This is a genomic window from Streptomyces sp. NPDC055955, from assembly GCF_042270245.1.
In the GTDB taxonomy this organism is placed as follows: Bacteria; Actinomycetota; Actinomycetes; order Streptomycetales; family Streptomycetaceae; genus Streptomyces.
The window spans coordinates 337,263-394,933 of sequence record NZ_JBHJYS010000006.1; the positions used below are offsets into that span (position 1 = coordinate 337,263).

Annotated in this window: 43 protein-coding genes (2 of these 43 cut by a window edge); 18 read left to right on the forward strand and 25 right to left on the reverse strand. The window is 71.3% G+C overall.

Annotation, left to right across the window (positions count from 1 at the left end; translation table 11 throughout):
* A protein-coding gene (locus ACFC96_RS15200) for an endonuclease/exonuclease/phosphatase family protein (RefSeq protein WP_376262645.1) crosses the window boundary here: on the forward strand, positions 1 to 791 show its 3' portion. It extends 238 nt beyond the left edge of the window; 791 of the gene's 1,029 nt are visible here — the last part of the coding sequence; the start codon falls outside the window, past its left edge; its stop codon occupies positions 789 to 791.
* Between the two features lie 150 nt (positions 792 to 941).
* The gene (locus ACFC96_RS15205) at positions 942 to 2,198 is read left to right on the forward strand and encodes an MFS transporter (RefSeq protein ID WP_376612604.1); all 1,257 of its coding nucleotides are present in this window, start codon (positions 942 to 944) and stop codon (positions 2,196 to 2,198) included.
* A gap of 67 nt (positions 2,199 to 2,265) precedes the next feature.
* Here ACFC96_RS15205 and ACFC96_RS15210 read toward each other — a convergent pair whose 3' ends face one another.
* From ACFC96_RS15210 to ACFC96_RS15230, 5 genes are all read right to left on the reverse strand, one after another.
* The gene (locus ACFC96_RS15210; RefSeq protein ID WP_376612606.1) at positions 2,266 to 4,023 is read right to left on the reverse strand and encodes an NAD+ synthase; all 1,758 of its coding nucleotides are present in this window, start codon (positions 4,021 to 4,023) and stop codon (positions 2,266 to 2,268) included.
* Between the two features lie 280 nt (positions 4,024 to 4,303).
* On the reverse strand, positions 4,304 to 5,350 hold the full coding sequence (locus tag ACFC96_RS15215; RefSeq protein WP_376262637.1) for a LacI family DNA-binding transcriptional regulator: 1,047 nt from the start codon (positions 5,348 to 5,350) through the stop codon (positions 4,304 to 4,306).
* Between the two features lie 73 nt (positions 5,351 to 5,423).
* Positions 5,424 to 7,061 (reverse strand): sugar ABC transporter substrate-binding protein, encoded by a 1,638-nt coding sequence (locus ACFC96_RS15220; protein WP_376612608.1) that lies wholly within the window; start codon positions 7,059 to 7,061, stop codon positions 5,424 to 5,426.
* A 50-nt stretch (positions 7,062 to 7,111) separates the two neighbouring features.
* Complete coding sequence (locus ACFC96_RS15225) at positions 7,112 to 8,020, reverse strand: carbohydrate ABC transporter permease (protein WP_376262633.1); 909 nt, start codon at positions 8,018 to 8,020, stop codon at positions 7,112 to 7,114.
* On the reverse strand, positions 8,017 to 8,871 hold the full coding sequence (locus ACFC96_RS15230; RefSeq protein ID WP_376262630.1) for an ABC transporter permease: 855 nt from the start codon (positions 8,869 to 8,871) through the stop codon (positions 8,017 to 8,019). The genes ACFC96_RS15225 and ACFC96_RS15230 overlap by 4 nt, the downstream gene beginning before the upstream one ends.
* A gap of 345 nt (positions 8,872 to 9,216) precedes the next feature.
* Between ACFC96_RS15230 and ACFC96_RS15235 the strand changes: the two genes are divergently transcribed.
* On the forward strand, positions 9,217 to 10,191 hold the full coding sequence (locus tag ACFC96_RS15235; protein WP_376612709.1) for a hydroxyacid dehydrogenase: 975 nt from the start codon (positions 9,217 to 9,219) through the stop codon (positions 10,189 to 10,191).
* 177 nt (positions 10,192 to 10,368) lie between these two features.
* Complete coding sequence (locus tag ACFC96_RS15240) at positions 10,369 to 12,366, forward strand: carbohydrate binding domain-containing protein (protein WP_376262627.1); 1,998 nt, start codon at positions 10,369 to 10,371, stop codon at positions 12,364 to 12,366.
* Positions 12,367 to 12,435: 69 nt separating this feature from the next.
* Here ACFC96_RS15240 and ACFC96_RS15245 read toward each other — a convergent pair whose 3' ends face one another.
* The 3 genes from ACFC96_RS15245 to ACFC96_RS15255 form a co-directional block, all read right to left on the reverse strand.
* The gene (locus ACFC96_RS15245; RefSeq protein WP_376262624.1) at positions 12,436 to 14,382 is read right to left on the reverse strand and encodes a protease pro-enzyme activation domain-containing protein; all 1,947 of its coding nucleotides are present in this window, start codon (positions 14,380 to 14,382) and stop codon (positions 12,436 to 12,438) included.
* A 205-nt stretch (positions 14,383 to 14,587) separates the two neighbouring features.
* On the reverse strand, positions 14,588 to 15,205 hold the full coding sequence (locus ACFC96_RS15250) for a DUF305 domain-containing protein (RefSeq protein ID WP_376612610.1): 618 nt from the start codon (positions 15,203 to 15,205) through the stop codon (positions 14,588 to 14,590).
* Complete coding sequence (locus tag ACFC96_RS15255; protein WP_376612612.1) at positions 15,202 to 15,867, reverse strand: DUF3105 domain-containing protein; 666 nt, start codon at positions 15,865 to 15,867, stop codon at positions 15,202 to 15,204. The genes ACFC96_RS15250 and ACFC96_RS15255 overlap by 4 nt, the downstream gene beginning before the upstream one ends.
* A gap of 320 nt (positions 15,868 to 16,187) precedes the next feature.
* On the opposite strand from ACFC96_RS15255, the gene ACFC96_RS15260 reads away from it, so the two are divergent.
* The 4 genes from ACFC96_RS15260 to ACFC96_RS15275 all read left to right on the forward strand — a co-directional run bounded on the left by ACFC96_RS15260 (position 16,188) and on the right by ACFC96_RS15275 (position 19,787).
* Complete coding sequence (locus ACFC96_RS15260) at positions 16,188 to 17,549, forward strand: glutamine synthetase family protein (RefSeq protein ID WP_116503685.1); 1,362 nt, start codon at positions 16,188 to 16,190, stop codon at positions 17,547 to 17,549.
* 494 nt (positions 17,550 to 18,043) lie between these two features.
* Positions 18,044 to 19,054, forward strand: a complete 1,011-nt coding sequence (locus ACFC96_RS15265; RefSeq protein WP_376612614.1) for a hypothetical protein — start codon at positions 18,044 to 18,046, stop codon at positions 19,052 to 19,054.
* A gap of 227 nt (positions 19,055 to 19,281) precedes the next feature.
* On the forward strand, positions 19,282 to 19,530 hold the full coding sequence (locus tag ACFC96_RS15270) for a hypothetical protein (RefSeq protein ID WP_376262613.1): 249 nt from the start codon (positions 19,282 to 19,284) through the stop codon (positions 19,528 to 19,530).
* A gap of 65 nt (positions 19,531 to 19,595) precedes the next feature.
* Entirely contained in the window at positions 19,596 to 19,787 is a 192-nt protein-coding gene (locus ACFC96_RS15275; protein WP_100592578.1) for a hypothetical protein, read from the forward strand.
* A 6-nt stretch (positions 19,788 to 19,793) separates the two neighbouring features.
* On the opposite strand, the gene ACFC96_RS15280 is transcribed toward ACFC96_RS15275, so the two are convergent.
* The 5 genes from ACFC96_RS15280 to ACFC96_RS15300 all read right to left on the reverse strand — a co-directional run bounded on the left by ACFC96_RS15280 (position 19,794) and on the right by ACFC96_RS15300 (position 24,109).
* Positions 19,794 to 20,228, reverse strand: a complete 435-nt coding sequence (locus ACFC96_RS15280) for a VOC family protein (RefSeq protein ID WP_376262611.1) — start codon at positions 20,226 to 20,228, stop codon at positions 19,794 to 19,796.
* A 65-nt stretch (positions 20,229 to 20,293) separates the two neighbouring features.
* Entirely contained in the window at positions 20,294 to 21,325 is a 1,032-nt protein-coding gene (locus ACFC96_RS15285; protein WP_376612615.1) for a TolB family protein, read from the reverse strand.
* The gene (locus tag ACFC96_RS15290) at positions 21,322 to 22,689 is read right to left on the reverse strand and encodes an MFS transporter (protein ID WP_376612617.1); all 1,368 of its coding nucleotides are present in this window, start codon (positions 22,687 to 22,689) and stop codon (positions 21,322 to 21,324) included. Before ACFC96_RS15290 ends, ACFC96_RS15285 begins: the two co-directional genes overlap by 4 nt.
* Position 22,690: 1 nt before the next feature.
* The gene (locus ACFC96_RS15295) at positions 22,691 to 23,578 is read right to left on the reverse strand and encodes an alkaline phosphatase family protein (protein WP_376612619.1); all 888 of its coding nucleotides are present in this window, start codon (positions 23,576 to 23,578) and stop codon (positions 22,691 to 22,693) included.
* 99 nt (positions 23,579 to 23,677) lie between these two features.
* Positions 23,678 to 24,109 (reverse strand): VOC family protein, encoded by a 432-nt coding sequence (locus ACFC96_RS15300; protein ID WP_376262600.1) that lies wholly within the window; start codon positions 24,107 to 24,109, stop codon positions 23,678 to 23,680.
* Positions 24,110 to 24,438: 329 nt separating this feature from the next.
* Between ACFC96_RS15300 and ACFC96_RS15305 the strand changes: the two genes are divergently transcribed.
* A complete protein-coding gene (locus tag ACFC96_RS15305) occupies positions 24,439 to 27,432 on the forward strand; it encodes a bifunctional [glutamine synthetase] adenylyltransferase/[glutamine synthetase]-adenylyl-L-tyrosine phosphorylase (protein ID WP_376262597.1) in 2,994 nt (997 codons plus the stop codon).
* A 27-nt stretch (positions 27,433 to 27,459) separates the two neighbouring features.
* Here ACFC96_RS15305 and ACFC96_RS15310 read toward each other — a convergent pair whose 3' ends face one another.
* Entirely contained in the window at positions 27,460 to 28,068 is a 609-nt protein-coding gene (locus ACFC96_RS15310) for a TetR/AcrR family transcriptional regulator C-terminal domain-containing protein (RefSeq protein WP_376262594.1), read from the reverse strand.
* 145 nt (positions 28,069 to 28,213) lie between these two features.
* On the opposite strand from ACFC96_RS15310, the gene ACFC96_RS15315 reads away from it, so the two are divergent.
* Together ACFC96_RS15315 and ACFC96_RS15320 are read left to right on the forward strand one after the other, a co-directional pair.
* Positions 28,214 to 29,683: an APC family permease gene (locus tag ACFC96_RS15315; protein ID WP_376262591.1), complete on the forward strand. Its 1,470-nt coding sequence runs from the start codon at positions 28,214 to 28,216 to the stop codon at positions 29,681 to 29,683.
* Between the two features lie 55 nt (positions 29,684 to 29,738).
* Positions 29,739 to 31,316, forward strand: coding sequence for an amidohydrolase (locus tag ACFC96_RS15320; RefSeq protein WP_376612621.1), 1,578 nt, complete (start codon positions 29,739 to 29,741; stop codon positions 31,314 to 31,316).
* Here ACFC96_RS15320 and ACFC96_RS15325 read toward each other — a convergent pair.
* Both ACFC96_RS15325 and ACFC96_RS15330 read right to left on the reverse strand, forming a co-directional pair.
* On the reverse strand, positions 31,297 to 32,160 hold the full coding sequence (locus ACFC96_RS15325; RefSeq protein ID WP_376612623.1) for a phosphatase PAP2 family protein: 864 nt from the start codon (positions 32,158 to 32,160) through the stop codon (positions 31,297 to 31,299). The genes ACFC96_RS15320 and ACFC96_RS15325 overlap by 20 nt on opposite strands.
* A 327-nt stretch (positions 32,161 to 32,487) precedes the next feature.
* Positions 32,488 to 33,534, reverse strand: coding sequence for a LacI family DNA-binding transcriptional regulator (locus ACFC96_RS15330; RefSeq protein ID WP_376258920.1), 1,047 nt, complete (start codon positions 33,532 to 33,534; stop codon positions 32,488 to 32,490).
* 435 nt (positions 33,535 to 33,969) lie between these two features.
* Here ACFC96_RS15330 and ACFC96_RS15335 point away from each other — a divergent pair, with 435 nt between their 5' ends.
* From ACFC96_RS15335 to pulA, 6 genes are all read left to right on the forward strand, one after another.
* Complete coding sequence (locus ACFC96_RS15335; protein WP_376258918.1) at positions 33,970 to 35,244, forward strand: extracellular solute-binding protein; 1,275 nt, start codon at positions 33,970 to 33,972, stop codon at positions 35,242 to 35,244.
* A gap of 105 nt (positions 35,245 to 35,349) precedes the next feature.
* Positions 35,350 to 36,348, forward strand: coding sequence for a carbohydrate ABC transporter permease (locus tag ACFC96_RS15340; RefSeq protein WP_376258916.1), 999 nt, complete (start codon positions 35,350 to 35,352; stop codon positions 36,346 to 36,348).
* Between the two features lie 19 nt (positions 36,349 to 36,367).
* Positions 36,368 to 37,279 (forward strand): sugar ABC transporter permease, encoded by a 912-nt coding sequence (locus ACFC96_RS15345; protein WP_376612625.1) that lies wholly within the window; start codon positions 36,368 to 36,370, stop codon positions 37,277 to 37,279.
* A gap of 56 nt (positions 37,280 to 37,335) precedes the next feature.
* Positions 37,336 to 39,039, forward strand: a complete 1,704-nt coding sequence (locus tag ACFC96_RS15350; protein WP_376612627.1) for a glycoside hydrolase family 13 protein — start codon at positions 37,336 to 37,338, stop codon at positions 39,037 to 39,039.
* Between the two features lie 110 nt (positions 39,040 to 39,149).
* On the forward strand, positions 39,150 to 40,532 hold the full coding sequence (locus ACFC96_RS15355; RefSeq protein ID WP_376612629.1) for an alpha-amylase family protein: 1,383 nt from the start codon (positions 39,150 to 39,152) through the stop codon (positions 40,530 to 40,532).
* Between the two features lie 133 nt (positions 40,533 to 40,665).
* Positions 40,666 to 45,990: a pullulanase-type alpha-1,6-glucosidase gene (gene pulA, locus ACFC96_RS15360; RefSeq protein WP_376612631.1), complete on the forward strand. Its 5,325-nt coding sequence runs from the start codon at positions 40,666 to 40,668 to the stop codon at positions 45,988 to 45,990.
* 66 nt (positions 45,991 to 46,056) lie between these two features.
* Here pulA and ACFC96_RS15365 read toward each other — a convergent pair whose 3' ends face one another.
* The 8 genes from ACFC96_RS15365 to ACFC96_RS15400 form a co-directional block, all read right to left on the reverse strand.
* Complete coding sequence (locus ACFC96_RS15365) at positions 46,057 to 46,575, reverse strand: GNAT family N-acetyltransferase (protein WP_376258907.1); 519 nt, start codon at positions 46,573 to 46,575, stop codon at positions 46,057 to 46,059.
* On the reverse strand, positions 46,572 to 47,282 hold the full coding sequence (locus tag ACFC96_RS15370; RefSeq protein WP_376612633.1) for a TetR/AcrR family transcriptional regulator: 711 nt from the start codon (positions 47,280 to 47,282) through the stop codon (positions 46,572 to 46,574). Before ACFC96_RS15370 ends, ACFC96_RS15365 begins: the two co-directional genes overlap by 4 nt.
* A gap of 56 nt (positions 47,283 to 47,338) precedes the next feature.
* Positions 47,339 to 48,415 (reverse strand): PDR/VanB family oxidoreductase, encoded by a 1,077-nt coding sequence (locus tag ACFC96_RS15375; RefSeq protein WP_376612635.1) that lies wholly within the window; start codon positions 48,413 to 48,415, stop codon positions 47,339 to 47,341.
* Positions 48,416 to 48,417: 2 nt separating this feature from the next.
* Positions 48,418 to 49,335, reverse strand: coding sequence for a metal-dependent hydrolase (locus ACFC96_RS15380; protein WP_376612637.1), 918 nt, complete (start codon positions 49,333 to 49,335; stop codon positions 48,418 to 48,420).
* A 95-nt stretch (positions 49,336 to 49,430) separates the two neighbouring features.
* Entirely contained in the window at positions 49,431 to 51,344 is a 1,914-nt protein-coding gene (locus tag ACFC96_RS15385) for a hypothetical protein (RefSeq protein WP_376612639.1), read from the reverse strand.
* A gap of 55 nt (positions 51,345 to 51,399) precedes the next feature.
* A complete protein-coding gene (locus tag ACFC96_RS15390) occupies positions 51,400 to 51,912 on the reverse strand; it encodes a tetratricopeptide repeat protein (RefSeq protein WP_376612641.1) in 513 nt (170 codons plus the stop codon).
* 58 nt (positions 51,913 to 51,970) lie between these two features.
* Positions 51,971 to 52,771, reverse strand: a complete 801-nt coding sequence (locus ACFC96_RS15395) for a tyrosine-protein phosphatase (protein ID WP_376612642.1) — start codon at positions 52,769 to 52,771, stop codon at positions 51,971 to 51,973.
* Between the two features lie 76 nt (positions 52,772 to 52,847).
* Complete coding sequence (locus tag ACFC96_RS15400) at positions 52,848 to 55,946, reverse strand: alpha-N-acetylglucosaminidase (RefSeq protein WP_376612644.1); 3,099 nt, start codon at positions 55,944 to 55,946, stop codon at positions 52,848 to 52,850.
* 114 nt (positions 55,947 to 56,060) lie between these two features.
* On the opposite strand from ACFC96_RS15400, the gene ACFC96_RS15405 reads away from it, so the two are divergent.
* The gene (locus ACFC96_RS15405; protein WP_376612646.1) at positions 56,061 to 56,522 is read left to right on the forward strand and encodes a hypothetical protein; all 462 of its coding nucleotides are present in this window, start codon (positions 56,061 to 56,063) and stop codon (positions 56,520 to 56,522) included.
* 29 nt (positions 56,523 to 56,551) lie between these two features.
* On the opposite strand, the gene ACFC96_RS15410 is transcribed toward ACFC96_RS15405, so the two are convergent.
* Positions 56,552 to 57,671: the 3' portion of a DUF1996 domain-containing protein gene (locus ACFC96_RS15410; protein ID WP_376612648.1), read on the reverse strand. Its footprint extends 398 nt past the window's final position; only the last 1,120 of its 1,518 coding nucleotides appear in the window; its start codon lies beyond the right edge, outside the window; its stop codon occupies positions 56,552 to 56,554.

Sequence of the window (57,671 nt, forward strand, 5' to 3'; positions counted from 1 at the left end):
TCGTGCCTGTCCTGCTCGTCCTGGCCGTCGTGCGGAAGTCCGCCACGGCCCTGATCGCGGCACTGATCCCGGGCATCGTCTGGCTCAACCTCTTCGGCGGGCTCCTCACCGACAAGACCGCGAGCGGCGGCGACCTCACCGTCGCCACGCACAACGTCAACGCGGAGAACCCCGACCCGACCGGCACCGCCGACACGATCGCCGCCTCCGGGGCGCAGGTCGTCGCTCTGGAGGAGCTGACGTCCGACGCCGTCCCCGTCTACGAGAAGGCGCTCGCGAAGACGTATCCGTACCACTCCGTCGCCGGCACCGTCGGGCTGTGGAGCAAGTACCCGCTGAGCGCGACGCGGCCCGTCGACATCCAGCTCGGCTGGACACGCGCCATGCGCACCACGGTCGCCACGCCCGAGGGGGACGTCGCCGTGTTCGTCGCGCACCTGCCGTCGGTCCGGGTCAAGCTGCACGCCGGGTTCACCGCCAGCCAGCGCGACACCTCCGCCGACGCGCTCGGTGAGGCCATCGCCGACGAGACGCTCGGCAAGGTCATCCTGCTCGGCGACCTCAACGGCACGATGAACGACCGCGCGCTGAACGGCGTGACGTCGCAGATGCGCTCCACGCAGGGTGCCGCCGGCAGTGGCTTCGGGTTCAGCTGGCCCGCGTCGTTCCCCATGGCCCGTATCGACCAGATCATGGTCAAGGGTGTGGAGCCGGTCACGTCGTGGACCCTGCCCGAGACCGGCAGCGACCATCTGCCGATCGCCGCGAAGGTCGACCTCACCCGGTCCTGACGTCCGCTTTCGCTTCCCACACCCGTTGTTGACCCGGTGGAAACCGGGGCCTCACCTCACGGAACACCTGGTGCGAGAGAGTTTGTTCCGCGCGTAAACTTACGGATTCCGCGTCTCCCGCCCCGTCTTCCCGTGGAAGGTCCCTTCTTCATGCCCCTGGCCCTGCTCGCCCTCGCCGTGGGCGCCTTCGGCATCGGCACCACCGAGTTCGTCATGATGGGCCTCCTGCCCAACGTCGCCGACGATCTGCACATCTCCATCCCGTCGGCCGGCCACCTCGTCTCCGCGTACGCCCTCGGCGTCGTCATCGGCGCCCCGCTCCTCGCGGCCCTCACCGCGCGCATGCCCCGCCGACGCGTCCTCGTCGCGCTCATGGTGCTCTTCGTCGCCGGCAACGCCGTGTCCGCCGCCGCGCCCGACTACCACCTCCTGATGGCCGCGCGCTTCGTCAGCGGGCTGCCGCACGGCGCCTTCTTCGGCGTCGGCGCCGTCGTCGCCACCTCGCTCGTCGCTCCCGAGCGCAAGGCCCGGTCCGTGTCCCTGATGTTCCTCGGGCTCACCGTCGCCAACGTCATCGGCGTCCCCATCGCCACGCTCATGGGCCAGCAGCTCGGCTGGCGCGCCACGTTCCTCGCCGTCAGCGCCATCGGGCTCGCCGCGATCACCGCACTCCTGCTGCTCGTTCCCGCCGACCACGGCCATGGCGAGAGCGGCGGGCTGCGCGGTGAGCTCAAGGCGCTCGCCTCCCTGCCCGTGTGGCTCTCCCTCGGCACCACCGTCGCCGGGTTCGGCGCGCTCTTCGCCGCGTACAGCTATGTGACGCCGATGCTCACCGGCTCCGCCGGCTTCGCCGAGGCCGGCGTCACGCTGCTGCTCGCCCTGTTCGGCGTCGGCGCCACCGCGGGGAACCTGCTCGGCGGGCGGCTCGCCGACCGGTCCCTGCGCGGGACGCTGTTCGGGGGGCTTGTCTCGCTCGGTGTGGTGCTGGCGCTGTTCCCGGTGCTGATGCGTGCCGAGTGGAGCGCCGCGGTCGCGGTGGCGCTGCTCGGTACGGCCGCTTTCATCACCGGGTCGCCGCTCCAGCTCATGGTCATGGAGAAGGCATCCGCCGCGCCCTCCCTCGCCTCCTCCGCCAACCAGGCCGCCTTCAACCTCGCCAACGCCGGCGGCGCCTGGATCGGCGGGCTCGCCCTGGCCGCCGGGTTCGGGCTCACGTCCCCCGCGGTCGCCGGGGCCGCGCTCGCCGTCCTCGGGATCGGAGTCGCCGGGGTTGCCTACGGCGTCGACCTGCGTCGCTCCCGGGCCGTCGCCGCTTCGGCCACGACGAGGCACGGGCTCCTCGTGGCCTCGCATCTGCCCGACGCCGTGGCGGCTGCGGACGCGGGGGAGGCCACTCGTCGTCGGTGACGCGGCGCGACGCGACGGGACGGGTGGGCTCCGGGCGGGGGCTGCGATTTTTGTGGGAGGGCGGTGACTACTGCGCCGACTCCCGCCACCTGTTCGTGATCGGCAGGCGGCGGTCCTTGCCGAAGCCCTTCGCCGAGATCTTCGTGCCCGGCGGGTACTGGCGGCGCTTGTACTCCGCCGTGTCCACCATCCGCAGCGTCTTCGTCACCAGGTCCGCGTCGAACCCCGCCGCCACGATCGTGTCCGCGCCCTTGTCCCGGTCCACGTACATCTCCAGGATCGCGTCCAGCACCGGGTAGTCCGGCAGCGAATCCGTGTCCACCTGGTCCGGGCGCAGCTCCGCGCTCGGCGGTTTCGTGATCGAGTTCTGAGGGATCGGGGGAGTCAGGCCGCGCTCCGCCGCCGCCCGGTTGCGCCACTCGGCCAGCCGGAAGACCGACGTCTTGTACACGTCCTTGATCGGTCCGTACGCGCCCACCGAGTCGCCGTACAGGGTCGAATAGCCCACCGCCAGCTCGGACTTGTTGCCCGGCGCGAGCACGATGTGGCCCTCCTGGTTGGAGACCGCCATCAGCATCGTGCCGCGCAGCCTCGACTGGAGGTTCTCCTCCGCGAGGCCCGTCAGGCCCAGGGACCCCATGTACGCGTCGAACATCGGCTCGATCGAGACCGTGCGGAAATTGAGGCCCGTACGGTCGGCCAGCTCCGCCGCGTCGCCCCTGGAGTGCTCCGACGAGTACTTCGACGGCATCGCGACGCCGTACACGTTCTGCGCGCCCAGCGCGTCGCACGCGATCGCCGCCGTCAGCGCCGAGTCGATACCGCCCGACAGGCCGATCAGCACCGAGCGGAAACCGTTCTTCGCGGCGTAGGCGCGCAGGCCCACGACCAGTGCCGAGTAGAGCTCCTCGTCGTCGTCCAGGCGGTCCGCGTAGCCGCCGGTCAGCTCCGGCTCGTACGCCGGGACGTGGTCCTCGGAGATCGTCAGGTGGTCGATGCGCAGGCCGTCGTCGACCGTTCCCGTCGGGGCGTCCGGCCCGGCCGCCGGGAGGTCCAGGTCCAGGACCACACAGCCCTCCGCGAACTGCGGTGCCCTGGCCACCACTTCGCCCGCCGCGTCCACCACGATCGAGTCGCCGTCGAAGACGAGCTCGTCCTGGCCGCCGATCGTGGCGACGTACGCCAGCGTGCAGCCCGCCTCCTGGGCGCGCTTGCGCACCAGCTCCAGGCGCGTGTCGTCCTTCTTCTGCTCGTACGGCGAGGCGTTGATCGAGATCAGGAGGCCGGCGCCGGCGGAGCGCGTGGCCGGGACGCGGCCGCCGTCCTGCCAGAGGTCCTCGCAGATGGCGAGCGCCACGTCGATTCCGCGGACGCGGATCACGGGCATCGTGTCGCCCGGCACGAAGTAGCGGAACTCGTCGAAGACGCCGTAGTTCGGGAGGTGGTGTTTGGCGAACGTCAGGGCCACGCGGCCGTCGTGGAGGACGGCGGCGGCGTTCTGGGGGGCGCCGGCGGGCTGGCCGTACTTCGGCTGTGCCTTCTCCGAGCGGTCCAGGTAGCCGACGACCACGGGGAGGTCGCCGTGGCCCTCGTCGGCCAGGCGCGCGGCCAGCGTGGCCAGTTCGCGGCGGGATGCCTCGACGAAGGACTCGCGCAGGGCGAGATCCTCCACCGGGTAGCCGGTCAGGACCATCTCGGGGAACGCGACCAGGTGCGCTCCCTGTTCGGCGGAGTGCTTGGTCCAGCGGATGATCGCCTCGGCGTTCCCGGCGAGATCTCCGACGGTCGAGTCGATCTGATTCAGGGCGAGACGTAGTTGAGGCACGTTGTCAGTTTAATCGTCTGACTGACGCGATGTCGTCCTGATCTGTGGAGTGGACGGGTGGTGGGCCCTACTGCTCCTGGCGTTACGGGCTGTCGGTGGCCGTCGCTCTTCGGGTGTGGGGACGCGGGGGCACGAGCGTGCTCGCTGTTCCACGGATGCACGTCGGCGAGCTGATTCCCTGAACGTGGTGCCGGCGGCTCCGCGCGCTCATGCACCCACGTCCCCTCCCGCTTCGTACGCGGCCGACCGTCCGGTGGGCCGCTGCGGCTGATCGGTGCGTTCAGTGGTGGTGGGGGCGGACGCTGTTTCTGATCACTATGTGGGTGCCCAGGAGGTGGCGTTGCTGGCCCGGGCGCGACGTGCCTGTCAGAGCCAGTCTCACGGCCGTGCGGCCCATTTCCGCTGCCGGGATGTGCACCGTGGTGAGGCCGGGGGTGATGTCCGCTGCCACCGGGTCGTCGTTGTAACCGACCACCGAGATGTCCTCGGGGACCCGCAGACCCGCCTCAGCCAGGGCGCGGATCGCCGCTGCCGCCACGCGGTCGTCGCCCGCGAAGACCGCCGTGAAGTCCGGCTTGCCGTTGCACTTGTCGAGCAGATCCCGCATCGCCTCGTAGCCGTGGTGCTGGCCGAAGCCGATGCCGTGCAGGATCGCCTCCGAGCGGGGGACCCCGTGGTCGTCCAGGGCTCTGAGGTACCCGGTCACGCGGTCCTCGCCCGTGGTGTTGCCCGGCTGGTAGCCGATCATCGCGATCTTCCGGTGGCCGGCGCCCAGCAGATGGCTGGTTATCGCGTGTGCGCCCGCTCCGTTGTCGTACTCCACGACGAGTGCGGGGACGTCGGGTGCCGGTGCCGGCCTGCCGCACAGGACCAGGCGCGAGCCCGCCGCCGCGAGTGCCTGCGCGTAGTGCGCCATCCGCTCGCGGTACTCGTCGTCCTCGATGACCCCGCCGACCAGGACCACGGCCTCCGCCGCCTGTTCGCGCATCATCTGGACCAGGGCCAGTTCGCGGGCGGGGTCGCCGCCCGTCGAGCAGACCAGGGTGAGTCTGTTGTGCTGGGCCGCTTCCATCTCCACGCCCTGCGCCACGGCAGCGTAGAACGAGCTGACCACGTCGAACATCAGCACCGCGATCGTCTTGCGTCCGGTGCCGGCGAGGGCCCGGGCGTGCGCGTTGACCACGTAGTCCAGGTCCTTGACCGCTCTTTGGACCTTGGCGCGCGAGGCCGCCGATGTCGGGTAGTTGCCCGCCAGGACCCGTGAAACAGTCGCGACCGAGACGCCCGCGCGCGCGGCCACATCACGGATGGTGACCCGCTCACCCACTGTTGTGTCTCCTCAACTTGCCCGTCCGGGGCGGGCGATGCCGCCCCGGACCATCATGGCCGATGCCGTACGGTCAGTGCGCCGCCTCGTACTCCTTGGCGAATTCCTCCAGTACCTGCCGGCCGCCCTGGTTCAGCCACTTCTTGTACACCGCGTCCCAGTCGGAGACCTTCCGGCGGCCCGTGACGGTGGCCGTCACGCCGTCGCTGATGATCTGGTCGAGCGTCGCGCCCTGCTTGTTGTACGTGTCCGACTGAAGGCCCCAGCGGTCGTTCGGCACCATCATCGGGATCACCTTCTGCTGCCACGCGTGGAGGCGTTCGATGATGTCTCCGTAGCCCGGCGCGTACAGGACCTGGGGTGCGTCGCTCAGGTACACGAACGGCAGGTTCACCTTCGACTCGACGAGGCCGAGCGGTGTCGCTATCGGGTTGTTGTCCTTGTCCCGCTTGAAGTGGGTTCCCTCCAGGCCGAAGTGCACCAGCTCGTACTCCTCGGTCCCGAACGGTGAGGCCAGGTAGTCGAGGATCCGCAGCATCAGCTTCACGCGGTCCTTCGACGCCTTCTTGATCACCGTGTAGCCGAAGATGCCCTGCGACTGCTGGTAGCCGGGTGTGGCGCCCTCGGGTGTGTAGGGGACCAGCGCGTCCAGGTCGAAGGCGTTCTTGATGCCCTGCGCGGAGCCCGGGTACGAGAGGAAGCCGTCGGTCATCGAGAGGACCGTGCCGTTCCAGAACTGCGTCTTGAGGTCCACCTGCGAGACCGACGTCGCCTCCGGGTAGTACGCGCCCGCCTTGCGCAGGTTCGACATGTACTCCAGCGCGGTCTTGAACTCGTCCGTGCTCGCGAAGAACGTCGCCTTGTCGCCCTTGATGCGCCACTGGTTCGGCGCCCCGTGCCACGTGGCGTGTGTCTTGAAGCCGAAGAAGGCGGTCGACGAGGCGCCCAGGGCCCACGTCTTGCGCGTCGTCGTCTCCTTCGCCATGGCCGCGAAGTCCTTGGCCGACATGCCCGGCTTGTAGCCCGCCTTCGTGAACGCCTGGCCGTTGAAGTACATCGTGTCCTGCGGCTTCGGGCGCTCCACCGGGACTCCGAAGATCCGGCCCGAGATCCGGCCCATGCCCTGCCAGGCGTACGTCGGGATGCCCGCCAGGTTCGGGTAGTCCTTCACCGCGTCGCCGGACAGGTGCTCGGTGAGGTCCTCGCAGCGGGACTTCACGAACTGCGCCTCGCGCGGCAGGACGTATCCGCCGCCGATGTTGATGATGTCCGGCAGGTCGTCGCCCGCGAACAGCGTCGCCATCTTGGTGCGGAAGTCCGCGTCCGGGACCACGGTGAACTCGACGTCCACACCGAGCGCTTCGTTGATCGCCGCCCACAGCTTGTTCTGCGCCGCCGGCTTCGGCGGGGTGCCGTACGTGATGGAGAGGACCTTGATCTTCTCCTTGCCCGTACCGGGCTTCTCGGCTACTGCCTTGACCAGCTTCGCGGGGTACGTGGTGTAGCCCGCCTGGACGCCCTCCGCGGTGGCCGCCAGGTCCGGCTTCGCGCCGGCGGCGGGGGTGTACGTCGGCCACGCGGCCGCCTTCCTGCCCGCGTTGGAGACCGAGCCGCCGCCACCCGAGTCGGTGGAACAGGCGGTGAGGAAGGACGGAGCGGCCAGGGCGGCGCCGCCGACGGCTATGGAACGCAGCAGGGTGCGACGCGACATCGAGGAACCGGACACGTGAGTGGACCCCTTCGGGAAAGGTGGGCAGCTGGCTAGCTTTTGACGGCGCCGGTGAGCACGCCCTTGGTGAAGTACTTCTGCAGGAACGGGTAGACGAGGAGGATCGGGACGGTGGCGATCACCAGGACCGCCATCTGCGTCGTCTGCGGGGCGGAGACCATGCCGGCCTCACTGAGACCCGTGTCGCTGATCTGCGCGCCGCCGATCACATAGGTGCGCAGGACCTGGGAGAGCGGCCAGTGGTCGGACTCCAGGTAGATCGAGGCGTTGAACCAGGCATTCCAGTAGCTCACCGCGTAGAACAGGCCGACGACCGCGAGGGCCGCCTTGGACAGCGGGAGCACGATCCGCCAGAACACCGTCCAGTCGCCCGCGCCGTCCAGGCGCGCCGCCTCGTACAGCTCCTCGGGGATTCCCTGGAAGAACCCTCGCAGGACGACCAGGTTGAAGACGTTGATCAGGACGGGGGCGATGAGGGCCGCGTACATGTTCTGCAGTCCCAGGCCCTTGACCAGGAGGAACGCCGGGATCATGCCCGGAGGGAAGAGGAAGGTGAAGAGGATGATCAGGAGGATCGGCTTGCCGCCCAGGACTCCTGGGCGGCTGAGCGCGTAGGCCAGGAAGGAGGTGCAGGCCAGGGAGGCCAGGGTGCCGATGAGGGTTACGCCGACGCTGACGCCCAGGGCCTTGGTGACGATGCCGCCGCTGAGGATGTTGCGGTACGCGCGCAGCGTCGGGTCCGTGGGCCACAGGACCCAGCCGCCGTTGGCCACCACCTCCTTGTTCGAGGCCAGTGACGTGGAGATGATCACCAGGAACGGGACCAGGACCAGGGCCAGGACGACCGTTATCGCTACCGCTTTGGCTGCTTGGGTGGCCGGTTTCGGGCTTTCCTTCCACGCCGGGCGCGTGGGGTTCCTGGTGTTCACGACTGTGGTCATTTGTAGATCCCCTGTTCGCCCAGCTTGTGCGCCACCCGGTTCGCGGTGAAGACGAGCACCGCGCCCACCAGCCCCTTGAACAGGCCTGCCGCCGCCGCGTAGCCGGTGTCGCCGCCGACGATTCCCTGCCAGAACACGAACGTGTCCAGGACCTCGCCCACCTCCGGGCCCACCGACTGGCGCTGGAGCAGCATCTGTTCGAAGCCGACGGACAGGATGTCGCCGAGCCGCATGATCAGGAGCAGCACGATGATCGGGCGGATGGACGGCAGCGTCACGTGCCAGAAGCGGCGCCAGGGGCCCGCGCCGTCGATCGCCGCCGCCTCGTACTGCTGCTCGTCGACCTGCATCAGCGCCGCGAGGAAGATGATCGTGCCCCAGCCGGCGTCCTTCCAGACCACTTCGGCGACCACCAGCGGGCGGTACGCGTCCGGGTTGCCGATGATGTCGACCGTGTGGATCCCCGAGTCGCCCAGGAACGAGTTCAGCAAGCCCGTGTCGGACAGGACCTGCTGGAACAGCGCCACCACGATCACCCAGGACAGGAAGTGCGGCAGATAGACCACCGACTGCACGAAGCGGCGCAGGAAGTCCGACGTCAGGCTGTGCAGGAGCAGGGCGACGGCCAGGGGGACGGGGAAGAAGAACGTCAGCTGGAGCACCGCTATGTAGAAGGTGTTCCACGTCGCGTGCCAGAAGTCCGCGTCGCCGAACATCCGGGTGAAGTTCTCGAAGCCGACCCAGGGGCTGGCCCAGAGCCCGTCGAACGGGACGTACTCCTTGAACGCCACGGCGTTGCCGACGAAGGCGCCGTAGTGGAACAGCAGGAAGTAGGCCAGGCCCGGAGCCATGAGCAGCAGGAACGTGCGGCTGCTCCGAAACCGTTTTCCGAAGCCTTCCTGCCTGGGTTTGTGCGTCTTTGACCCGCTGCCCGGGATACCGGGGGGCTTCACCGCCTCGGTCTCGGGCCTGTCCTTCGCCACCGTGGGCACGGAAACCCCTCCGTTGTTGGAACAAGGTGAGCGGGAATCTAAAACGGTTACTACGCCGGGTCAACCCCCTTGTCTCCGAGATCTCTTGACCATCTCTCAGCGTTGGGCCTAGCCTCCTGACATCTTGAGGTAACCGGTTACTAGATATCTGCAGCTGGAGGGTGGTAGCGCGTGGCAGCACACCGACCGATCGCGGCACTGGCCATGGACGCCGAGGTGCTCGACCGGGTCATCCCGCCGGACCTGCGGCAACGGCTCGGGCGGTGCGCCGGCCTCGCGCCCGTGCCGCTGACCGGACCGCTCGGCACCCCCGAGGCCCGCGCGGTCCTCTCCGGGGTCGAGCTGCTGGTCACCGGCTGGGGTTGCCCGCAGCTCACCTCGGACGTCCTGGCGCACGCGCCCCGGCTCCGTGCCGTCGTGCACGCCGCCGGATCGGTCAAGCCCGTCGTCTCGGACGCCCTGTGGGACCGGCCCGGCATCACCGTCTCCTCCGCCGCCGACGCCAACGCGGGGCCCGTCGTCGCCTTCACGCTCGCCGCGATCACCTTCGCCGCGAAGAAGGCGCTGCCCGTCGCCGCCCGCTACTCCGGCGGCTGGCCCGGCTTCACCGCGCGCGAAGGTGCCGACGGCCGCGTCGTCGGGATCATCGGCGCCTCCCGCATCGGCCGCCGCGTCATCGCCGGGCTCCGCGCCTCGGACGCCGGGTACCGGATCCTGCTCACCGATCCGTACGTCACCGAGGCCGACGCCACGGCCCTCGGCGCCGAACTCGTCGCTCTGCCCGAGCTGTGCCGGCGCAGCTCCATCGTCAGCGTGCACGCGCCGCAACTGCCCGAGACGCGCGGGTTGTTGGGGGAGGAGATGCTGAAGCTCGTGCCGGACGGGGGTGTCGTCGTGAACACGGCCCGGGGCTCGCTCGTCGACACCGAGGCGCTGGCCCGTGAGTGCGCCGCCGGCCGGCTCGACGCGTTTCTCGACGTCACCGACCCCGAACCGCTGCCCCCGGGGCACCCGTTGCTCACCCTTCCCAACGTCCTGGTCACCCCGCACATGGCGGGCGCGCAGGGCAGCGAGGTGCGCCGGCTGGGGCTGTACGCGGTGGAGGAGGCCGAGCGGTTCGCGCGCGGCGAGGAGCTGCTGGGGCGGCTTCGGCGGGAGGATCTCGCCCGGCTCGCCTGAGAGGGCGGGGTTCGGCTCGTCCGAGGAGCGGAGCCCGGCCGTCCGAGGTGCGCGGTGGGGGTGCCGGGGTGGAGGTGCGGCCAGCGAATGTAACCGTTTCCTGTCCGACCCATTGACCTCAACCACCTGGCTGGGCACGGTACTTGCCGAACTCCTCTCCTATCCCCAGGAGGAAGAATGGCACCGGTTACCTCCGGGCTCCGAAGAGCCTGCACCACACTCGCGGCCGGCCTCGCGCTCGCCGCCTCCGCCCTCGTCTCCCCGCCGGGCGCCCAGGCCGCGGGGTCCGCGCACCCCGCCCATCCGCCCCACCCCTCGCAGTCCGCGAGCACCCCCTACTACGTGGACTGTTCCGCCGCCGCGAACGGCGACGGCAGCCTCGCCGCGCCCTACAACAGCCTCGCCGCGGCCAACGCCGTCACCTACGGGCCGGGCGACCGGCTCTACTTCAAGCGCGGAGTCACCTGCCGCGGTCAGCTCAAGCCCACCGGCTCGGGCTCCGCGGCCGCCCCCGTCAGGGTCGCCCCCTACGGCTCCGGCGGCGCTCGGCCCGTGATCGAGGGCGGTGGCACCGTCTACGCCGCCGTCCATCTGCTCAATGTCGAGCAGTGGGAGATCCGCGGTCTGGAGGTCACCAACAAGGGCGCCACGGACGCCGAGCGCAACGGCATCCTCGTCGAGCTCGCCGACCACGGCACCGGCACCCACTACGTCCTCGACGACGTCTACGTCCACGACGTCAACGGCGGCGACACCAAGAGCAGCAACGGCATCCAGTTCCGCGTCTCCGGCACGGCGACGCCGACCCGCTTCGACGACGTGCTCGTCGAGAACAGCGAGATCTACAAGGTCGACCGCGAGGGCCTCACCACCCAGTCCAGCTGGGCCTGCCGCGCCATATACGGCTGCACCAGTGGGCCCGCGTGGACGGCGAGTACGCGGGTCGTGTTCCGCGGCAACAAGATCCACGACATCGGCGGCGACGGCATGGTCGTCCGCGTGACCCGGGACGCGCTGGCCGAGCACAACGAGGCGTACGACATCTGGATGCGCTCGGCCGGCAACAACGCGGGCCTGTGGACCATCAACAGTGACGGAACCGTCTTCCAGTACAACGAGGTCCACCATGTGCGCCGCAAGGCGGGCATGAACGACGGCATGGCCTTCGACGCGGACTTCGGCACGCGCGGCGCCCTCTTCCAGTACAACTACAGCCACGACAACGAGGGCGGCTTCCTGCTGCTGTGCGGGGCCTGCGGCGGCGGCGCCGACACGGCCGGTACGGTCGCCCGGTACAACCTCTCCGTCAACGACGGCTCGCGCATCCTGTACGCCGTCGGTGACGCGGCCGCCCAGATCCTCGACAACACCTTCTACATGGGGGCCGGTTCCACCACGTCGGTCGTGGAGAGCAGCGGTGGCGCGTCCACCACGCTGTGGAGCAACAACATCTTCTACAACCTCGGCACCGGCGGCTACGGCGGCAAGCCCGCCGAGCACACCTGGCGCAACAACGTCATGTACGGCAACCACCCGGCGTCCGAGCCCGCCGACCCCGGCAAGGTGACCGCCGACCCGCTCCTCGCCGACCCGGGCTCCGCCGATCCCGCGGGGTACGAGCTGAGGGCGGGCTCCCCGGCGCGCGGCGCCGGGCAGGTCACCACCGGCTCCGGCGGCAAGGACTACTTCGGCTCGCCCGCGCCCGTCGCCTGCCGTCCCGACATCGGCGCCCACCAGGCCTCCGCGTTCGACGACGCCGCCTGTTCGGGCGGGACCAACCTGGTCGCCAACCCGGGCTTCGAGACGGGCGTCTCGCCCTGGGCGCCCTCGGGGGCCGTCGCGGCCGACCCCGCGGATCCGCACGGAGGCGGCTCCAGCCTGCGCGTCTCGGGGACCCCGAGCACGGCCGAGCAGAAGATCACTGTCGCGCCGAACACCACGTACACGCTCTCCGGCTGGGGGCGCGTCGACGCGTACGACACCCAACTCGCCGTGGGAGTGAAGAACTTCGGCGGGGCCGAGACCCGGATTCCCGCCTTCAGCGCCTTCGGGTGGCGCACCGGCAGCATCACCTTCACCACGGGCGCCACCAATACCTCGGCGACCCTCTACTGCTACACCCGCACCGGCAAGGGCAGCGGCTGGTGCGACGACCTGAGGGTCGTCAAGCAGTAGGGAAAGGACCGCAATCGAGGGCGGCGCCCGTCCCGGGGATGTCCCGGGACGGGCGCCGCTCTTGTCGGGTCAGCGACGGCCGAAGGCCGTCACGTAGCCCGGCGCCGGCGAGCCGACACCCGTCACGTCGTCGTAGCCGCGGACGGCCTTGAGCGAGCTGTCCTTGCCGAGGCTGCGCAGGGAGGTCAGCAGGCCGTCGGCCGCGTCGAACCCGTTCGCGTAGTCGACACGGACGACCGCGAGGTCATGGCCGTTCGGCCGGTCCGTCACGTCGTGGTAGATCTTCGAACCGGAGCGGTCGTAGATCGCCGGGTTGGCGAAGCCGAGCGCGTGCCCGCCGCGGGCCTCCTGGACCAGCGCCTGCACACCCGCGATGACGGGCGCCGCCAGCGACGTGCCGCCGATGCGGTACTCGTCGTACTTGAGCGAGCCGTCGGGGAACGTCTGCGTCTGGCCGACGAGGAAGCCGGTGTTCGGGTCGGCCACCGCGGAGATGTCCGGCACGGTGCGCATCTTCTGCGAACCGCCGTTGGCGCGCGCCAGCGAGTTCGGGACGACACCGCTCTGGTAGAACGGCTGCTTCACCGTCTTGCTGGTGCCGCCGCCCGCACCCGAGGTGTACGCCCCGGGGAAGGCGTCCCAGCTCTTGCCGTCGGCCGACAGGTTGGCCTTGAGCGTGCCCCAGCCGGTCTCGAACTGGTACTTGTCGCCCTTGCCGACGGCCAGCGACGTACCGCCGACGGACGTCACCCACGCCGAGTTGGCGGGCACGTCGACCTGCTTCGTGCCGGTGTGCGCCACCTCGTCGCCGTTGTCGCCGGACGAGAAGTAGAAGCCGATGCCCTCGATCGCGCCGTACTGGAAGATCTGGTCGTACGCGGCGGCGAGGTCGGGGGTCTGGTTGGCCTCGATGTCGCCCCACGAGTTCGACACGATGTCGGCGAGGTGGCCGTCGACGATCTTGCCGAGCGAGTCGAGCAGCGCGTCGTCGTAGCAGGACGCGGCGCCGACGTAGGTGATGTCGGCCGCGGGAGCCACGGCGTGCACGGCCTCGACGTCGAGGGTCTCCTCGCCGTACCAGCCGGACGCCCCGCACTCCTCGGTCTTGGTGTAGTCCGCGGGCAGGACCTGCTTCAACTGGCCGCTGCGGTAGGCCGCGTCACCGTTGCGCTTGGCGTAGGTGGCCGCGTCCTTCGCGATGGTCGGCGAGGCGTACGCGTCGGTGATGGCGACGCGGACCCCCTTGCCGGTCTTCGTGCCGGCGCCGTAGGCGGCCCGCAGCTGCTTGCCGGTGTAGCCCTTCACGGCGTACGGGGCCTTCTGGCCGTACGCGGACGGCGCGGTGGTCGCCGTCTTCGAGCCGTAGTACGACGAGAAGGGGCCGGCGTTGTGGAACACGGCGTCCGGCGGCGGCAGCGTCTCGTCGTGGTCCGCCTTGTGCGGCGCGTTGTCCAGGCCGGTCACGGTGAGCACCGCGCCGTTCAGGGACGCGGGCACCGTCGCGGCGGCCGTGGGCGCGCGGTAGGTGTGCTTGCCCTTGGCGTAGTTGTGCAGCTGGGCACCGAACGCCTTCTCGGCGGCGGCGACTTCGCCCGAGACGGAGATGTAGTGCTTGCTGACGTCGGTCACGGTGAGGCCCGAGGACTCGAGCCACTTCGTGACCTCGGCTATCTGGGCCTTGGTCGCGCCGAAGCGGGCCTGGGCCTGCTTGGCGCTGAGGTACTTGCCGTACGACGCCGACTGCGGGTCGGACACGGCCTTCGCATAGGCCGCGAGGCCCGCCGCGTCACGTCCCGCGAGGTAGACGCGGGCGTGCACGGTGGAGCTGTTCGACGCGGCACCCTGGTCGGCCTTCGCCGTGGCCCACAGCGGCTTGGTGCCGGTCAGTGCGTCGCGGGCGCCCGGGTTCGGGTCGGCCTGGGCGACGGGTGCTGCGATGGCGAGCGCGCCGGCGAGCAGTGGCAGTGTCGCTGCCAGGCTGAGCCCGGCGCGGGCCGCGGCACGGGTGGATCTCATACAACCCCCTGCGATGTGGTTCGTCGCGTGTGGCGACTGTGATGCGCGTGCACCGGGTCGACCTGCGCACGCAACTGATCACTGTTGCGCCGAACCGTTCATGCAAGGGGAATGGAAGCGCCAAGAAGAGCCCAAGGAACGCCATCCGAGGGCGATTTGGGGCGGTACGTGATCGGGGTGGGGGTTCCCCGCAGGGTCCCCCTGCCTACGACCGGTCCTTCAACATCCCTGCCATCAGGTCGATTTCCGACTTCTGCGAGGCGACCATGCCCGCCGCGAGCCGCTTCTCCACCCCGACCCCGCAGCGCTCGACGCACCCCTCGGCCATGTGGACCCCGCCCTTGTGGTGCGCGGTCATCAGCTGGAGGTACAGCACCTCGGCCCGCTTGCCGTTCGCCTTGCGGAGCTCGTCGAGCTGCGTGTTCGTGGCCATGCCCGGCATCAGCGCGCCGTCCTGTCCCGGCGGCATGTCACCCATGCCCATCCAGGACATCGGCGGCTTCGCCGACACCTTCGGCAGCCCCCACAGGTCGAGCCAGCCGAGCAGCATGCCCCGCTGGTTGGCCTGCGTCTGCGCGATGTCGTAGGCGAGGCGGCGCACCTCCTCGCCCTTCGTACGGTCGCGCACGATGTACGACATCTCGACGGCCTGCTGATGGTGGACCGCCATGTCCCGCGCGAACCCGGCGTCGGCGGACTCGGCGCCGGGCACCCGAACGGCCGACGAACCGCCGTCGTCCCCGTCCGCGACCGCGTACGTGACCGCCCCGCCCGCGACGAGCACCGCCGCCACGGCCGGCGCGATCCAGGCCGCGCGCCTCACTGGGACAGACCGTTGGTGCAGGCGGCACCCGGCTCAGGGGTCTGCTTGCCCTGGACGAACGTCGAGAAGAACGAGGCCACGTCCGGGTCGGTGGCGCTCTTCACGGTCCGCTGGTGACCCCAGGCGCTCAGCATGATCGGGTCCTTCTGGTCCTGGTCCGGGCTCATCAGCGAGTACGGCGTCTGGCGGACCTTCGCCGCGAGCTTCTGCACGTCGCCCGGGTCGGCCTTGTCCGTGTACGTCACCCAGACCGCGCCGTGCTCCAGGGCGTGCACCGCGTTCTCGTTCGGGATCGGCTTCTTGTAGACGTCGCCGTTGCAGTTCATCCAGACCTGGTTGTGGTCCCCGCCCACCGGCGGCGTCATCGGGTACGTCACCTTCTTCGCGACGTGGTTGCGGGCCAGCTTCCCGGTCCAGGTCTTCACGCCGTCCGCGCCCGTCTTGAACGACCCGGCCGACGACTTCGCGTCCGCGCTGTCCTTCGACGAGTCGTCCCCCTTCGTGACGGCCCACGCCCCGACCCCGGCGAGAGCGACGACGACGCCGCCGCTCACCACGATGGTCAGGACACGGCCGCGGCGCTCGCGGGAGCGCTCGGCCCGGCGCATCTCCTCTATCCGGGCCTTGCGCGTCGCGGAGCCGGTGTTCTTGGCGGAACCCATGGTGAGTCCTTCTGGGAAAGGGACGGGACGGCTGAACGGGTCCGCTGATCGTAGTGGGGAGCGGGGGGCCGTTGCCATGCCGTGTAGCCGGTGCTCCGGGCGGCAGGGACTATGGGACGAGGGGCCCCAGCAGGCACTATGGGCACGGAGTCGTACACATCTGCCGTTCGCACGATGTTCGGGCCCGGGTCGGCCAGTCGACCAAGGTCCGCAACGCGCACGAAACGGTGATGTGGTGGGATGCTCAGGAGCCTGCCGACGGTGTCCCGCAGGGCGCGGACGCAGGCGGCCTGACCAGCAAGGATGGGTGGAAGCGGAAGATGGACAAGCAGCAGGAATTCGTGCTCCGGACGCTCGAGGAGCGGGATATCCGGTTCGTCCGCCTGTGGTTCACGGATGTCCTCGGCTTCCTGAAGTCGGTGGCCGTGGCCCCGGCGGAGCTGGAGCAGGCCTTCGACGAGGGCATCGGCTTCGACGGCTCCGCGATCGAGGGCTTCGCCCGCGTGTACGAGTCGGACATGATCGCCAAGCCTGATCCGTCGACGTTCCAGGTGCTGCCCTGGCGCGCCGAGGCACCCGGTACCGCGCGGATGTTCTGCGACATCCTGATGCCCGACGGCTCGCCGTCGTTCGCGGACCCGCGGTACGTGCTGAAGCGGGCCCTGGCCAAGACGTCGGACCTGGGCTTCACCTTCTACACGCACCCCGAGATCGAGTTCTTCCTCCTCAAGGACAAGCCGCTCGACGGCTCCCGCCCCACCCCGGCCGACAACTCCGGCTACTTCGACCACACCCCGCAGAACGTCGGCATGGACTTCCGCCGCCAGGCGATCACCATGCTCGAATCCATGGGCATCTCGGTCGAGTTCAGCCACCACGAGGGCGCCCCCGGCCAGCAGGAGATCGACCTGCGGTACGCCGACGCGCTCTCCACGGCCGACAACATCATGACGTTCCGCCTCGTCATGAAGCAGGTGGCGCTGGAGCAGGGCGTGCAGGCCACCTTCATGCCGAAGCCGTTCTCCGACCACCCCGGCTCCGGCATGCACACGCACCTCTCCCTCTTCGAGGGCGACCGCAACGCGTTCTACGAGTCCGGCTCCGAGTACCAGCTGTCCAAGGTCGGCCGCTCCTTCATCGCCGGTCTGCTCAAGCACGCCGCCGAGATCTCCGCCGTCACCAACCAGTGGGTCAACTCCTACAAGCGCATCTGGGGCGGCGGCGGCCGCACCGCAGGCGCCGGCGGCGAGGCCCCCTCGTACATCTGCTGGGGCCACAACAACCGCTCGGCCCTGATCCGCGTCCCGATGTACAAGCCCGGCAAGACCGGCTCCGCCCGCGTCGAGGTCCGCTCCATCGACTCGGGCGCGAACCCGTACCTGACGTACGCCGTGCTGCTCGCCGCAGGACTCAAGGGCATCGAGGAGGGCTACGAGCTCCCGCCGGGCGCCGACGACGACGTGTGGGCCCTGTCCGACGCGGAGCGCCGCGCCATGGGCATCGAGCCGCTGCCGCAGAACCTCGGCGAGGCCATCGCCCTCATGGAGCGCAGCGAACTCGTCGCCGAGACGCTGGGCGAGCACGTCTACGACTTCTTCCTGCGCAACAAGAAGCAGGAGTGGGAGGAGTACCGCTCCGAGGTGACCGCCTTCGAGCTGCGGAAGAACCTACCGGTTCTGTAAGCCCGACTCAGGCCGGTTTCACGCCGCGTCGAGCCTCCGGGGCCGTCGGTCCATGACCGGCGGCCCCGTCGCGTGCGCCGGTGGGCTGGGCCCTCTGTGGGCCGTGAGCCGTCGGACCGGCCCACCGGACAGGCCTCCCGGATCACTTGAGCGGCACAGGGGTGACCGGATCAGGGGCCCCGCTGCGTGCTCCGAGACTGGGCCAGGACGCCCATCGGGAGGTGTCGGAGTGGCTGAGGTTCCCGAGCTCAGGGGAGAAGTCCCGGCAAGCGGTCACGTTCGGCGCAGTCCGGCTGGCAGAACACCGTGGCGGACCAAAGGATGTGCTGTGACGGTCGTGGACGCTCTTTGCCGCTCATCCGTCGCACTCATCATGACGGCCCCCGAGAGCCGACCGGCCTGGAGGAAGAATGTCCCGAACTCTCCCTGGGCTTCTGCCAGGCGATGTCCCCGCATCCCCACGCCGTCGCGCACGGCGCCGGCGGTTCGACCTGTTGAGCGTCGTCCTGGCGGCGTCCTCCGTCGCCCTCCTGTCCGCCACGGGTCCTCACGCCTTCGCGGCGCCGCACAAGGACCGGCGCGGTGATCGCCTCTACGTCGCCAACTCCGGCTCGGGCACCGTGTCGGTGATCGACACCAGGACCAACGCGCTCGTCGGCCCCCCGATCCGCGTCGGCAAGGGCCCCGTCGGGGTGGCCGTGGACAGCCGCCGAGGCCGCGCCTATGTCGCCAACTCCGGCTCGGGCACCGTGTCGGTGATCGACACCAGGACCAAAGCGGTCGTGGGCTCCCCGATCCGCGTCGGCAAGGGGCCCGCGGGGGTGGCTGTGGACAGCCGCCGAGGCCGCGCCTATGTCGCCAACTCCGGCTCGGGCACCGTGTCGGTGATCGACACCAGGACCAAAGCGGTCGTGGGCTCCCCGATCCGCGTCGGCAAGGGGCCCGTCGGGGTGGCCGTGGACAGCCGCCGGGGCCGCGCCTACGTGACCAACGGCATCTCCAAGTCCGTGTCGGTGATCGACACCAAGGCCAAAGCCGTCGTGGGCTCCCCGATCCGCGTCGGCAAGGGCCCCGCCGGGGTGGCCATGGACAGCCGCCGGGGCCGCGCCTACGTGAGCAACGGCATCTCCAAGTCCGTGTCGGTGATCGACACCCACACCAACAAGGTCGTCGGGCCCTCGATCCCCGTCGGCGGACTCCCCGCCGGTGTGACCATCGACAGCCGCCGCGGCCGCGCCTACGTGACCAACTCCGCCTCGAACACCGTGTCGCTGATCAACACCAGGACCAACGCGGTCGTCGGCTCCCAGATCCCCGTCCGCTACGGCCCCGGCTGGGTGGCCACCGACGGCCTCCGCGGTCGCGCCTACGTGGCCAACTCCGGCTCGGACAGCGTGTCGGTGATCGACACCAGGACCAACGCGGTCGTGGGCTCCCCGATCCCCGTCGGCAACGCCCCCGCCGGGGTGGCATTGGTGAAGTCGCTCCGGCCCGCGCATCGCTGACCCTTCACGGTCGGAGTCGGATTCGGAGTAGAAGACGGAGTGCCCGGGGCTCGGCCGTTCCACCGAGCCGCGCAAGAACCCGCCGGTGCCGCACGGCACTTGAGCGGGCTTGCCGGGGCGGGCGGGGAGCGGGCGGGGCACGTGATGCCGACCGCCCCCTCCGCCGTACCGCCCCCGGCGTCGTTCCCGGTCGCTACCGTGGTCGGGGAGCCAGAAGGGAGCGCGTCATGGCCGAGCCGCTCAAGACCCTCGTCGACGGGGTCGAGGTCGAGGTGCCCAACAGCATCCCCGCCATCCGCGACGCCCTGCCGGAGGGCCGGCGCGACGAGTTCGACCGGGAGATCAACGCGGCCGGGGTGCACGAGATCCACGCCGTGATGCGGCACTGGATGCTGGAGGCCGTGCCCGACCCGGCCGCCGACGCCATCATGGACCGGCTCGCCCGCGAGGAAGCGGAGAGGGCCGGAGCCGCGTGAGCCACCGTCATCGCCGCCGCCACCGCATCTCGTACGCCCCGCCCGCCGACGACACCCTCGCGAAGATGGCCGGACCCGTGCCGTTCAGGGCGGAGCTGGAACGCACCCTCGGCGTCGACCCGTACGGACACGGGTCCCTCCCCATCGGCCGATGGGCGGACCGCAGGGAGGCGACCGTGCGCGGCGTCATCGTCCGGTACTACGTGTCCGGGTCGATCCTGGTCGTGACCGTGGTGCGGCTGATCCCGGAGCCGTGAGCCGGTTCAGCCCTGGTGCTGTTCGCGCAGCAGCTCGTGCAGCGGCTGCGTGGCGCGCTTGCGGTACTCCTGGACCGCCCAGCCGTTGCCGTCCGGGTCGGTGAAGTACATGAACGTGCCGCCGTCGTCCGGGGCGTACTGCTGGGGCTCCGACACGTCGAGGCCACGCGCCGTCAGCTCCGCGTGGGCCGCCTTGATGTCCGCGACGACGAGCTGCAGGCCGTGGTACGTGCCCGGCTGCGGGGTGCCCGTGGGGTTCGGGACGCCCTCGGCGAGCGTCACCGAACAGCCGGATCCGGGCGGGGTGAGCTGGACGATCCGGACGCCCGGCATCACCTCGCGGTCCACGTCCGCGCTGAAACCCACCTTGTTCGTGTAGAAGTCCTTCGCCCGGTCCAGGTCCGACACGGGCAGCTGAATCACTTCCAGGGTCATGTCCATCGCCCCAGCCTCGCGGGTGGCGGGCCCGCCTGCCACCTGTATGGGCGGTTCCGGATCGCGGTCCCTCACAGGTACGCCGGTGACACCGCGGCCTTCGTGAGGCGGTGCGGAGTGCCTGTGCCGTCCGCCGGGACGGTGTAGAGGTCCGCGCCGTAGTCGCCCGGCAGCGCGTACGTGAGTGTGTGCGCGTCGCTCCAGACCGCCTGGTCGTCGACGCTGCGCGTCTCCGCCAGGGGCGTCTCGTGGAGCGTGCGCAGGTCGAGTACGTACAGCCGCCAAGGGGCGTCCGCCGAAAGGCCCTTCACGCGTTTTTTGTACGCGATGCGGGTGCCGTCGGGGGAGAGGGACGGACATTCGACGTTCTGGTGGACGGTGGTCAGCGTGCGGGTGCGCAGATCGCCCCGTACGAGGTAGGTCCGGCCGTGCGTCGCGAGCGTCGCGTAGAAGTGGCGGTCGTCCGCCGCGAACGTGATGCCCCAGAAGTTGATGTCCGCCGCGCGGTAGGTCCGGCCGTCCTTGACGACGCGGAAGTCCTCGAGCGTCGGCGTGAGGCGGCCCGTGCGGGTGTCCACGATCGCCGCCCGTGTCGAGAAGTCGGTGCCCGCGTAACTGTCGCCGCCCACGAACACCGTCCACGCCGCGTACCGTCCGCTCGGCGACACGCGGGCGCGGGACGGGATGCCCGGGAGCGCGTAGTGGGCCTTCTCCCTGAGCCGCGCGTCCAGGACGCGTGCCGTGTACGTGTCCTGCATCGCGCCCCGTTCGGCCCGCAGGCAGACGGCCGTGCCCGAAGCGGCGTAGAAACGCAGGCACTTGACGCCCGACGCGGTGCGGGGCGCGTCCGGTCGGCCCGCCGGGACCGTGGTGAGCTCGTCCCGGTGGGGGCCCCACGCCATGTTGCGGAAGACGAGGTGGCGGGGGGTGTCGGTGGCCCCGGCCGGCAGGGTCACCCGGCCCGCCGTGACCACCGGGCCGCCCGCGTGCGCCTCGTTCCTGCGGTCGGCGCGCGCCGCCGCGTGCCGGACGGAGGCCGTCGCGACGGCCGCGAGAGCGACGACCGCGGCGACGAGGACGAGCAGCCTGTGACGTGTCGTCATGCGGGTACTACCTCCGCGGGTGTGGGAACTGTGGGCCGGAAGGCGTACGCCACCGCCGCGCCCGCCGCCAGCGCGACCGTGGCCGCGCCCAGCGCCGTGCGGTCGCCCCACGCCGTCCAGGCGGCGCCGAAGCCGATCGAGCAGACGAAGCGCGCCAGCGCCTGGCCGGTCTGGACGACGGCGAGCCCGGACGAGCGCAGCTCCTGGGGGATGGCGGTGGAGGCCGCCGCCATCAGGACGCCGTCCGTCGCCGCGTAGAAGCAGCCGTGCAGCGCCAGGACCGCGTACGGCAGGGCGGATCCGTGCCACGGGGAGAGCAGCAGGCCGTACGCGGCGAGGAGCGCCGTGTGGCCGGCGAGGAACACGCGCCAGCTGCCGAGGCGGTCCGCGAGCCGCCCCAGGGGCGCCGCCAGGAGCAAGAACGCGGCCGCCGTGCCCAGGGGGAGCAGCGCGAACCACTGGTCGGGGACGCCGAGGCGGCGCTGGAGCAGCAGGTAGACGAAGGAGTCGCTGACCGTGGCGAGGCCGAGGAGCAGGGCGCAGACCGTGGTGCGGCGCACTTCGCGGCGGCGCAGGAGAGCGAGCGCGGACCGGAAGGTGGGGCGCGCGGGTGCGGGGCGGCTGCCCTTGGTGGTCCCCTGCGTGGCCGCGGGGCGGCTGCCCCCGGCGGCCGGTTGCCCGGCTGCGTGCCGGCCGGGGACGAAGAGCAGCAGGACCAGTACGCCCAGTGCCGCGACGCAGAAGCTGACGGTGAAGACGGCGTCGTAGCCGTCCGTCGTCGCGCGCAGGATCAGGAAGGCCGCGAGGGGGCCGAGGAGGGCGCCCGTCGTGTCCATCGCCCGGTGCACGCCGAAGGCCCTGCCGCGGGTGGCCGGGGTGCTGCTCAGGGAGATCAGGGCGTCCCGCGGAGCGGTGCGCAGGCCCTTCCCGGTGCGGTCGGCCGCGAGGACCATGCCGATCGTGGGAAGCGTGGCGGCCAGCAGGAGCAGGGGCTTGCAGAGCGCCGACAGCCCGTAGCCGAACAGGGCGACGGTCTTGTGACGGCCGCCCCCGCGGTCCGCGAAGTGGCCGCCGACGAGGCGCACCAGCGCCGAGAAGCCGTTGTAGACGCCGTCCAGGAGGCCGAAGCCGAGGGGGGAGAGGCCGAGTCCCGCGACGAGGTACAGCGGCAGGAGGGCCGTGACCATCTCGGACGAGACGTCGGTGATCAGGCTGACCGAGCCGAGGGCCAGGACCGTGGGGGCGATCGCGGTGCCGCGCCGCCCGGCCGGTGGCCGGGCGGCGGGTTCCGCGGACGCCGCGATGGGGGTCCCCCCTGCTCGAGCGGAGTCGAGAGCTTGGGGGCGGCTGTCCGCTACGTACATGTCAGGACGCCCAGATGCCCGTGATGTCCTTGCCCGACGCCGCGTTGCCCGCGTGCGGGAGGCCGTACATGTCCTCGATCGTGCGCAGGACGTCGTAGTGGTTGTAGGTGGTCGCCGAGGTGGCGCCCGGGGTGACCTGCTGGCCGTAGAGGACCGTCGGGATCTTGTTGCCGGCCAGGCGGTTGTCCTCGTCGAAGGTGACGACGAGGAGGCTGTTGTGCGTCTTCGCCCAGGTCGCGTAGGCGGAGAGGTTGTTCTTCAGCCAGGTGTCACCGGTCGACACCGAGCAGTCGTGCATGTCGCTGCACAGGTCGGGGACCACGAAGGAGACCTGGGGGAGCGTCGAGTAGTCCGAGGGGAACTGCGCGAACGTCTTCGCCGTGGAGGTGGGGACGTTGCTGAACCCGAACCACGGGTTGTGCTTGCGGGCGTAGTCACCGGACGAGCAGGTGGTCGAACCCTGGCTCGGCAGGCCCTCGTTGTAGCTGCCCCAGGTCTTGCCGGCGGCGATCAGCTCGGAGGCCAGGTTGGGCTGCGAGGAGAAGCCGGGCGTGTAGCAGCTGTCGTCCGTGATGCCCTGGGTGGCGCCCGAGAACAGCGCGAAGTAGTTCGGCTGGCTCGGGTGCGTCAGCGCGTAGGAGGCCGAGAGACTGGCGCCGTTCGTCTTGAGGCTGTTGATGTACGGCGCGCTGGAGGAGCCGATCACCTGGTTGTAGGCGTGGTTCTCGAAGACCACGACCACGGTGTGGTCCGGGGTGGGGACGCCCGCCGCGGCCTGCGCGGACGAGCCGCCCACGCCGGACCAGAGCGCGACCGCGGCGGCGGTCAGGGCGAAGGCCGATGCGAGCGCCGCGGTGCGGCCGCGTCGGAACAGTGATCTGCCGGGCACGTGAGACCTCCGGTGGGGGAGAGACGGCGGCGGTGCGGCTAGAGCATGCACACGCCAAGATGCCCCCGGCCCACGCACATGTGAAGGGCGGGTGAACCCTCAGCGCTCCGAGAGCGGGGCGGGCGCCTGCTGCACCGTCCAGCCGTTGCCGTCCGGGTCGGCGAAGAACATGAACGAGTTCCAGATGTCGCCCGGTCCGTCCTCCCAGCCCGTGGCCCCCACGTGCTGCACCGGGCTCACGTCCACCCCCCGCTCCAGCAGCTCGGCCCGCGCCGCGTCGATGTCCGTCACACACATCTGGATGCCGGTCAGCGACCCCGGCCGCATCGCCCGCTGCCCCGGCGCGCCCGGCAGGCCCTGCTCCAGGGCGATCGAACAGCGCGACCCCGGCGGCGTCAGCTGCACGATGCGGACGCCCTCCGTGACGACCTGGTCCACGTCGACCTTGAAGCCGAGTCCGTTCGCGTAGAAGTCCTTCGCCCGGTCGACGTCCGATACGGGTACGACGACCACTTCGAGGGTCCAGTCCATGGTGTGCCCTTTCCGGCTGCGGTTCTCGACTGCCTTCTTCGACGTGCGGGTGTGCCGGCCGCGCGAAGCGCCGACGCCCGTCCGGCCGTATCGTGCACCGGCCGTCCGCCCGGGCCGCAGGATCCGCGTTCGTCATGATCCGCCTCTCGCTCCCCCGATGCTCCCGTCAAAGGGCAGACCCCGCACGCGGGCGGAACTCACCGGCGAAGCCCTGAGGCCTGTCCGGCGGATCATGCCGGGTGAGTGGGTGCGGCCGCCCAAGTCCGGCCTGATCCGCCGGACAGGCCTTAGGCTCTGGACCAGTGCGTGATCGAACAGGAGGCCGTGCGATGTCGGTGCCGCAAGGGCGCAGGAGCAGTACGTTCACGCGGCTGCTGCGGCACGGTTTCACGGATCCGTCCGCAGCCGAGCGGCTCCTCGACGTGCCGGACCTCTCCGCCGTGCGCTCCGACCCGCTGCTCCTCGACGCCCTCGGCGCCACCGCCGACCCCGATCTGGCCCTCCTCGGGCTCGTCCGGCTCGTCGAGGCGCAGGCCGGTGACCCCGAGCGCCGGGAGCTCCTCGACACGCTCATCACGGCCAAGCCCCTGCGCGACCGGCTCCTCGGTGTCCTCGGCGCGTCCGAGGCGCTCGCCGACCATCTGGCCCGGCACCCGCTGGACTGGCAGGCCCTCGTCACCTACGAGCCGTCCGACCTGCACCCCGGTGTGGAGGAGTTCGAGCGGGGCCTCGCGGACGCCGGCGACCCGAACTCCCTGCGGGTCGCCTACCGGCGCTGCCTCCTGTCGATCGCCGCCCGTGACGTGTGCGGGACGACCGACATCGCCCAGACCGCCGCCGAACTCGCCGACCTGGCCACGGCCACCCTGCGCGCGGCCCTCGCCATGGCGCAGGCGGACGCGCCGGGGGACGCCGCCCTGTGCCGGCTCGCGGTCATCGCGATGGGCAAGTGCGGCGGCCACGAACTCAACTACGTCTCCGACGTGGACGTCATCTTCGTCGGCGAGGCCGTCGAGGGCGCCGACGAGGGCAAGGCGATCCAGGCCGCGACCCGGCTCGCCTCGCACCTGATGCGGATCTGCTCCGACACGACCGTCGAAGGCACGATCTGGCCCGTCGACGCCAACCTGCGCCCGGAGGGGCGCAACGGCCCCCTCGTGCGGACGCTCTCCTCGCATCTCGCCTACTACCAGCGCTGGGCCAAGACCTGGGAGTTCCAGGCGCTGCTCAAGGCGCGGCCCGTCGCAGGCGACCTCGAACTCGGCGACGCGTACGTCAGGACGCTCTCGCCCCTCGTCTGGCAGGCCGCCGAGCGCGAGAACTTCGTGCCCGACGTGCAGAGGATGCGCAAGCGCGTCGTCGAGAACATTCCGGCCGGCGAGGTCGACCGGGAGCTGAAGCTGGGGCCCGGTGGGCTCCGGGACGTCGAATTCGCCGTACAGCTCCTGCAGTTGGTGCACGGCAGGGCCGACCTCTCGTTGCGCAGCGGTACCACCCTGGACGCGCTGGCCGCCCTCGCCGACGGCGGGTACGTGGGGCGGGTCGACGCCGTCCAGCTCGACGACGCCTACCGCTTCCTGCGCACCCTCGAACACCGCATCCAGCTCTACCGGCTGAGGCGTACGCACCTCGTCCCCGAGGGTGACGCGGACCTGCGGCGCACCGGGCGCTCCATGGGCATGCGGACCGAGCCGATCACCGAACTCCACCGGGCCTGGCGCCGCCACACCTCGGTGGTGCGCCGCCTGCACGAGAAGCTCTTCTACCGGCCGCTGCTCGACGCGGTGGCCCAACTCGCCTCCGGTGAGACCAGGTTGAGCACCGAGGCGGCGCGCGAGCGGCTCGTCGCCCTCGGCTACCACGACCCCAGCACCGCGCTGAGGCACCTGGAGGCGCTCGCGTCCGGCGTGACCCGCAAGGCGGCGATCCAGCGGACGCTGCTCCCGGTGCTCCTCGGCTGGTTCGCCGACTCCGCCGACCCGGACGCCGGGCTGCTCAACTTCCGCAAGGTGTCCGACGCGCTGGGCAAGACGCCCTGGTACCTGCGGCTGCTGCGGGACGAGGGCGCGGCCGCGGAGAACCTCGCGCGCGTGCTCTCGGCCGGCCGGCTCGCGCCCGATCTGCTGATGCGCGCGCCGGAGGCCGTCGCCCTGCTCGGCGACCCGCGGGGCCTCGAACCGCGCGGGCACGCCCAGCTGGAGCAGGAGGTGCTCGCCGCGGTCGGGCGTGCGGACGGCGCCGAGCAGGCCGTCGCCGCGGCCCGCGGAGTGCGGCGGCGTGAGCTGTTCCGTACGTCGGCCGCCGACATCATCGCCTCGTACGGCACCGAGGACACGCCCGCCGAGGCCGATCAGGGCGCCCTGGTGGACCGGGTCGGCGGAGCCGTCTCCGACATCACGGCCGCGACCCTCGCCGGGACGCTGCGGGCCGTCGTGCGCGAGGGGTGGGGGGACGAGCTGCCCACCCGGTTCGCCGTCATCGCCATGGGGCGGTTCGGCGGACACGAGCTCGGCTACGGGTCGGACGCCGACGTGCTGTTCGTGCACGAGGCGCGCGAGGGCGTCGACGACCAGGAGGCCGCGAAGGCCGCGAACCGCGTCGTGTCCGAGATGCGGCGGCTGCTCGCCCTGCCGAGCGCGGATCCGCCGCTCCTCATCGACGCGGACCTGCGGCCCGAGGGCAAGTCGGGGCCGGTCGTGCGCACCCTCAAGTCCTACGAGGCGTACTACCGGCGGTGGTCCCTGGTGTGGGAGTCGCAGGCGCTCCTGCGGGCCGAACCCGTCGCGGGCGACCTGGACCTGGGGCGGCGTTTCATCGACCTCATCGACCCGCTGCGGTTCCCGGCCGAAGGGCTCGGCGAGGACGCCGTGCGCGAGATCCGGCGGCTCAAGGCGCGCATGGAGTCCGAGCGGCTGCCGCGCGGCGCGGACCCGACGCTGCACACGAAGCTGGGCCGCGGCGGACTCTCCGACGTCGAGTGGACGGTCCAGCTCCTCCAGCTCCAGCACGGGTGGGCGGAGCCGGGGCTGCGCACGACCCGCACCCGGGAGGCGCTCGCCGCGGCGTGCGCGGCGGAGCTGATCCCGGGCGAGGAGGCGGCCATCCTCGACGAGGCGTGGGTCCTCGCGTCCCGCGTACGCGGCGCGGTCATGCTGGTGCGCGGCCGCCCCGGCGACACGTTCCCGTCCGACGGGCGTGAGCTCGCGGCGGTGGGACGGTACTTGGGTTACGACCCCGGCCACGTCGGCGACATGCTGGAGGACTACCGCCGCATGACCCGCCGGGCGCGCGCGGTGATGGAGGAGCGCTTCTACGGGGCGTAGCCCGTGCGGGTCCGCAGCCCGCGCGGGTCACCTCCGCAGCGTGGACACGTGGGCGAGGAACCCGGTCAGCGCCAGTTCGAACGCGGCGTCGGCCCGGCCCGTGCCCATCGCGGCCAGGGCCGCCGCCAGGCGCGGCGTCGCCGTCTCGTCGGCCAGCTCCCACATCGCCTCCGGCGCCGCCATGTCCAGGGCGGAGCCGAGGACGACGTTCTCCAGGCCGATGATCACCGGCATCACGTCCGGCAGGGCGAACCCGGCGTCCAGCAGGCGCCCGGCCGCGAGTTCGTACTGGTCGAGGACGCGCTGGGCCCGCACGGGTGACGTCGTGAGCAGCGGGATCGCCTTGGGGTGGGCGGCGAAGGCGGCCCGGTAGGAGCGGGCCCAGTCCGCGAGCGCCTCGGCCCACGGCCGCTCGTCGCGGGCGAGCGTCGCGGGGTCGATCGCGGCGGCGACCCGCTCGCGCAGCAGCTCCACGATCCCGTCCCGGCCGTCCACATGGTGATACACGGATCCCGTCCGGACGCCGAGCTTCGCGGCGATCCGCGGAACGCTGAAGTCGCCTTTCTCGTCGACGAGTTCGAGTGCGGTGGTGGTGATCCGCTCCCTGTCCAGCAGTGGCTTGCTCGGCCGTCCCATCGTGCCCGCTCCGAATCTGAGGTCTTCCCGAATGCCCAGAGGGAGGCTACATTGCCGAAACCGAAAGCCTTTAGGTTTCGTTCCCGATCACCGGGGCGACGCCTCCGGGACCCCGTCCCCCGCTGCCAGAAGGGCTTCCCGCTCCATGCCCGTAACCTCACCGCAGACACAGGACAGCGCGACCGCGACCGCCGCGGAGCCCACCCTGCGTGCCGGCACCCTCGGCACAGCCGACATCGCCTTCTTCGTCGTCTCCGCCGCCGCCCCGCTCACCGTCATGGCGGGCGTCGCCCCGTTCGCCATCGCGCTCGGCGGCATCGGCGCCCCCGTCGGCTACCTCCTCGCCGGCCTGACGCTCGCCGTCTTCGCCGTCGGCTTCACCACGATGAGCCGTCACGTCCGCAGCGCCGGCGCCTTCTACGCGTACATCACGCGCGGCCTCGGCCGCTCCGTCGGCATCGGCGCCGCCCTGCTGGCCATGGTCGGCTACAACGGCATGGAGATCGGCGTCTACGGGCTGCTCGGCACCGCCACGCAGGACACCCTGCACGCCCTCTTCGGCATCGACATCCCCTGGCTGCCGGTGTCCCTCGCGGGGCTCGTGCTCATCTGGTACGGCGGCTTCCGGTCCATCGACTTCGGGGCCAAACTCCTCGGCGTCCTGCTCTGCGCCGAGACCGGCATCCTCGTCCTGCTCGCGGGCGGCGTACTCCTCAAGGGCGGCGCGCACGGCCTGTCCGCCGCGTCCTTCGCGCCGGGCAACGTGCTCGTCCCCGGCACCGCCGCCGTACTGGCCTTCGCCTTCGCCGCGTTCACCGGCTTCGAGTCGACCGTCATCTACCGCCGCGAGGCCCGCGACCCCGGCCGCACGGTGCGCCGCGCGACCTACATCGCGGTCGCGTTCCTCGGCCTGTTCTACGCGTTCATCGTCTGGACCGTCATCCAGGCCTTCGGCGACGCCCACGTCGTCCAGGCGGCGGGCAGCGACCCGGCCGGCCTGTTCTTCTCCGCCATCACCACGTTCGTGGGCGGCTGGGCGGCCGACCTGATGCACATCCTGATCGTGACCAGCGTCCTCGCCTCGCTCCTCGCCTTCCACAACGCGATCAACCGCTACGGGCTCGCGCTCGCCGAGGAGGGCGTCCTGCCGAAGGCCTTCGGCACGGTCCACGCCCGGCACCGCTCCCCGTACATCGCCGGCATCGCGCAGACCGTGCTCGGCGCGGCCGTCGTCCTCGCCTTCTGGGCCGCGGGCGCCGACCCGTACGCGCAGCTGCTCCTGTGGGTGAACACCCCCGGCATGATCGGCCTGATGGCGCTCCAGCTGCTCGCCGCGATCGCCGTGCCGTTCTACTTCCGCCGCATCACCCACGAGGAGGGCGTGCTGCGCACGGTCGTCGCGCCGATCGCGGCGACGGTGCTCCTCAGCATCGCCATCGTGCTGGTCTGCACCCACCTCGACCTCTTCACCGGCGCGTCCTCCCTGGTCAACCTGATCCTCATGGCCGTGGCCCCCGCCGTCTTCGTCCTCGGCATCGCCCTCGCCCGGCGCCTGCGCCGCACCAGGCCGGACGTGTACGAGCGCTTCGCGGCGGAACCGTCCGCCGACGCGTAGGCCGCAGAGCCCGCCCCCCCGGAACACAGCCCCACCCCGAACGGAGTTCACTCCCATGCCCGCAGCCGACCTCCTCCTCACCGGCGCCCGCGTCCGCACCCTCGACCCCGCGCGCCCCGAGGCGACCGCCGTGGCCGTCCGCGACGGTCTGATCGCCGCCGTGGGCGCCACCCAGGACGTCGTACGCGACTGGAGCGGACCAGGCACGGAACGCGTCGACCTCACGGGCGCGACCCTCGTGCCCGGCCTGGTGGACGCGCACAGCCACCCGGTGTGGGGCCTGGAGATGGCGACCGGAACGGATCTGTCCGGCGTGCGGAACCTGGACGAGCTGCGGGCGGCCCTGCGCTCGGCGCCCCGCGTCGACGGCTGGATCGTCGCCTGGGGGCTCGACCACAACGCGTTCGGCGGCCGCGCCGTCGACCGCGCCCTGATCGAGGACGTCCTCGACGGCGCGCCCGCCTTCGTCCGCCTCTACGACGGGCACTCCGCGCTGGCCAGCGCGGCCGCGCTCACGGCGGCCCGGATCACCGGGCCGCGCGAGTTCGTCCAGCGCGCCGAGATCGTGTGCGACGCGGACGGACGCCCGACCGGGCACCTCGTCGAACACGCCGCGATGGACCTGATGCTCTCCGTCATGCCGAGGCCCTCGTTCGCCGAGCGCCGCGCGGGACTGCTCGCGCTGCTGTCCGACATGGCGGCCACGGGCCTGACCGGCGCCCACGTCATGGACCTCGGCCACGGTGACGTCCCGCAGTTGCTCGCCTCGGTGGAGGAGGAGGCCGTGCTGCCGCTGCGGCTGCGGCTCGCGCCCTGGTGCATGCCCGGCGTCGACCGGGCCGGCCTGGACGAGCTGATCGCCCTCCAGCGCGAGGCCGGGCGGCACTGGCGGGTCGGCGGGGTGAAGTTCTTCATGGACGGCACCGTCGAGGGCGGCACCGCCTGGCTGGAGCACGCGGACTGTCACGGCCAGGGCACCGACGCGTTCTGGCCGAACCCGAAGGCGTACGCGGACGCGGTGCGGTACCTGCACGCGGCGGGCGTCGGCACGGCGACCCACGCGATCGGGGACGCGGCCGTCCGGCAGGTCCTGGACACCGTGGAGTCCCTGGGCGAGAGCGGCCGGGGCGTGCATCGGATCGAGCACATCGAGACGGTCCCCGACGACACGATCCCGCGGTTCGCCGCGCTGGGCGTCGCCGCGTCGATGCAGCCGCCGCACACCGCGTACACCCGCGGTGACCACGGCGACGAGTGGTCGAAGCGCCTGGGGACGGACCGGGCCTCGCGCGCCTGGCGCATCAGGGACCTGCGGGACGCGGGCGCCGTGCTCGCGCTGGGCTCGGACTGGCCGATCGCGCACTACGACGTGCGCCGGGTCCTGTCCATGGCCAGGGTTCCCGAGGGCGCCGCCGGGCCCGCGCAGGGGCTCACGGGGCTCATGGCGCTGGAGGGCTGCACGTCACACGCGGCATTGGCCGCCGGCGAGGACGGCGGGCGTATCGTCCCCGGTCTGCGGGCCGACCTCACGGCGTTCGGCATCGACCCGGTCGAAGCTCCGGCCGACGAGGTGGCAAAGGCGCCGGTCCGCCTGACGGCGGTCGGCGGTCACCTCACGTACCGGAGGGACTGACCCCGGCCGAGACGGGCGCCGGTACGAGGCGCGGCAGGGTGTAGGGCAGCGCCCCGTACCAGAGCCGCGCCACCGTGAAGCCGAACGCGAGGCACACCATGCCGCCCACCGCGTCCAGCCAGAAGTGGTTCGCGGTCGAGACGATGACGACCAGGGTCAGCGCCGGGTACAGGAGTCCGAGGACCCGCACCCACGGCACCGAGGCCAGGGCGAAGATCGTCAGGCCGCACCACAGGGACCAGCCGATGTGCATGGACGGCATCGCCGCGTACTGGTTCGACATGTGTTTCAGGTCGCCGGACGCCATCGAGCCCCAGGTGTGGTGGACCCTGACGGTGTCGACGAAGTGCCCGCCGCTCATCAGGCGGGGCGGGGCGAGCGGGTACAGGTAGTAGCCGACCAGGGCGACCGCCGTCGTCGCGAAGAGCGCCGTCCGGGCCGCCGCGTAGCGGCCGGGATGGTAGCGGAACAGCCAGACGAGTACACCGAGCGTGACGATGAAGTGCAGTGTCGCGTAGTAGTAGTTCATGCCGACGATGAGCCATGTCACCGAATTCACGGCGTGGTTGACGCTCTGCTCCACGGCGATGGAGAGATGGTGCTCCATGCGCCAGATCCAGTCGGCGTTCCTCAGAGCCTGCGACCGCTGCTCCGGAACGGCGTTGCGGATCAGGGAGTACGTCCAGTAGCTCACCGCGATCAGCAGGATCTCGAACCAGAGCCTGGGGCGACGCGGTGCGCGTATACGGCCGAGGAGTCCCCGCCCATCGCGGCGGTCATCCGCCATGGGTGAGGTGGTGGGCCCCTGTTGGCCTTCCAGTGTCGTCACGGTCGATTCACCCATAGAGACAGAGTCTGCCAGATTCCGGCCCCCCGCTCGATCATCCCCCGGGTGGGTCATCCCCGCACGCTCTACGCCCTGCGGAGGACCGATCGCCTAGGGCCTGTCGTCAAATTCCCGTCTGCCCGGCGGCGTCTGGCACGCCCGCTCGCGGCGTTGCCGAAAAGCCCTGGTAGCTCCGCTACAAGGGCTCTCCGGCGCCTTGCGATCGCACGCACCAGACGCCGCCGGGCCCGCCCCTCGGGCGGACGACGGGAATGTGACGACAGGCCCTAGGGGGTGTCCGACGACTCCCCGCGGCGTCGCGGCTCCTTGACCCGCCGGGAATCGTCAGGCACTTCCTGGGCGCGCCGGACGGTCCCCCGGAGCCGAAGCGGTTGAACCGCGGACCACCAGTTCGGGCATGAAGACGAATTCGCTGTGCGGCGCGGGCGTCCCGCCGATCTCCTCCAGGAGCGTGCGGACGGCCGCCTGGCCCATCGCCGGGACCGGCTTGCGCACCGTGGTCAGGGGCGGGTCCGTGAAGGCGATCAGCGGGGAGTCGTCGAAGCCGACCACCGAGACGTCGGTCGGGACGTCGAGGCCCCGCTGTCGTGCCGCCCTTATGGCACCGAGGGCCATCATGTCGCTGGCGCACACGATCGCCGTGCAGTCCCGGTCGATGAGCGCCGTGGCCGCGGCCTGGCCGCCCTCCAGCGTGTACAGCGAGTGCTGCACCAGATCGCGCTCGATCTCCTCCGGGGGCAGGGGCAGGAGGTCCTGCATCGTGCGTACGAACCCCTCGATCTTCCGCTGGACCGGCACGAACCGCTTCGGGCCCAGCGCGAGCCCGATCCGCGTGTGGCCCAGCGAGACGAGGTGGGTGACGGCGAGCTGCATCGCGGCCCGGTCGTCCGGCGAGATGAAAGGTGCCTGCACCTTCGGCGAGAAGCCGTCCACCAGCACGAACGGCACGCCCTGTGCGCGCAGCTGCTCGTAGCGCTGCATGTCCGCCGAGGTGTCGGCGTGCAGCCCGGAGACGAAGATGATGCCGGAGACGCCCCGGTCGACGAGCATCTCCGTGAGCTCGTCCTCGGTGGAGCCGCCGGGGGTCTGGGTGGCGAGGACCGGGGTGTATCCCTGGCGGGTCAGGGCCTGGCCGATGACCTGGGCGAGGGCCGGGAATATCGGGTTCTCCAGCTCCGGCGTGATCAGGCCGACCAGTCCGGCGGAGCGCTGGCGCAGCCGCACGGGCCGCTCGTAGCCGAGGACGTCGAGCGCGGCCAGCACGGACTGGCGGGTGGCAGCGGCCACCCCCGGCTTGCCGTTGAGCACCCGGCTGACCGTCGCCTCGCTGACCCCCGCCTGCGCTGCGATGTCGGCCAGTCGCGCGGTCACGGGATGGGACTGTACCGGTCGCGCGTCGGACTGCCCACCGTCAACCGGTCGCCGCGTGCGGGCAGTTGAACGGCCCGCTGCGGACTGCTGCGTCATGGCGCTCCCTCGTCTGACTGGCATGTGGCTCGCGTGGGGCCCATGGGGTTCCGATGATCCCCGCGCCGGCCCGGTGTAGCAAGAGCTTGCAGATTCTTGCACAAGGCATCCTTGGCCTGTCAGGCCGGTCAACGCGCCCACATCCGCCGGAGCGCAGGTCACAGACCGATAACCGACTGGATCTCCTTGCAATATTTTTCTGCAAGGTCTTTCGTCGTGCTTGCAACGCTGTTACGTTCACGTCGCCCGGCGGCGGCAAAGGTGCGGTCGGCGAGTCGGCAAGGGGTACGGACGGGACCGTCTCCCACCACTTCGGGCTTTCACCCTCTAGGAGATCTCATGCGGCGTGGCATAGCGGCCACCGCGCTGGTGGCGTCCCTCGCCCTCGCGGCGACGGCCTGCGGCGGAAGCGACAGCGGCAGCGACAAGGCGTCGGGGCCCGTGACCATCACGTGGTGGGACACGTCGAACGCCACCAACGAGGCACCGACGTACAAGGCCCTGGTCAAGGAGTTCGAGAAGGCGAACTCCGGCATCAAGGTCAAATACGTCAACGTCCCCTTCGACCAGGCGCAGAACAAGTTCGACACCGCCGCGGGCTCCAAGGGCGCCCCCGACGTGCTGCGCGCCGAGGTCGGCTGGACGCCGGCCTTCGCGAAGAAGAGCTACCTCCTGCCGCTCGACGGCACCGAGGCCCTCGCCGAGAAGGACAAGTTCCAGCCGAGCCTGATCAAGCAGGCCCAGTTCGACGGCAAGACCTACGGCACGCCGCTGGTCACCGACACCCTGGCCCTCGTCTACAACAAGGACCTCTTCAAGAAGGCCGGCATCGACCTGCCGCCCGCCGACTGGGCCGACCTGAAGGCCGACGCCGCCAAGATCAAGTCGAAGACGGGCGTCGACGGCTACTGGGGCTCCACGCAGGGCTACTACTCCATGCCGTTCCTGTACGGCGAGGGCAGCGACACCGTCGACGCCTCCGCGAAGAAGATCACCATCGGTTCTCCCGAGGCCAAGAAGGGCCTCACCGCCTGGCAGGGCCTCTTCGACGGCAAGGGCCTGCACAAGGCCGACGCCACCGCCGACGCGTACGCCCACATCCAGGACGCGTTCGTGAACGGCAAGGTCGCCGCGATCATCCAGGGCCCGTGGGAGATCACCAACTTCTACAAGGGCTCCGCGTTCAAGGACAAGGAGAACCTGGGCATCGCGACCGTCCCGGCCGGCTCCACCGGCAAGGCGGGCGCCCCGACCGGCGGCCACAACCTCTCGGTCTACGCCGGCTCGGACAAGGCCCACCAGGAGGCCTCGCTCAAGTTCGTGAAGTGGATGACCTCCGCGGCCACGCAGGAGCAGATCGCCCTGAAGAACTCGACGCTGCCCACGCGCCAGGACGCGTACACCACGAAGGTCGTCACCGACCCGGGCATCGCCGGCTTCCAGAAGGTCCTCACCGCCGCCCAGCCGCGCCCCGAACTGCCCGAGTACAGCTCGCTGTGGGCCCCGCTCGACACCGAGTGGCCCAAGGTCGCCACCGGCAAGGAGTCCCTGGACAAGGGCATCGGCAACGCGCGGACCTCGTTCGCGAAGCTGGTCCCCGACTTCAGCAAGTGACCCCTCTGTGACGGCTGCCGCCGGTTCCGCCCGCGAGGGGGCGGGCGGAACCGGCGGCGCCGCGCCGCACGCACTGAGCAGCCGATCCCCAGAAGGTGCCGAACCATGACAGTCGCCGTCGACAGCACGGCCGCCAAGACGCGCGGCGGCCGCGCGCCGCGCCCCGGCCCGCTCGAGCGCCTGCGGCGCTCGTACCAGAGGCACTGGTACGCGTACGCGATGATCGCGCCGGTCGTCGTCGTGCTCGGGGTCCTCGTGATCTATCCCCTGGTACGGGGCTTCTACCTGACCCTCACCGACGCCGACAGCCTCAACTCGGCACGCACGATCGGCGTCAACCACATCGACGCCACGTACCGGTTCATCGGGTTCGACAACTACGCCGACATCCTGTGGGGCCCGACCTCCTACGACCGCTTCTGGTCGCACTTCATCTGGACGATCGTGTGGACGGCGCTCTGCGTCGCCCTGCACTACGTCATCGGGCTCGGCCTCGCGATGCTCCTCAACCAGAAGATGCGCGGGCGCACCTTCTACCGGTTGCTGCTCATCCTGCCGTGGGCCGTACCGACGTTCGTCACCGTGTTCTCGTGGCGGATCATGCTGTCCGACTCCGGGATCATCAACTCCGTGCTCGGCTCGCTGCATCTGCCGCAGCCGCAGTGGCTGGAGGACGCCTTCTTCCAGCGGTCGGCCGCCATCCTGGTCAACACCTGGTGCGGGGTGCCGTTCATGATGGTGTCGCTGCTCGGCGGCCTCCAGTCGATCGACCCGGTGCTCTACGAGGCCGCGGAGATGGACGGCGCGAGCCCCTGGCAGCGCTTCTGGAACGTCACACTGCCCGGCCTCAGGTCGGTCAGCTCCACCGTCGTACTGCTCGGCGTCATCTGGACGTTCAACCAGTTCAACGTCGTCTTCCTGCTGTTCGGCAACACCGCGCCCGACGCCCAGATCCTCGTCACCTGGGCCTACTACCTGGGCTTCGGCCAGCAGCCGCGCGACTACGCCCAGTCCGCCGCGTACGGCGTGCTGCTCCTGTCGCTCCTCGCCGTCTTCACCTCCTTCTACTACCGCTGGCTGAACCGCAATGAGCAGCTCGCCTGACGCCGCAGGAGCCGCCTCCATGAGCACCACGACCGTCGACACCCCGGCGGCCGGCGCGCAGCCGGTCACCGAAGCCGTCCGCCCGCGCCGGGTGCGCCGGCGCGGCGAGCGCAGCCGCCTCGCGACGTTCCTGTCGCACGGCGTGCTGAGCGTCGCGAGCCTGACGGCCCTGTTCCCGATCGCCTGGCTGGTCTATCTGTCGCTCGGCCCGGACAAGGACGACTACCTCCACCCCGGGCGCATCCTCGACAAGGCGACCCTCGCGAACTACTCGTTCGTCCTGGAGCACACCAACTTCTTCAAGTGGCTCGAGTCCACGCTGATCGTGTCCCTGGGCACGACGGTCGTCGGCGTCCTGTTCGCCGCCACCACCGGCTACGCCGTGTCGCGCATGCGCTTTCCCGGCCACCGCAAGCTGATGTGGACCCTGCTGCTCACGCAGGCGTTCCCGATCGCCGTCCTGATCGTGCCGATGTACGAGATCCTCGGCGACCTCGGCCTGATCGACACGTACGGCGGGCTCATCCTCGTCTACTGCTCGACCGCGGTGCCGTACTGCGCGTGGCTCCTCAAGGGCTACTTCGACACGATCCCGTACGAGATCGACGAGGCCGGCCGCATCGACGGGCTCTCGCCCTTCGGCACCTTCGCCCGCCTCATCGTTCCGCTGGCCAAGCCGGGCCTCGCGGTCGCCGGGTTCTACAGCTTCATCACCGCGTTCGGCGAGGTCGCCTTCGCCTCCACGTTCATGCTCGACGACGAGAAGTACACCTTCGCCGTGGGCCTGCGCAGCTTCGTCAGCGAGCACGACGCGCAGTGGAACTACATGGCGGCGACCGCGGTGTTGATCGCCATTCCGGTGTCCGCGTTCTTCTACCTTGTCCAGAGGAACCTGGTCACCGGCCTCACGGCGGGCGGAACCAAGGGCTGAGCCCGCCCGCTCCGCCCGCCCCCCCGCACGCAAACCCCTGACGCAGCAAGGACACCATGAGTCAGCACACTGCCGACACGGCGCAGGCCGGCGCGGCCTCCGCCTCGACCTCCGTTCCCGCGCAGGCGTCCACCGGCTGGTGGCGCGACGCGGTGATCTACCAGGTCTATCCGCGCAGCTTCGCCGACAGCAACGCCGACGGCATGGGTGACCTCGAAGGCATCCGCGCCCGGCTCCCGCACCTCAGAGACCTCGGCGTGGACGCGGTGTGGCTCAGCCCGTTCTACGCGTCCCCCCAGGCGGACGCCGGCTACGACGTCGCCGACTACCGTGCCGTGGACCCGATGTTCGGCTCCCTCCTCGACGCGGACGCCGTGATCCGCGACGCGCACGGCCTGGACCTGCGCGTCATCGTCGACCTCGTGCCCAACCACTCGTCCGACCAGCACGAATGGTTCAAGCGGGCCCTCGCCGAAGGACCCGGATCGCCGCTGCGCGAGCGCTACCACTTCCGTCCGGGCAAGGGCGTGAACGGTGAACTGCCGCCCAACGACTGGGAGTCCATCTTCGGCGGTCCCGCCTGGACGCGTGTCGCCGACGGCGAGTGGTACCTCCACCTCTTCGCCCCCGAGCAGCCCGACCTCAACTGGGAACACCCCGCCGTCGGCGACGAGTTCCGCTCCATCCTGCGGTTCTGGCTCGACATGGGCGTCGACGGCTTCCGCATCGACGTCGCGCACGGCCTCGTCAAGGCCGAGGGCCTGCCCGACCTCGGCGCGCACGAACAGCTGAAGCTGCTCGGCAACGACGTCATGCCGTTCTTCGACCAGGACGGCGTGCACGACATCTACCGCGCCTGGCGCCTGATCCTCGACGAGTACGCGGGCGAGCGGATCTTCGTCGCCGAGGCCTGGACCCCGACCGTCGAGCGCACCGCGCACTACGTACGCCCCGACGAGCTGCACCAGGCCTTCAACTTCCAGTACCTGTCGTCCTATTGGGACGCGGCCGAGCTGCGCGACATCATCGACCGCTCGCTCGACTCCATGCGTCCCGTCGGTGCCCCCGCCACCTGGGTCCTGTCCAACCACGACGTCACCCGGCACACCACGCGCTACGCCAACCCGCCCGGCCTCGGCACCCAGCAGCGGGTCGCCGCGGATCCGGCGCTCGGCCTGCGCCGCGCCCGCGCCGCGACCCTGCTCATGCTGGCGCTGCCCGGCTCCGCGTACGTCTACCAGGGTGAGGAGCTCGGCCTGCCCGACGTCGTCGACCTGCCCGACGAGGTGCGCCAGGACCCGTCGTTCTTCCGCGCGGCCGGGCAGGACGGCTTCCGCGACGGATGCCGGGTGCCGATCCCGTGGACCGTCGACGGGCCCTCGTACGGCTTCGGGGCGGGCGGCTCGTGGCTGCCGCAGCCCGCGGGCTGGGGCGCGCTGAGCGTGGAGGCGCAGACCGGGGTGCCCGGCTCGACCCTGGAGATGTACCGCTCGGCGCTGGCCGTGCGGCGCGCGCACCCGGCGCTCGGCGCGGGCGACCGTGTCGAGTGGCTGGCGGCGCCCGAGGGCGTGCTCGCGTTCCGGCGGGAGCCGCGCGGTGCCGGCGAGGCGTTCGTGTGCGTCGCGAACACGACGGGCGCCGCGGTGCGCATGACCGTGCCGGGGCGGGTCCTGCTGACCAGCTCGGCCGCCGACGGCATCGAGCACGGTGACGGTCACGCGGTGGTTCCCGCCGACACGACCGTGTGGTGGACCGTCTGACGCTCTGAACCGCTCTCCCCGGCCTCCGCGCGGCCGGGGAGAGCATCCCCCCACAGCCCCCTGCGATTGGCAGGGACACCTCATCAGCACACCGACGTGCAGGAGGAAACATGGCTATCAGATCGCGGGCTGCCGCGCTCGCCCTCGCGGCCGGCACTCTCATAGGGGCCGCCGGATCCGCCGGGACGGCCCAGGCGGCCCCGCCCGGTGCCAAGGACGTCACCGCCGTCCTCTTCGAGTGGCGGTTCGACTCGGTGGCGAAGGAGTGCACCGCCCGGCTCGGCCCCGCGGGCTACGGATACGTCCAGGTCTCGCCGCCCCAGGAGCACATCCAGGGCTCCCAGTGGTGGACCTCGTACCAGCCCGTCAGCTACAAGATCGCGGGCCGGCTCGGGGACCGTACGGCCTTCAAGAACATGGTCGACACCTGTCACGCGGCCGGCGTCAAGGTCGTCGCCGACACCGTGATCAACCACATGGCGGCCGGATCGGGCACCGGTACCGGCGGCTCCGCGTACTCCAAGTACGACTACCCCGGCACCTACTCGGCCGCCGACATGGACAACTGCACCGCGCAGATCAGCAACTACCAGGACCGCTTCAACGTCCAGGAGTGCGAGCTGGTCGGCCTCGCCGACCTCGACACCGGTGAGGAGTACGTGCGCGGCCGCATCGCCACGTACATGAACGACCTCCTCTCGCTCGGCGTCGACGGGTTCCGGATCGACGCCGCCAAGCACATCGCGGCCGCCGACCTGGCCGACATCAAGTCGCGGCTCAGCAACCCGAACGCCTACTGGAAGCAGGAGGCGATCTACGGCGCCGGTGAGGCGGTCTCGCCCAGCGAGTACCTCGGCACGGGCGATGTCCAGGAGTTCCGCTACGCCCGCGACCTCAAGCGCGTCTTCCAGAACGAGAACCTCGCCTACCTCAAGAACTACGGCGAGGGCTGGGGCTACATGGCCTCCGGGCAGTCCGCCGTCTTCGTCGACAACCACGACACCGAGCGCGGCGGCGACACCCTCAACTACAAGGACGGCGCCGACTACACCCTGGCGAACGTCTTCATGCTGGCCTGGCCCTACGGATCGCCGGACATCAACTCCGGCTACGAATGGACCGACAAGGACGCCGGACCGCCCAACGGCGGCACGGTGAACGCCTGCTGGCAGGACGGCTGGAAGTGCCAGCACGCCTGGCCCGAGATCCAGTCCATGGTCGCCTTCCGCAACGCCACTCGCGGCCAGTCCGTCACCGACTGGTGGGACGACGGCGCCGACGCGATCGCCTTCGGCCGCGGCGGCAAGGGCTTCGTCGCGATCAACCACGAGTCCTCCGCGCTCACCCGCACCTACCAGACGTCGCTCGCCGCGGGCACGTACTGCGATGTGCAGAGCAACAAGGCGGTGAGCGTGAACAGTTCGGGCCAGTTCACGGCGACGCTCGGGTCGAACACGGCCCTCGCCCTGTACGCCGGCAAGTCCGGCTGCTGACCCGCATCCCGCCACCGCCCCTTTCCCGGTAACCCCCGTTCCGGCTGCCCGGCGCGTCCTCCCCGCTCGCGCCGGGCGGCCCTGTCCGCGCACCCCCGTGTCCCGCCCACCGCCCTCCCGTCGAGGAGTTCCCGTGATACGCCCCGCCCTGCCGCGAAGAACAGCGGCCGTCCTCGCCGTCGCCCTGTGCGCGGCCCTGGCCCCGGCCCTGCCCCTGGCGGCGGCCGCCCAGAAGCCGCCCGCGCCGCCGTCCGACGCCCGGCTCGCCGCCGCGCCCGCGCGGCACGACCTCACACGCGAGCAGTTCTACTTCGTCATGCCGGACCGCTTCGCGAACGGCGACACCTCCAACGACCGCGGCGGACTGACCGGTTCACGCTCGGAGACCGGCTACGACCCCACGGACAAGGGCTTCTACCAGGGCGGCGACCTCAAGGGCCTGACCGACCGGCTCGACTACATCAAGGGCCTCGGCACCACCGCCATCTGGCTCGCCCCGATCTTCAAGAACCGGCCCGTCCAGGGCGAGGGCAAGGACGCCTCCGCCGGCTACCACGGCTACTGGATCACCGACTTCACGCAGGTCGACCCGCACTTCGGCACCAACGCGGACCTCACGAGACTGATCGCCCGCGCGCACGCCAAGGGCATGAAGGTCTTCTTCGACGTCATCACCAACCACACCGCCGACACCGTCGACTACGCCGAGAAGGAGTACGGCTACCGCCCCAAGGGCGCCTACCCCTACCTCGACACCCAGGGCCGCCCCTTCGACGACCGGGACGGCGTGCGCGAGGTCGACGCCGACTCGTTCCCGTACACCCCGAAGAACACCGGGCAGAAGGTGCCCGCCTGGCTCAACGACCCGGCGATGTACCACAACCGGGGCGACTCCACCTTCGCCGGGGAGAGCGCCGAGTACGGCGACTTCGGCGGGCTCGACGACCTGTGGACCGAGCGGCCCGAGGTCGTCTCCGGCATGGAGAAGATCTACGAGCGCTGGGTGCGGGACTTCGACATCGACGGGTTCCGCATCGACACCGTCAAACACGTCGACCTGGACTTCTGGACCCAGTGGGCCACCGCCCTCGACGCGTACGCGAAGAAGCACGGCAGGCCCGACTTCTTCATGTTCGGCGAGGTGTACTCCGCCGACACCGACGTCACGTCCCCGTACGTCACCCGCGGCCGCCTGGACGCGACCCTCGACTTCCCCTTCCAGGACGCGGCCCGCGCCTACGCCTCCCAGGGCGCCTCCGCCGACCGCCTCGCCAAGGTCTTCGCCGACGACTACAAGTACGCCTCCGGCACGGCGAACGCGTACGAGCAGGTCACGTTCCTCGGCAACCACGACATGGGCCGCATCGGCTCGTTCCTCGAGGCCGACGACGCGAAGGCGTCCGACGCCGACCTCGTGCGGCGCGACAAGCTCGCCAACGCCGTGATGTTCCTGTCGCGCGGCAATCCCGTCGTCTACTACGGCGACGAGCAGGGCTTCACCGGCTCCGGTGGCGACAAGGACGCCCGGCAGACCATGTTCGCCTCCAAGGTCGACGACTACCTCGACGACGACGAACTGGGCACCGACCGCACCCACGCCGAGGACTCCTACGACACGAGCGCACCGCTCTACAAGGAGATCGCCGCTCTCGGAAAGCTCCGCAAGGACAACCCGGCCCTGGCCGACGGCGTCCAGACCGAGCGCTACGCCAAGGGCTCCGTGTACGCCTTCTCGCGCACGGACGCGAAGACCGGCATCGAGTACGTCGTGGCGCTCAACAACGCCGCCGAGGCCAAGGACGCCACCTTCGCGACCGGCTCGGCCGGCACCCGTTTCGACGGCCTCCACGGCACCGACAAGGCCGTGACCAGCGGCTCCGACAAGGACGTCACCATCACCGTGCCGGCCGGGTCCGCGGTCGTCTACAAGGCCGCCGAGCCGCTGCCCGCCCCCGCCGCCAAGCCCGCGGTCACCCTCCACGCCCCCGCCGCCGGGGCCACCGGCACCGTGACCCTCCAGGCCGACACCGACGGCGGACAGCTGGACCGCGTGGTCTTCGCCGCCCAGACCGGCAACGGCGCCTGGCACACCCTCGGCTCCGTCGACCACGCGCCGTACCGGATCACCCAGCACATCCCCGACACGGTGGCCGCCGGAACACCCCTGCGGTACAAGGCAGTTGTGGTGGACCGTGCCGGACGCACCGCCGGCGACCTCGCCGCGTCGACGGCGGGGCAGGCGCCCGCGCCCGCGAAGCCCAGCGCCGTCGACCGCGCCTACGCCGTCGTGCACTACAGGCGGACCGACGGCGACTACGACGGCTGGCAGCTCAAGTCGCCCGCCGGAAACGGGGACTTCACCGGGCGTGACGCGTACGGCGCCTTCGCCTGGGTGAAGCTCGACAAGGACGCCGGCTCCGGCAGCCTCACCTACACCGTCGAGAAGAACGGCACCGCCGACGGGCCGCAGCGCACCGTCGACCTCGGCGCGACCGGCGAGGTCTGGGTCGAGCAGGGCAAGGACGGCCAGGCCACGACCGCCCCCGACGGCACCTACCCGCCGCAGGACAAGACCAAGGCCGTCCTGCACTACCAGCGCGCCGACGGCGACTACGACGGGTGGGGACTGCACACCTGGACCGGCGCCAAGAACCCCACCGACTGGTCCGAGCCGCTCGCGCCGGTGAAGAAGGATGCGTACGGCGTCACCTTCGAGGTGCCGCTCGCCGACGGCGCGACGTCCCTGAGCTACATCCTCCACAAGGGCGACGAGAAGGACCTGCCCACCGACCAGTCCCTCGACCTCGCCGCCGACGGCACCGAGGTCTGGCTCCTCGCCGGGCAGCCCCGCCCCGTCCTGCCGCAGACCGGAGGAGCGCCCGACCTCGACCTCGCGAAGTCCGAGGCGCAGTGGATCGACCGCGACACGGTCGCCCTCCCGTCGGACGGCGCGGCGGCCCTGTCCGCCCAGCTCGTCTACGACCGCGACGGCGGCATCACCGTCAAGGACGGAGCGCTCAGCAGCGAGGGGCGGTGGCTGCGCCTGGACAAGGCCGCCGGCGGGCTCACCGACGCCCAGCTCGCCCGCTTCCCGCAGCTGAAGAAGTACGACGCCTACACCGTCGACCCCCGCGACCGCGACCGGGTCGGCGACGCCCTCGAGAGCCAGCTGATCCTCACCCGCCGCATCGCCAACGGCGCCCTCGTCACCGCAACGGGCGTGCAGACCGCGGGAGTTCTCGACGACCTGTACGCGCGGAAGGCCGGCAAGGCGGCACTCGGACCCGTCTTCACCAAGGACGCGGTCACCCTGTCCGTCTGGGCGCCCACCGCGCAGTCGGTGGCCCTCGACCTCGACGGGCGCACCGTCGCCATGCGCCGTGACGACGCGACCGGCGTCTGGTCCGTGCGGGGCCCGCGCTCCTGGCAGGGCAAGCAGTACCGCTACGCCGTGAAGGTGTGGGCGCCCAGCGTCCAGAAGGTCGTCACGAACAAGGTCACCGACCCGTACTCCACCGCCCTCACCGCCGACTCGGAGCGCAGCCTCGTCGTCGACCTCGACGCGAAGAACCTCGCCCCGTCCGGCTGGTCGGCGCTGAAGAAGCCGAAGGCCGTGCCGCTGCGCGACGCGCAGATCCAGGAACTCCACATCCGCGACTTCTCCGTCGAGGACCGCACCGCCAAGCACCCCGGCACCTACCTCGCCTTCACCGACAAGAACAGCAAGGGCAGCGAGCACCTGCGCCAACTCGCGAAGGCCGGCACCTCGTACGTGCACCTCCTGCCCGCGTTCGACATCGCCACGATCCCCGAGAAGAAGTCCGGACAGGCCACCCCGGACTGTGACCTGACCTCGTACGGAGCGGCCTCGGAGAAGCAGCAGGAGTGCGTCGCGAAGAGCGCCGCCAAGGACGCCTACAACTGGGGCTACGACCCGTACCACTACACCGTCCCCGAAGGCTCCTACGCCAGTGACCCGGACGGCACCGCACGCACCGTCGAGTTCCGCAAGATGGTCGGGGCCCTGAACGCGGACGGGCTGCGCGTCGTCATGGACGTCGTCTACAACCACACCGCCGCGAGCGGCCAGGCCAAGACGTCCGTGCTCGACCGCATCGTGCCCGGCTACTACCAGCGCCTCCTGGCCGACGGCTCCGTCGCCACCTCCACGTGCTGCGCGAACACCGCCCCCGAGAACGCGATGATGGGCAAGCTCGTCGTCGACTCGATCGTCACCTGGGCCAAGGAGTACAAGGTCGACGGCTTCCGCTTCGACCTGATGGGACACCACCCCAAGGCCAACATCCTCGCCGTCAGGAAGGCCCTCGACGCGCTCACCGTCGAGAAGGACGGTGTCGACGGGAAGAAGATCATCCTCTACGGGGAGGGCTGGAACTTCGGCGAGGTCGCCGACGACGCCCGCTTCGTGCAGGCCACGCAGAAGAACATGGCGGGCACCGGCATCGCGACCTTCTCCGACCGCGCCCGCGACGCCGTGCGCGGTGGCAGCCCCTTCGACGCCGACCCCGGCGTCCAGGGCTTCGCCTCCGGCCTCTACACCGACCCCAACTCCTCGAAGGCGAACGGCACCGAGGCCGAGCAGAAGGCCCGCCTCCTGCACTACCAGGACCTGATCAAGGTCGGCCTGACGGGGAACCTCGCCGCCTACACCTTCACCGGCAGCGACGGCCGAACGGTCAAGGGCGCGGACGTCGACTACAACGGCGCACCCGCCGGATACGCCGAGGCGCCGGGCGACGCCCTCGCCTACGCCGACGCCCACGACAACGAGTCGCTCTACGACGCGCTCACCTACAAGCTGCCCGCCTCCACCACCCCCGCGGACCGCTCGCGCATGCAGGTGCTCGCCCTCGCGACGGCCGCGCTCTCCCAGGGTCCCGCGCTCTCCCAGGCCGGCACCGACCTGCTGCGCTCCAAGTCCCTCGACCGCAACTCCTTCGACAGCGGAGACTGGTTCAACGCCATCCACTGGGCCTGCCGCGACGGCAACGGCTTCGGACGCGGACTCCCGCCGGCCGCCGACAACAAGGACAAGTGGCCCTACGCCACCCCCCTGCTGACCTCGGTGCCCGCCGCGAAGTGCGCGGACATCGAAGGGACGTCCGCCGCGTACCGGGACCTGCTGAAGATCCGTACCACGGAGCCGACGTTCGGCCTCGCGACGGCCGGGCAGGTGCAGGAGAAGCTGTCCTTCCCGCTCTCCGGCAAGGAGGAGACGCCCGGGGTGATCACCATGCGCCTCGGTGACCTCGTCGTCGTCTTCAACGCCACACCGAAGTCGCAGGAGCAGCGCGTCGGCGCGGCCGCGGGCACGTCGTACCGGCTGCACCCGGTGCAGGCGGCGGGCGCCGATCCAGTGGTGAAGTCCGCCTCGTACGAGGTCGGTTCGGGAACGTTCGAGGTCCCGGCGCGCACGGTCGCGGTGTTCACGCGCTGACCGGAAGGAACGCCGGACGCCCGGCACGGCAGGGGGTGACCGACCCTGCTGTGCCGGGCGTCCGCGTCAGCCGACCCGCTTCTCCATGAGCGTCACCGCGTACTTGCTGCCGCCCGCGCCCGACTTGAACGGCTGCTCGCCCACGACCGCGTAGCCCGCGCGCTCGTAGTAGGCCCGCAGCCGGGGGTTCGTCGACACACAGTCCAGGCGGCACAGGGCGCGGCCCGCGGCGGCGACCCGCTCCTCGGCGTGCGCGAGCAGCGCGCGACCCGCGCCGGCCGGGGCGCCGCGGCGCACCATGAGGCGGTGCACATAGCCGGCCTCGGGCGGCCGGACGCCCCACGCGGGCTCGTCGTCCCACCACAGCTCGTACGCGCCGGCCCCGGCGCCCTGCGCGTCGTCGGCGAACCACACCTCGCCCTCCTTGACGCGGAGGCGGAAGTGGTCCTCGGTCTTCTCGCCGGGCCGCCACTGGTCGATGCCCTGCTCCACCATCCAGCGCGCCGCCCCGTCGTACAGGGCGACGAGCGCGGCGAGGTCGTCGGGTGCGTCGGATGCCCCGCGGAACGTGAGTCGTGGCGTCATGATCCCGAGGGGGCGGGAACGGGCGCCAGTGCGACCAGGCGCCCGATGAGGTCGCCGAACGTCCCGTCGGCCGGCTCGTCGGCCAGGAGGTGGCGCAGCAGGCCCGCCATCTCCTCGTCGTACGCGGCACTCACCGCGGCGAGCGCCGCGAAGTCGTGCACGAGCTGCGCCTCCAGTTCGTGGCGCGGGATGCGCCGCCCGTCCAGCCAGATCAGCGCCGTGGACTCGGCGAGCGAGATCCACGACCGCACCACCAGTTCGAGGCGGGGCGGCGGGTCGGTGACGCCGAGGTGCGTGAGGATCTGGACGTACGCGGCCTGCCGGACGGAGTCGATGAGGGCGTTCGTCGTCGAGGAGCCGACGGCGGGCCCGCCCCGCATCAGGGCCGAGAAGCCGGGCCCGTGTTCGTCCACGAAGTCGAAGAACCGCCCCATCACCCGGATCAGCCGGGCCCCGAGCGGACCGTCCTGCGGCTCCTCGAAGCGCTGCGCGAGATCGTCCGCCGCGCGCCTCAACGCCGCCTCGTACAGGCTGAGTTTGCCCGGGAAGTAGTGGTAGACCAGCGGCCGGGAAATGCCCGCGGCCGCGGCTATCTCGTCGATGGAGACGTCGTCGGGGGAGCGGTGGCTGAACAGTTCGAGTGCGACCCCGATCAACTGCTGCCGCCGCTCCTCGACTCCCATCCTGCGGCGCACCCCGGTTGTCATACGAACACCCTACCGAGCGATTCCGGCCTCGTGCGGAGCGCGACCGCACGGGCCGGTCACAGGTCGAGCACGAGGCGCTCCCCGCGCGCCCGGGAGACACAGATCAGCATCGAGTCGTCACGCTCCGAATCCGTGAGCAGCTCGTCCCGGTGGTCGATCTCGCCCTCCAGGACCCGCTGTTGGCACGTTCCGCAGAACCCCTGCTCGCAGGAGTACGACACGTTCGGCACCTCGGCGCGCACCGCGGCGAGCACCGAAGTGCCCGCCGGCACGGGGACGGTGCGGCCGGTGCGGCGCAGTTCGACCTCGAACGGCCCGTTCCCGTCGGCCGACGTGTGCGGCGCGAACCGTTCCAGATGCAGCTCGCAGTGGCCGGGAAGCGCCGCGGCCACCGCCTCCATCAGGCCCTCGGGCCCGCAGCAGTAGACCGCGGTGTCCGGCGCCGCCTCCGCGAGCAGGCCGGCCGGATCGGGGCGTCCGTCCTCGTCCTCGGCGACGACGCTCACCCTGCCCCGCTCGCCGCCGAGCTTCTCCGCCTCCTCCAGGAACGGCATCGACGCGCGCGTGCGGCCCGCGTACAGCAGCCGCCAGTCGGCGCCCCGGGCCTCGAGGGCCCGCAGCATCGGCAGGATCGGCGTGATGCCGATGCCGCCCGCGACGAACACGTACGACGGGGCGCCGACGGCGAGGGGGAAGCGGTTGCGCGGCCCGCGCACCTCGATCTCCGCCCCCTCCTGGAGCTGCTCGTGCACTTCGCGCGAACCGCCCCTGCCGTTCTCGACGAGCCGCGTCGCGACGGTGTACGACGACGTGTCCTCGGGGTCGCCGCACAGCGAGTACTGCCGGATCAGCCCCGACGGCAGGACGAGGTCGAGATGCGCGCCCGGCTCCCAGGCGGGCAGGCCCTGCCCCTCCAGGCGCAACTGGACGACACCGTCGGCGACGGACTCGTGCCGGGTGACGAGGAGCCGCAGGCCGCGCGCGCGAGGACGCCCCGAGATCGGTTCCTCGAGGGCGGGCATCGGCCACAGCGGGGACGCCTGGATGCGGCGGCGCAGGGCGCGGCGCGCGAGCAGGGCGGATCCGGTGACGAGCAGGACGGTGCGCAGCCGGGGGGTGCGGAGGCGGGGCATGGTCAGACGGCTCCGTTCGAGGTCCGGGCCTGGGCCGCCGTCGCGGCGGGAGAGGTGGCCAGATAGGCGACCGCCTGCGCGGTGCTGCCCTCCTGGGAGGGGTGGTAGGAGCGGCTGAGGTAGCGCGGGACGGACTTCATCATGGCGCCCGTGGAGGGCAGGACGCCCTGCTTCCCGCCCCGGTAGAACTCCTTGAACGACGCCTTGCCGTCGAGCACCGTCGGGTCGTTCTCCATGAAGAAGCGCGCCCCGCGCTGCCACAGGAACATCAGTGCGGAGAAGGCGAGCGCCCAGGTCCGCACCCGGCGCCGGTAGCCGCCGTCGACGTGCTCGAACAGCTCGAAGGCGACCGAGCGGTGCTCGACCTCCTCCGCGCCGTGCCAGCGCAGCAGGTCCAGCATCGTGGGGTCCGCGCCCCTGCGGTCCAGTTCGTCCGCGTTGAGCACCCAGTCGCCGAGGAACGCCGTGTAGTGCTCGATCGCGGCGATGAGCGCGACCCGCTCCATCAGCCACCACTCACGCGCCCGCCCCGGCGGCAGCGTCCGGTCCCCGAGGAGCTTCTCGAAGAACCAGTCGACCTGGGCGGTGTACGGGGTCGGGTCGAGCCCCTGCTCCTTCAGGTGCGGCAGCACTTCGTCGTGGGCCTGCGAGTGCATGGCCTCCTGCCCGATGAACCCGATCACGTCCTCGCGGAGCCGGTCGTCGCGGATGTACGGCAGGACCTGCTTGTAGACGTGCACGAACCAGCGCTCTCCGGCGGGCAGCAGGAGATGCAGCACGTTGATGGTGTGCGTGGTGAACGGGTCGTCCGGTATCCAGTGCAGCGGTGTCCTGTCCCAGGAGAACGAGACCCTGCGTGCCTTGAGCGCGACGCGCTCGTCAGCGACGGGCCGCGGTGCCCGGCTCTGCGTATTAGACATGGCGTCAATGTACTGACGGGTAGGGAACGGGTACACCCCTCGTGCGCCGTTTTCTTTACGGATGTGTCAGCAAGGGGCGTCCGGCGGCGCCGGGTTCAGCGCAGGGCGCCCACCTCACGGCCGGTCGCCGTGCGGCCGGTCAGCGTCGTCCTGGCTCCCTGCCGGGTGCGCGCGGCCAGGACGTTGTCCGTGGTGCGGGCGCCGCCCGACGACGCGATCGACGTGACCTGCCTGCTCGCGGCGGCCACCACGTACCAGGTGCCGCCCCGCGACTTCCACAGCACGCCCGCGAGGACCAGCGGGTCCCGGCTGCCGCAGGCCGGGGTTCCCTCCGACTTCGCGGCGACCGCCGCCGTCGTCCCGCCGGGCGCCGTGAACAGGGCGAGCGTCCGCGCCCCGCCACCCCGCCAGGTGTCGGCCCGCGCGCACGCCCAGTCCGCCGCGCCGCTGCCCTCGGGGAGCTGCTGGCGCGCGTACGCCCAGGAGTTGACGGTGCGCACGCCGTGCGAGCGTACGGAGGTGAGGGAGCACGCCGAGTGCTGCCAGTCGGCGGCGACCGCCTCGCGCGGCGCGCCGGGGCGTCCCGCGGTGAGATGCGCGGGCACGAGCTCGCCGAGGTCGGTCGAGAGCCGCGTGCCCGCGTCGTCCCGCAGCGCGAGAGCGTTCCAGGACGTGCAGACGCGCGCGAGTGCCGGGCTGGCGAACGGGGCCGTCACGCCGTCGGGGGCGCGGCCGAGCGGCATCGGCGCCGCCGACGGTTTCAGCAGGTTCCGCACGGCGGCGCCACGCACCCAGGGCGCCGTCAGATAGCGCACGTTGCCGTCGGACCGGTCCACGACCAGGGCGCCCGCCTCCGGGCCCGTGGCGCCGTCCGCCCGCGCGAAGTCGAGCGCGGCGCCGCTCGTGCCGTCCTTCGGCTCCGCGTACCGCACGATGCGCAGCCCGTCGTAGAGCAGCACGATCCGCGCCTGGTCGACCTCGCCCGCGTACAGCAGCTGCGGGGGGCCGGGCGGGGCGCCGGCCTGGGTGCCCGGTGTCGCGGAGACCTGGACGGTGCCGCCGGGCCGCGCCCAGACGGCGAGGGCGCGCCGCAGCAGCGGCCGGTCGCCGGTCAGGGATCCGCGCGCGGGCCACACGGAGAAGTCCGTGCGGGCCGACGTCTGCCACGCCGTGGCCGGGACCCTCGTCAGCCTGCCCGGATCCAGGGCGGCCAGGCCCGCCGGGTTCTGCGCGTACGCGGGCGCCGCGGCCCCGTCCGGTGCCCAGCCGCCGCCCGGCAGGCCGAGCAGCGCCCCGCAGACCAGCGTCGCCGCGGCGGCCGCGGTCACGGCCTTCACATGCTGCCTGCGCCGCATGAGGTCCGGCGGCCTGGCCTGGAGCGAACACGGGTCGAACTCGGTCGACTCCAGCAGGGCGAGCGCGTCCTTGCCCGCGGGCACGGTCACGCCGTCCGCCTCGGCGAGCGCCGCGTCGGGGTCCTCGGCGCCGGCCGCGCCCAGCATGTTCCGTACGGCCCTGTCGTCGAGCCGTTCGAGACCGCGCAGGACGAAGGCGGCGCGGCCGGGGCCGCTGAGCGCGGACAGCCCCTGGTCCAGGGCCAGTTCGTCGGCACCGCCCGAGCGGGGGAAGAGCCGCAGGCCCCACACCTGGGGGAGAAGCGGCGGCAGTTGTGAGCGCCGCGGCCAGGCCCTGCGCATGAGCGGGCGGCCCGCGTCGAGCGCGGTGCGCAGGACCCTGAGCCGTACGAAGCAGTAGCCCGGATCGCCGTTGCGCACCTCGGCGGTGCGGGGTGCCGGGACGGCCGCGGCGTCTGCCGAGGTGCGTGCGCGCGGCAGGGCGCGCTGGGTCAGGGAGTGCGCCGTGAGCACCCGGCGGTTGCGGCCGAGGCTGGGCGGGAGCACCAGATAGGCGAGCCGGACGAGCCGCGGGTAGTGCTCGACGAGAGCGGCCTCGGCCTGCTCCACGTCGACGACCGGACCGGTACGGGGGACGACATCCTGTGACTGCACCTTCGACTGCACGTTCAGCTGAACGAGCGAATCGTCGGATGGTCACTTCACCGTGTCACCGCGGCTCCGGCTCCGGATCGACCAGCAGGCGGGCGTAATTCGCCATCGACCTCTGGTATCGGGGCAGATGGGGTGCCAGCGCGCCGAGCACGAGCGACAGGCCCTCGCGGTCCCGGCCCAGGCTGGACAGGCACAACGCCAGCGTGGCACGCACGGCGTCGTCCAACTCGTCGGAGGGCGCGTCGAGTTCGGGAGTGAGCAGCGCCACACCCTCCTCGGGCCGGCCGATGTTGCGCAGGGAGCTGGAGAGCTGGATCTTCGCGCGGCGGCCCCGGTAGCCGGACAGGCCGAGCTTCAGGGCCTCCTGGTACAGCGGCACGGCCCGGTCCGAGTGGCCGGTCGAGTCGAAGGCACTGGCGCGCTCGAACGGACCGATCGGACTGTCGTCCGGAAGTTCGGCGACGAGGTCGTCGACGACGGCGCGGAAGTCGCCCGCGGTGGACTCGTCGTAGCCGTCGATGCCCGCCCACGCCACGGCCAGGCGCGCTTCCCAGTCTTCGCTGCTCATCGGGTCACCATGGCACGGATGTGCCCACGCGGCCCAGGGGTTTCTCCGAGCTCCCGCGTCACCCGGCCGTCAGCCGCTGCCGGATCCGCTCCACCGCCTCGTCCGGCACCCCGAGCCCCTCGCGCACGTACCTCTCGAAATCCCCGTACCGCGCCACCACCTCGTCCTGCGCGGCGTGCAGATACGACGCCCGTACGCCGATCAGCGCGAGTGCGATCTCCGGGTCGCCGCCCTGCGCGGTGAACCCCTCGACGAGCGGCGCGAAGGCCTCCCGTACCGCCGAGTTGACCGACAGGTACTCCGTCTCCAGGGCCGCCTCGTCCGCGCCGAGGAGCGTCAGGACGACCGTCGTGGCCCAGCCGGTGCGGTCCTTGCCCGCGGTGCAGTGGAAGAGCAGCGGGCCCGTGTCGGGGTCGGCCAGTTCGGTCAGGAGCGTGCGGTAGGCGGCCCGCGCGGACTGCGTCGAGACGAGGGCGCGGTAGGTGTCGGCGAAGAGCGCCTCGGCGCGCCCGCCCCCGAGCTTCTCGTCGGCGAGTGCCGGGTCGGACAAGACGTGCTTGAGCTGTGCGGCGGCGGGCGCGGCCCCCGTCTGGGCGATCTTGTCGGCGAGGGCGTCCGCGACCAGGACATGGACGCCGTCGGGAACGTGGTCAGGGTGGGAGGCGCGCTCGGCGTTCGTGCGGAAGTCCACGATCGTGCGGATGCCGAGCGCGGAGAACTCCGGATCGGCGGCGGGGTCGAGCCGGTCGAGCTGCCCGGCCCGCAGGGCGAGGCCCGGGCGTACGGCGCGGCCGCCGGGCAGCGGGATCCCGCCGAGGTCGCGGAGGTTGGCGACGGTGGTGGAGGGGATCGCGGGCATGGGCGGGACTCCAGAGGTCGCAGCCGTGACCGGACACACGGCTTTTGTCCCGCCCATTCTGACCCAGCGACACGCCTTACCCGAGCTGCCAGCCGTCGAACTCCACGGTGCCGCGCGCCCCGCCGCCCCCGTTCGTCGCCGTCATGAAGAGCCCCACGTCCTGTGTCGCCGCCGCCGGCACCGCCACGGTCGCCACCGTCCGCCAGGTCGCCCCGTCGTCCGTCGAGCACTCACCCGTGTACGAGCCGCCGGACCGCGTCAGCCTCAGGGTCACCGGCGCCTTGATCCCGGTGATGCGCCGGTAGGTGTCGAGCGTGCCGTCCCCGTTCGTGTCGTACGACAGCACGACCCCGTTGGACGGCGTCACGGACAGGTTCAGGAACCCCGGGGAGCCCTGCGTCGCCAGGGAGTCGCGGACGATGAGACCCGCCCGCGCCCACGCGCCCGTGACGGCCTGCGAGGTCACCTTCACCTGTGCCGACGACCCGTCGGCGAAGGCTCCCTCGCGGTAGACCGAGCCGAACTCCGTCGTCCCCTTCCACAGGTCGGCGCCGGCCCCGTCGATCGCGTACCGGTCGCCCAGCTGCCCGAAGACGGCGGCGTTGTTCGTGACGGTCTCCCAGGCGCCGCCGAGCGGCCCGGCCTCGAAGAGCGTGCCCGCGTGGACCGACGTCACCCGGCCCTCGCCCTGCGGCCCGTACCGCACGGAGAGCTCGTACGGCAGGGGACGCAGCGGCCGGTCCAGGGGCGTGCCGGGGGCGCTCGCCCGCCAGCCGACCCTGCCCGAGCCCGCGGGCGCGACGCTCGGCAGGGTCGTGGGGCCCTCGGGCGCGGCGTCGATGCCCGACAGGGTGAAGTCCACGCGGCCGGTCGCCCGCAGCCCGTTGACGTTGCGGAAAGCGGCCTCCACGCGCGCGTGCCCGCCGGGCGGGAACGCGGCCGGCTGGGCGGTGACGGTCAGCGAGCCCTGGTAGGGAGCCCGCGCGAGCACGTCACGCACGCGCGCGGCCGTCCTGTACGCGTCCCCGACGGGCCGCAGTGGATAGTCCTTGCGCTCCAGGGTCCACCGCTCCTCGAACGCGAACCAGTCGACGGCCGCGGGCGCCGCCCCCGTGGCCAGCGCGTCCTCCAGGGCGTCCAGCCACTTCTGCCAGCGCGGCACGTAGAAGTCGGACATCAGGCCGTACCACTCGCGGTTGGCGTACTCGTGCAGGTTCCCCGGGTCGGACGTGGCGCGGTCGCCCCACACCGTGATGAGCACCCTCGCCGTGCGCTCGAACTCGGCGCGCTCGCCGTCGCTCGTCGCGAGCCGCCGCGCGTCGTCGATCCACGGCCCGAGCAGGAACGCCGGATGCGTCCCGGCCACGTCGTCGGACAGTCGCATCAGCTTCAGCCACAGCGTCGCCAGCGCCCTGAACCCGTCCCGGTCCTTTCGCGCGTAGGCGGCCCGCAGCTGCGGCAGGAGCTGCCGTGAGCGGTGCGCGAGCGCCTGCCGTGCCACGTCCACCAGGTCGTACTTGTACGCGGCGGACCTCCGCAGCCCGCCGGCCACGCCGAGCAGCCCGCTCAGGGCCGCGTCGAAGCGCCCCGGGTCGTAGGTGAGGGCGCGCGGCGCGTACTCGGCGGCCCGGTTCGCGGCCAGGTCGGGCCGGGCGCAGAACAGCGAGTCGTGCGCGTCGCTGCGCTCCACCGCGTTGTGCTGGTACGCGGTGTCGTGCAGGGCGCGCCAGGCGGCCCGTGCGTTCGCGTCCGGGCTCCCGTAGCGGAAGTCCGCGTACCCGGAGAACCAGGCCGCCCGGTCCACCTTGCTCCCGGTCCAGGCGAGTTCGGAGAACAGCTCGAAGGCCGCCGGGTCGCGGTCGGTGCCCTCCGGCATGAAGGCGGTGCCGGTGAGCGCGCTGCCCGCCTTGTCGCGCCAGGCGAAGAACCTCTCGTTCCAGATGTGGGCACGGGCGCCGAGGGTGGTCCGCCCGCCGAAGTTCGGGATCGTGCCGAAGGCGTACGGCGTGCCGCCCCAGTCCTTCTCGCGGTCGGTGACGGTCGTGAAGCGGTCGGAGACGCCGTCGACGATCAGCATGCGCTTCTTGTCGATCGCGTCGATGAGCGCGGGCAGCGGGTTGGCCTCCCAGCCGAGAATCACCCACGTGGCTCCCGGGTGCGCCTTCTGGAGGGCCTTCTCCACGCCGCGCGCCGCGTCCCGCACGGGCACGTCACCGGCGGTGCCGCCCTCGTGCAGCAGGTCCATCTTGAAGTGCCCCGCCGCGCCGAACAGGTCCTGCTGATGCCGGTAGAACGAGCCGGCCACGTCGGCGAAGGACTGCGTGCGGGGGTCGAGCCAGTCGGGCCGGTCGAAGCCGTGCCAGGTGCCCTGCGGCACGACGTGCGCGTCGCCGCCGTTGCGTTCCACGAAGCCGTGGGGGACGTGCCCGTAGTAGCCGGGGAACACCGGCGACATGCCGAGCTCGCGCAGCCTGCCGGTGATCTTCCGGCCCAGCTCCACACGCTTCGCGAGGAGTTCGGGCGAGAGCGGTCCGCCGTACCCCGACAGGTTCTGCAGGAGCCACCACGGCTGGTGCGTGGGCGCCGGCAGCCAGGCGCGCGACTCCGCGTCGCTGTACCCGAAGTCCTTCAGGACGCGCTCGTACACCGCCTCCGTGCCCGCGATGACGAGGACCTCGTTGCAGCCGTGCAGCGCCAGGACGTCGATCATCCGCTCCCAGTACGGCCAGTCGGCGTACGGCGCGGTGTAGCCGTCGTTCGTGTCGTTGAGTGCGAAGCGGTGGGGGAGGGCGGTGGATCTCTCCAGCGGGCGCGGGGGCGCCGGCAGCGTCCTCGGCAGGTCGAGCTGGCTGCCGTTCCACGCGATGTGCGTCCCGCAGACGTACTTGAGATACCAGTGAACTCCCGTGAGCAGTACGGCCGGTGTCGTCCCGGACACCGCGATCCTTCCCCGGGTGCCGGTCACCCGGAACCGGTCGCCGCCCTGCGGGGAGAGACGTCCGAGGCGGAACTGGTCCGCGTGTCCGGGGAGCAGTCTGTTGAGTGCGGAGCGTGCGGGAGCCGTATCGAAGGCAGGGTCCTCGGCGGCGTGAGCCGTGACGGGGAACCCCGCGGCGGCTCCCAGGCCGATGGCGCCGGCGGTGCCGAGGACGGAACGTCGCGACGGTGCGGTCATAGGTGTGCCCCCTGCGTCGGATGATGCGGCGCACGGTAACCCTGTGACCCCCCTCTCTCAACGGTGTGTACGGAGCCGGCGAGTTCGTGTCGCCGCACGGGACGGAAGGAAACGATGGGCATGACGCGACGCATGCGGCGCATTTGGGTGACGGGGGCGACGGTCTCGCTGGCGGTCCTGGCCGGCTGCGGAGCGCACGGCGACACCGTGCCGAAGACCGCGACCGGCAGCCTGGAACAGCTCGCGACCAGGGCGAAATGCAGGCCCGACATCCAGACGGACGCCGACGAGCTGCGTCAGGCCACCTGCGGCGACGGCGCCGACCGCTACATCCTCGCGACCTTCGCCACCGACCGCGGCCAGGCCGAGTGGCTCGACCAGGCCGACGACTACGGCGGCACCTATCTGATCGGCCGCCGCTGGATCGCGGTCGGCGGCGACAAGGCGGTCACAGCGCTGCGCGGTCGGCTCGGCGGGACCGTGGAGAAGTCCTCCTCGCACCACTCGGGGAGTAGCGGTGGTGGGGGTCACGAGGAGGACGGGCACTCCGGGCACTACGGTCACCGCGCGAGCTGACCGCGCAGCAGTCGAAGGGGGTCAGGGCGTCAGGTACAGCGCTGACCCCGGTTGATGCAGCTCGCGACGCGCTTCATCAGGCCGTCGTCGAAGACGTTGATGAAGTCGCCGTGGTCGGTCACGGGCTTGTGCAGCTGCTCCGGGAACGAGTCGACGGCGAAGCCGGGGCCGGGCGGGACGTCGTACACGATGCGCTGCTGCAGCTGCGGGATCGCCTGGAAGCCCTGCGGGCAGGCCCCGCTGTTCGGGTCGGCGAAGGCGACGTGCGTACGGTGGTTGGCGCTGTCGGTGTTGCGCCCGTCCCAGCAGCTCTGGAACTTGAACGACCGCACGACCTTGCTGCCTTCCGGGCAGATCGGGTACTTGTCCTTCAGCTGACGGTCCTCGAAGCCGGTGCAGCTCCAGGACGCGTTCGCGTTCGCGTCGCCGTTGGTGAAGGCCTTGGCGTCGCCCGTGATGATGCGCAGGAAGCGCGGCATGGCGACGACCTTGCCGGCCGGACTTCCGACGAACTTCAGCGTGACCGAGGCAGGGGTCTGGATCTCGCCGACATTCTGGTCCTTGCCGCCGCCGTCGGCCTGCGCGTCGTTCTCGTCCTTTCCGTTCTGGAGGCGCAGAACAGGCCAGTAATAGGTCGACTTGTCACCCTGATTGCGGCAGCTCGTGTCACCGTTCGCGAGATCGTCGTCACTGGCGAAAGCGTCGTTCGCCTGATTTCCCACGTAGTCGTGCATATGGTGCGCGCCATTGCTCACGCCGGGCGCCACGATGACGTTGTCGGAATTGAACTTGCCGTTCTCGTTGCGTCCGCATTTCGTGGTGAACGTGCCGCGGGAGGCGGCGCGCCGGTTGCGCGGCGTCTTGACGTTGGGCTGGACGGAGTTGATGTCGACGAAGTCGGAGGCGTCGGGGCCGTTGCCCCCCTGCTGGCCGCCGTTCTGCCGGCCGTTCCCTTGCTGACCACCGTCACCCTGCTGGCCGCCACCCCCTTGCTGACCACCGTCGCCCTGCTGGCCGCCGTCCGCGGGGGCGGACGGCGCGGCCGAGCCCGCCGGGGGGCTGCCGTCGGTGCCGGCCGACCTGGCCGTGCAGGCCGCGAGATCCTTCATGCCCTCGGGCGACGTCCCGCCCGCCCGGCCGATCTCCAGG

Bases quoted from the DNA above. Each gene is read 5' to 3' on its own strand.
- ACFC96_RS15350 (WP_376612627.1), top strand. From the start codon at position 37,336: ATGAGTCAGCACACTGCCGACACGGCGCAGGCCGGCGCGGCCTCCGCC.
- ACFC96_RS15255 (WP_376612612.1), bottom strand. From the start codon at position 15,867: ATGGGTTCCGCCAAGAACACCGGCTCCGCGACGCGCAAGGCCCGGATA.
- ACFC96_RS15220 (WP_376612608.1), bottom strand. From the start codon at position 7,061: ATGTCGCGTCGCACCCTGCTGCGTTCCATAGCCGTCGGCGGCGCCGCC.
- ACFC96_RS15275 (WP_100592578.1), top strand. From the start codon at position 19,596: ATGGCCGGACCCGTGCCGTTCAGGGCGGAGCTGGAACGCACCCTCGGC.
- ACFC96_RS15245 (WP_376262624.1), bottom strand. From the start codon at position 14,382: ATGAGATCCACCCGTGCCGCGGCCCGCGCCGGGCTCAGCCTGGCAGCG.
- ACFC96_RS15405 (WP_376612646.1), top strand. From the start codon at position 56,061: ATGGGCATGACGCGACGCATGCGGCGCATTTGGGTGACGGGGGCGACG.
- ACFC96_RS15260 (WP_116503685.1), top strand. From the start codon at position 16,188: ATGGACAAGCAGCAGGAATTCGTGCTCCGGACGCTCGAGGAGCGGGAT.
- ACFC96_RS15290 (WP_376612617.1), bottom strand. From the start codon at position 22,689: ATGTACGTAGCGGACAGCCGCCCCCAAGCTCTCGACTCCGCTCGAGCA.
- ACFC96_RS15225 (WP_376262633.1), bottom strand. From the start codon at position 8,020: ATGACCACAGTCGTGAACACCAGGAACCCCACGCGCCCGGCGTGGAAG.
- ACFC96_RS15300 (WP_376262600.1), bottom strand. From the start codon at position 24,109: ATGGACTGGACCCTCGAAGTGGTCGTCGTACCCGTATCGGACGTCGAC.
- ACFC96_RS15320 (WP_376612621.1), top strand. From the start codon at position 29,739: ATGCCCGCAGCCGACCTCCTCCTCACCGGCGCCCGCGTCCGCACCCTC.
- ACFC96_RS15270 (WP_376262613.1), top strand. From the start codon at position 19,282: ATGGCCGAGCCGCTCAAGACCCTCGTCGACGGGGTCGAGGTCGAGGTG.
- ACFC96_RS15280 (WP_376262611.1), bottom strand. From the start codon at position 20,228: ATGGACATGACCCTGGAAGTGATTCAGCTGCCCGTGTCGGACCTGGAC.
- ACFC96_RS15390 (WP_376612641.1), bottom strand. From the start codon at position 51,912: ATGAGCAGCGAAGACTGGGAAGCGCGCCTGGCCGTGGCGTGGGCGGGC.
- ACFC96_RS15325 (WP_376612623.1), bottom strand. From the start codon at position 32,160: ATGGGTGAATCGACCGTGACGACACTGGAAGGCCAACAGGGGCCCACC.
- ACFC96_RS15370 (WP_376612633.1), bottom strand. From the start codon at position 47,282: ATGACAACCGGGGTGCGCCGCAGGATGGGAGTCGAGGAGCGGCGGCAG.
- ACFC96_RS15310 (WP_376262594.1), bottom strand. From the start codon at position 28,068: ATGGGACGGCCGAGCAAGCCACTGCTGGACAGGGAGCGGATCACCACC.
- ACFC96_RS15315 (WP_376262591.1), top strand. From the start codon at position 28,214: ATGCCCGTAACCTCACCGCAGACACAGGACAGCGCGACCGCGACCGCC.
- ACFC96_RS15285 (WP_376612615.1), bottom strand. From the start codon at position 21,325: ATGACGACACGTCACAGGCTGCTCGTCCTCGTCGCCGCGGTCGTCGCT.
- ACFC96_RS15345 (WP_376612625.1), top strand. From the start codon at position 36,368: ATGAGCACCACGACCGTCGACACCCCGGCGGCCGGCGCGCAGCCGGTC.
- ACFC96_RS15365 (WP_376258907.1), bottom strand. From the start codon at position 46,575: ATGACGCCACGACTCACGTTCCGCGGGGCATCCGACGCACCCGACGAC.
- ACFC96_RS15380 (WP_376612637.1), bottom strand. From the start codon at position 49,335: ATGTCTAATACGCAGAGCCGGGCACCGCGGCCCGTCGCTGACGAGCGC.
- ACFC96_RS15335 (WP_376258918.1), top strand. From the start codon at position 33,970: ATGCGGCGTGGCATAGCGGCCACCGCGCTGGTGGCGTCCCTCGCCCTC.
- ACFC96_RS15205 (WP_376612604.1), top strand. From the start codon at position 942: ATGCCCCTGGCCCTGCTCGCCCTCGCCGTGGGCGCCTTCGGCATCGGC.
- ACFC96_RS15340 (WP_376258916.1), top strand. From the start codon at position 35,350: ATGACAGTCGCCGTCGACAGCACGGCCGCCAAGACGCGCGGCGGCCGC.
- ACFC96_RS15355 (WP_376612629.1), top strand. From the start codon at position 39,150: ATGGCTATCAGATCGCGGGCTGCCGCGCTCGCCCTCGCGGCCGGCACT.
- ACFC96_RS15395 (WP_376612642.1), bottom strand. From the start codon at position 52,771: ATGCCCGCGATCCCCTCCACCACCGTCGCCAACCTCCGCGACCTCGGC.
- ACFC96_RS15230 (WP_376262630.1), bottom strand. From the start codon at position 8,871: ATGGCTCCGGGCCTGGCCTACTTCCTGCTGTTCCACTACGGCGCCTTC.
- ACFC96_RS15235 (WP_376612709.1), top strand. From the start codon at position 9,217: ATGGACGCCGAGGTGCTCGACCGGGTCATCCCGCCGGACCTGCGGCAA.
- ACFC96_RS15305 (WP_376262597.1), top strand. From the start codon at position 24,439: ATGTCGGTGCCGCAAGGGCGCAGGAGCAGTACGTTCACGCGGCTGCTG.
- ACFC96_RS15400 (WP_376612644.1), bottom strand. From the start codon at position 55,946: ATGACCGCACCGTCGCGACGTTCCGTCCTCGGCACCGCCGGCGCCATC.
- ACFC96_RS15375 (WP_376612635.1), bottom strand. From the start codon at position 48,415: ATGCCCCGCCTCCGCACCCCCCGGCTGCGCACCGTCCTGCTCGTCACC.
- ACFC96_RS15240 (WP_376262627.1), top strand. From the start codon at position 10,369: ATGGCACCGGTTACCTCCGGGCTCCGAAGAGCCTGCACCACACTCGCG.